Below are 54,760 nucleotides of genomic sequence, written 5' to 3'. Positions count from 1 at the left end.
GCCTGCTGCTCGGGGACTCGACGAACGCCGAGCGGCCCGGGATGACCGGGTCGGAGCGACTCGTCGGCGAGGCGTTCCGCCAGCTGATCCCGCTGCGCACCGGGAGGATCGTGGTCGCCTCGTTCGCCTCCAACATCCATCGCGTGCAGCAGGCGGCAGAGGTGGCGATCGCGAACGGGCGCAAGGTCGCCGTCGTGGGGAGGTCGATGCGGAAGAACATGAACATCGCCCGGAGCCTGGGCTACGTCGACCTCCCGGACGACGCGATCGTCTCGCCGAAGGAGGCGATGGACCTCCCGCGCGACGAGGTGCTCATCCTCTGCACCGGCAGCCAGGGGGAGCCGATGTCCGCGCTCACGCGCATCGCCTACGGGGACCACCAGAACATCGAGGTCGAGCGGGGGGACACCGTGATCATCTCCGCGAAGCCGGTCCCGGGGAACGAGCTCCGCGTGCACGACTCGATCAACAGGCTCGCCCGGCTGGGCGCGGAGGTGCTCCACCAGGAGATCGCGCCCGTCCATGTCTCGGGCCACGCGTGCTCCGAGGAGCTGCGCACGCTCCTCTCGCTCGTCCGCCCGAAGGCGGTGATGCCGATCCACGGCGAGTACCGGATGCTCGCTGCCCACGCCCGGCTGGCGAGCGAGGCCGGCGTGCGCGACGAGGACATCCTGCTCGGCGAGAACGGCTCCGTCGTCGAGCTCACCCCGGACGGCGCGCGGATCGTCGATCGCATCGACGCGGGCGTCACGTTCGTCGACGGGCTCGGGGTCGGCGACGTGGAGGACGTCGCGCTCCGCGACCGCCGCCGGCTGTCAGAGGACGGTGTGCTGATCATCGTGACGACCGTGGCGCTCACCGACGGCGGAGGCGGAGAGATCGCCCCGTCCGAGCTGATCGCGCGCGGCGTGGGCGAGGACGAGGAGCTGATCGGCGACCTCCGCGACGAGGCTGACCGCATCGTCCGCGACCTCGCCGGGAACGGCGTGACCGAGATCAAGCTCCTCCAGGAGCACATCCACGACGGCATCGGCCAGGTCGTCTACGAGCGCACCCGGCGCCGCCCCATGATCCTGCCGGTGGTGATCGAGGTCTGATGGGCCGAGCGATGACCGACTGGGCGGACGTGATCGAGGCGAACGGCTCCACGCCGGCCAACGTTCGGCGGCTGGTGGGCCAGCTGCGGGCGTGCGAGGCCGCGGCGATCGCCTTCTGCCGGCTGCTGGAGAGGTGGGGGAGAGGTGACGCCGTCCCCGCGACCCCGGGCGCCCGTCGGGCGGCGTTCCGTCACGCAGCCGACCGCGTCGAGACCGCTCTCGCCGGTCTCGATACGCCGCTCTCGGCGTACCTGGTCGAGCTCGAGCCCGACCGCGCCGAGGGCCGGTCGTGGTACGGAGGGCCGGGCGCAGGCGAGCTCGTGGAGTGGCGTCCCGTGCTCGAGCGCGCAGGCGTGACAGCCTGCCCGAACCGCACAGCGGCGGTGTACCTCGAGCTCGCCGTGCTCGTTCGGGCGCTCCAGGGCCTCGAGGACGCGGCCCGCCTGGAGGCCGTCCCGGACCGCTCGTCGCTCTGGGCGGGACTCTTCGACCTGCGCGACACGCTGCTCGGGGCGACGGTCGACGACCTCCGGGCGCTCGCCGCCTAGAGGACGGGAACGGGGGAACGCCCCGGTCCCCCGGCCCCCTCCTCGGCGCGGTGCACGATGCCGTCGGCTCCGGCCGTCGAGCGCCACGCGCGAGCGCCCGGTCTTCCGCGTGACGCCGTGGGTGAGAGGATGGCAAGGTGGCGGATGCACCCCGCATCGTCGTCGTCGGCTCCGTCAACCTCGACCTCGTCGTGCGCATTGCGCGCCTGCCGCGGGCGGGGGAGACCGTGGGCGGCGGGACGTTCGCCCGTGTCCCCGGCGGCAAGGGCGGCAATCAGGCGGTCGCGTGCGCACGACTCGGCGCGGAGGTGACCCTCTTGGCCTCGGTCGGCCGCGACCCGATCGCGGAGGAGGCGCTCGCCGGGCTGCGCGAGGCGGGCGTGGCGCTCCAGCTCCAGGAGAGCGACGACGACGCGACCGGCGTCGCCCTGATCCAGGTCGACGCCGACGGCGAGACGACGATCTCGGTCGCAGCGGGCGCGAACGCCGTGCTCGCCCCTCGGGAGCTTCCTCCCCACGACGCCGTCCTGTGTCAGCTCGAGATCCCCGACGCCGCGGTGCTCTCGGCATGGGAGGAGTGCACCGGGCTCTTCTGCCTGAACGCGGCGCCGGCGCGGCCGGTCTCCGTCGACGCCGACCTCACGGTCGTCAACCGCCACGAGCTCGAGACGCTGGTCAGGCGCGACGGCCTCGTCGCATTGACGCTCGGGGCCGAAGGGGCGGTGCTGCTGGACGACGGAGCGGAGGTCGCGCGCGCAGCGCCTCCGCCCGTCGACGCGGTGGACGGGACGGCCGCCGGCGACGCATTCACGGCCTGCCTGCTGGTGTCGCTGCTCGAGGGTCGCGCCCAGGACGATGCCCTCGCCCGGGCCTGCGCCGCGGGAGCGCTGGCCGCGTCACGCTTCGGCGCCCAGCCTTCGCTGCCGGCCGCGTCGGAGGTCGACGCCATCCTCGACACCGGCTCGTAGCGCCGCGATATACCTCGCCCCTGCACGACGCCATGGCGACACCGATCATCCTCGACTGCGACCCCGGCCACGACGACGCCGTCGCGCTGCTGCTCGCCCTCGCCAGCCCTGAGCTCGAGCTGCTCGGTGTGACAACGACCTACGGCAACCAGACGCTCGAGAAGACCACCGCCAACGCCATCCGCGTGCTCGAGCTCGCGGGCCGCCCGGACGTGCCGGTCGCGGCCGGCGCGGACAGGCCCCTCGAGCGGGAGCTGGTCGTCGCCGCCCACGTGCACGGGGAGAGCGGCCTCGACGGCCCCACGCTGCCGCCGCCGAGCGCAGAGCCGATCTCCAGGGACGCCGTGGAATGGATGGCCGGCGCGATCGCCGACGCCGCGGGCACTGTCACGCTCGTCCCGACCGGACCGTTGACGAACGTCGCGCGCTATCTCGACGAGCACGGGACCACGGGGATCGAGCGGATCGTGCTGATGGGCGGTGCGATCGCCGAGGGGAACATGACCCCGGCGGCCGAGTTCAACGTCTGGGCCGACCCCGAAGCGGCGCAGGCAGTGCTCCACGCCGAGGTCGACGTGACGATGATCGGGCTCGACGTGACGCACAGGGCCGTCACGGGCGCCGACGTCCAGCGGCGGCTCCGGGGCGCAGGGTCGATCGGCGTGTTCGTCGCCGAGCTGGTCGACTTCTTCGCCGTCTACCACCGCGAGACGTACGGCTGGGACGGGGCGCCGATCCACGACGCGGTCGCGGTGGCGCACCTCCTCCGGCCGGGCCTGGTCGGGACGAAGCCGAGGAACGTCGAGGTGGAGCTGGAGTCGGAGCTCTGCCGCGGCCGGACCGTGGTCGACCTCTGGCTCCGTACGGGTCGCCCGGCGAACGCCCACGTCGGCGTCGACCTCGACACAGACGCGTTCTTCGACCTGCTGGTCGAGCGACTGGCGCGATTACCAGCCCGCTGAGCGGAGTCCGCAACGGACTCCACGGGTCGATCCCCCGCCCGCGCCAGGGTAGCTCCCGAAGCGGCCGCTGTCGCGGTCGCGACCCTCGCTGACCCGAGCGGTAGCGTTGAGGTCGTGGCAGACGTCTTGGTCTTCGTCGAGGTGCCGTCCGGCTCACGGAACAAGTACGAGCTCGACGCGGAGACCGGTCACCTCGTCCTCGACCGCCGCCTCTTCACGTCGATGACGTACCCGGCGGACTACGGGTTCGTGGAAGGGACGCTCGGCGAGGACGGCGATCCGCTCGACGCGCTCTGCCTGGTGGGCGAGCCGACGTTCCCGGGGTGCCGTATCCCCGCGCGCGTCGTCGGTGTGTTCCACATGACGGACGCCAAGGGACCGGACGAGAAGATCCTCTGCGTCCCGCTGAAGGACCCGGCGTGGATGCGGATCCACGACGTCCACGACATTCCCCCCGAGCTCCGCAACGAGATCGAGCACTTCTTCCAGGTCTACAAGGACCTCGAGGCGGAGAAGGTCGAGACCCGCGGGTTCGGGAACCGCTCGGAGGCCGAGGCCATCGTCGAGGAGGCCCGGGTGCGAGCCGGCTGAGACCAGGGAGGATCCCGCGAGAGGAGACGGCCGGGCTGCGGAGAAGCAGCAAGCCCATGGCCACGAGGAAGAAGCGCGCTGCGCCTGCGCGGACGCGCAAGCCGCGCAGCCCTGCCCGCGTCCGCAAGCGCGCGAAGCGCCAGCGAGGGCATCACCGCCCCGAGCTCTGGGGGCTCGGTCTCGTCGCCGTGGGTCTCGTGCTGGCGACCGTCCTCTGGCTCGGGTGGGACGGGGGACGGGTCGGCGCGCACCTGTCCGACTGGCTGCGCTCCGCGCTCGGCTCGGCGGCTCCGCTCGTTCCGCTCGCGCTGCTCGGGATCGGCGGGCTGATGCTCGTCCGCAGCGCGCTCGTCGACCTGCGCCCGTTCCGCACCGGGATCGCAGTCGGGCTGGTCGGGCTGATGGTCACGCTCGGCGAGGAGCACGGAGGCGCCGTCGGTGGTGCGCTCGGCGGCGGCCTGGCAAGGGTGCTCGGCGGCGGGGGGGCGCTGATCGTCGGCGTCGCGCTCCTCCTGGCCGGGGTGCTGCTCGTCACGGGCGCGTCGGCGGGCGCCGTGCTGCGGCGCTCGGGGCACGCCGTCCGGCAGGCAGGGAGCGCGGCCCGCCGCTCGATCGAGAGCATCGAGTGGGCCGACTGGAGCGATTCCGAGTCCTCGGCCGACCAGCTGCCGGCGCTCGGGCAGCCCACGGGCAGGCCCGGACCCGTGCCGATCGACGGGATGGAGGCCTTTCCCGACGTGGTCGCGTCGGGCCCGCTGTCATCGGGGCCGCCGCCGCTCCTGCATCCCGAGCCCGACGAGGACGAGCCGACCACCGACGACGGTGCGCTCGTGTTCGACGCGCCGGCGAGCGCAGTCGAGTACCGGCTCCCCGACCGCTCGCTGCTGAAGCCGAGCCCGCCGAGTCGGGCCGACTCGGCCGATGTCAGCGCCCGCACCGCGCAGGTGCTCGTGCAGACGCTCGCGCACTTCGGCGTCGAGGCGACCGTGGTGGGGACGATCGCGGGGCCACGCGTCGTCCGCTACGAGCTGCAGCTCGCCCCGGGGACGAAGGTCTCGAAGGTCGCAGGGCTCAAGGACGACCTCTCCTACGCGCTCGCGACGACGGAGATCCGCATCCTGGCTCCGATCCCCGGCAAGCAGGCCGTCGGCGTCGAGGTCCCGAACCTCGCGCCGCGCATGGTGACCCTCGGAGACATCTTCGAGGACCTGCCCGGGTCGGCGAGCCCACTGTCCGTCTGGCTCGGCAAGGACATCTCGGGGAACGCGGTGTGGACCGACCTCGCGCGGATGCCGCACCTTCTGATCGCGGGCACGACGGGCTCGGGAAAGTCGGGCTGCATCAACACGCTGCTCACGTCGATCCTGCTCCGCGCCACCCCGGACGACGTCCGGATGATCCTGATCGACCCGAAGCGGATCGAGCTCAACTTCTACGAGTCGATCCCGCACCTCCTGACGCCGGTCGTGTCGAGCCCGAAGGAGGCATCCGCAGTCCTGCACAACGTCGTGGCGGAGATGGAGCGTCGCTACGAACGGCTCTCGATCGTCCGGGCCAGGAACCTGCCCGAGGCGAACCGCGCCTTCCGGGCGCGTGGGGAGGACCCGCTGCCGTACCTGCTCGTCGTGATCGACGAGCTCGCCGACCTGATGATGATCTCGCCGCAGGCGGTCGAGGACGCGATCATCCGGCTCGCCCAGAAGTCCCGCGCGGTCGGCATCCACCTCGTGCTCGCGACGCAGCGCCCCTCCGTCGACGTGATCACGGGGATGATCAAGGCGAACGTGCCGAGCCGTATCGCGTTCGCCGTCTCGAGCCAGACCGACTCCCGCGTGATCCTCGACGGTGCCGGTGCGGAGAGCCTGCTCGGCCAGGGCGACATGCTCTTCAAGCCGCTCGGGACCTCGCGTCTCCAGCGGGTCCAGGGGGCCTTCGTGACCGAGGAGGAGATCGCGCTGATCGTCGAGCAGGCGCGTGCGCAGCGCGGTCAGGAGCTCGACGAGACGCTGCTCGCGATGCCCGAGGGCGCCACGCCCGACGATGGTGACGGCGACCTCGACTTCGACCCCGACGAGGATCCCCTGCTCGACAGGGCGATCGAGATCGTCGTCCAGACCCAGACCGCCTCCGTCTCGCTCCTCCAGCGCCGGCTGCGCGTCGGCTACACCCGCGCGGGTCGGCTGATCGACATGCTCGAGCGCCGGGCGATCATCTCGGGGTACGAGGGGTCGAAGCCGCGCCGAGTGCTCCTCGAGGAGCACCAGCTCACCTCCGTACCGGGGTCTGTCCCCGTAGCGGATTGACCCCGTGACGCTCGCGGGGGACAGGCACCTGCGGTGCGAGTCCCGACCCGATTCCTAACAACCTCGAGCCCCGGGAGCGACTAGTCTGCAGCGGTTGCGGCTTCGGTCCAACTTCGGGTTGAATCCCGCGTCACAAAGGCGGGAGGCTCCGTCAAAAGCACCATCAAGGAGGGTACGTGTCGATTCGTAAATGGATGGTCCTCGCGTCGCTCGCGCTCGTCGCGGTGTCCGCGCTGACCGTCGCCTCTATCGGCTCGGCGAAGCCGGCCAAGGGCCAGGCGACGACGCTCAAGGTCGCCGTCGTGACCGACATCGGAGGCCTGAACGACAAGGGCTTCAATGCGCTGGCCGCCAAGGGCCTCAAGGAAGCAAAGTCGAAGCTCGGCGTGGGAACTCGCGTGTATATCTCGGAGACCGCAGCCGACTACATCCCGAACCTGTCTGCTGCCGCACGTGGCGGCTACGACCTCGTGATCGCGAACGGGTTCCTGATGGGCGACGCGACGGCCGCCGTCGCGAGGCGCTTCCCGGACACCAAGTTCGCGATCATCGACTTCCCGTGGGTCGCCCTCAAGGGCAAGCCGAAGAACGTCCGCGGGCTGGTCTTCAAGGAGGCCGAGGCCGGGTACCTCGCCGGCGTCGCGGCCGCGACCGTCACCAAGGGCGGTACGGTGAGCTCGGTCGGCGGTCAGGACGTCCCCGCCGTTGTCGCGTTCCTCGCCGGTTACCGGGCCGGTGCGAAGAAGACGTTCGCCAAGACGAAGGTGCTCTCGGGCTATTCCCAGGAGTTCGTCGACCAGGCGAAGTGCAAGGAGCTCGCGCTCAACCAGATCTCGCAGGGCTCCCAGGTCGTGTTCGCCGCGGCCGGCGGCTGCGGACTCGGCGCGCTGCAGGCGGCGAAGGAGCAGGGCGTGTGGGGGATCGGCGTCGACGCCGACCAGGCCTACCTCGGCCCGCACATCCTGACGAGCGCGACCAAGAAGGTCGACCTCGCGGTGTTCACGACCGCGCGCCAGGCCGTCAACAACCAGTTCAAGGGCGGCGTCGACGGCGTCTTCACCGTCAAGAACGGTGGCGTCGGCTACGGCAAGGTCAGCGCCAGGGCCCCCCAGCGCGCGGCATTGATCGCGAAGCTGAACGCGGTCTCCAGGCAGATCGCAGGCGGCAAGGTCAGGGCGCCGATCAAGTAGGACGCGCTAGGCACGGCATGAACGGGCGGGCCCCGGGCCCGCCCGTTGTGTTTCGGGATCGCGTGCAGGGGGTAAGAGCCCCGGAATGCGTGCGGTGAGGCTTGCGCCATTGTGCGTGGTTGGCGTGCTCGCGCTGCTCGTGTCCGCCTGCGGCGGGGACGAGGGAGGCGGCGAGGCGGAAGGCTCCGACCTCCGTGTCGCCGTCGTCACGGATCTGGGCGGCCTCAACGACCGCGGCTTCAACGCCCTCGCGAACGAGGGCCTCCAGCGCGCCGAGGACGACCTCGGGGTAGAAGGGCGTGTCTTCATCTCGAGGGCCGCCAACGACTACGTCCCGAACCTGACGCGCGCGGCGCGCGACGGCTACGACCTCGTGATCGGGAACGGCTTCCTGATGGGCGACGCTCTGGCGACGGTCGCCGGGCAGTTCCCGGACACGAACTTCGCGATCATCGACTTCCCGTGGGCGGCCCTCAAGGGTGCTCCGATGAACGCACGCGGGCTCGTCTTCGCGGAGCAGGAGGCGGGCTACCTCGCCGGCGTCGCCGCGGCCACCGTCGGCGAGGGCTCATCGGTGAGCGCGGTGGGCGGCCAGGACGTGCCCGCCGTCGTCGCGTTCCTCGCCGGCTACGAGGCGGGAGCGACGGCGACCGATCCCGACGTTCGCGTCGTCGAGGCGTACTCGCAGGACTTCGTCGACCAGGCGAAGTGCAAGGAGATCGCGCTCAACCAGATCTCGCGGGGGTCGGACGTCGTGTTCGCCGCGGCCGGCGGCTGCGGGCTCGGCGCGCTGCAGGCCGCGAAGGAGCAGAGCGTATGGGGGATCGGCGTCGACGCCGACCAGGGCTACCTCGGCACGCACATCCTCACGAGCGCGACGAAGAAGGTCGACGTCGCCGTGTTCGAGACGGTGCAGGACGTCATCGACGGCACGTTCGAGGGTGGCGGCGACACGCTCTTCGACGTCGCGAGCGGCGGGGTCGGGTTCGGCGAGGTGAGCTCCGACGCGCCCGATCGCGACGCGCTGATCGACGAGCTCGAGTCAGTCGCGGACGACATCGCCGCGGGCGACATCGACATCCCGCGCGAGTAGCGGAACCCCCGCCTTGCGACGCACGCCGGGCACTTCGCCCGCTGCGCCGCATATGATCGCGCGCAATGTCCGCCGAGCGCCCCGTCGTCCTCGAGATGGAGCACATCACGAAGCGCTTCCCGGGCATCGTCGCGAACGACGACGTCAGCTTCGACCTCCGTGAGGGCGAGGTCCACGCTCTCCTCGGGGAGAACGGGGCCGGCAAGTCGACGCTCATGAACATCCTGTACGGCCTCTACCACCCGGACGAGGGCGAGATCAGGATCAAGGGCCGCACGGTTGAGCTCGGCTCTCCGCGTGCCGCCATCGACGCCGGGGTCGGGATGGTGCACCAGCACTTCATGCTCATCCCGGTGATGACCGTCGCCGAGAACATCGTGCTCGCGTCGGAGCCCACGCGGGAGGGCGTGCTGCTCGACATCCGCGCGGCGGAGCGACGCGTCGGCGAGCTCTCGGAGCGCTTCGGGCTCGCCGTCGACCCGCGCGCCCGCGTCCAGGACATCACCGTCGGCCAGCAGCAGCGGGTCGAGATCCTCAAGGCGCTCTACCGGAACGCCGAGATCCTGGCGCTCGACGAGCCGACCGCCGTCCTGACGCCGCAGGAGGCCGGAGAGCTGTTCCAGATCATCAGGGAGCTGACCTCGCAGGGCACGTCGATCGTCTTCATCAGCCACAAGCTGAACGAGGTCGCCGAGGTCGCCGACCGGATCACCGTCCTGCGCCGCGGGAAGCTGATCGAGACGCTGCCCGCCGAGGGAGCCACGGAGGCGAGCCTCGCTCGGCTGATGGTGGGCCGCGACGTCCTGCTCCGCGTCGACAAGAGCGCTGCGAAGCCGACGGCCCCGCTGCTCGAGGTGAATGGCCTCCACGTGCTCGACGACCGCGGGATCGAGAAGGTGCGAGGGGTCTCGTTCACGGTGCACGGCGGCGAGATCCTCGGGCTCGCCGGCATCGACGGGAACGGCCAGACGGAGCTGATCGACGCGATGACCGGACTTCGTAGCCTGGCGAGCGGCACGGTCAAGGTCGAGGGCGTCGACATCACCTCGCGCGACGTCCAGGGCCACTTCGACGCCGGGCTCGGGCACGTGCCGGAGGATCGGCAGCGCCGCGGCCTCGTGCTCGAGTTCTCGATCGCGGAGAACCTCGCGATCCACGACTTCGGCAGCCCGCCGGCCTCGCGCTTCGGCTGGCTGTACCCCCGTCGCCTGCTCGAGCGGGCCGCCCGGCTGATCCGCGAGTTCGACGTGCGTGGCGGGGGGCCGGAGACCAGGGCCGGGGCGCTCTCGGGAGGGAACCAGCAGAAGGTCGTCCTGGCGCGCGAGATCGACCGCGATCCCAAGGTGCTGATCGCCGCGCAGCCGACCCGTGGCCTCGACGTGGGCGCCATCGAGTTCGTCCATCGCCGGATCGTCGAAGAGCGGGACGAGGGGCGGGGCGTCCTCCTCGTGTCGCTCGAGCTCGAGGAGATCCTCTCCCTCTCCGATCGGGTGCTCGTGATGTACGAGGGCGAGATCGTCGGCGAGTTCCCGCCGACCGCGACCGAGGAGGAGCTCGGCATCGCGATGACGGGCGGCGGTCGAAAGGTAGAGGCTGCGTGAGCGACGTCGCGCCCCCGACGCCGCCGGACGGCGTCGACCCGTCGGGTCTGGGCCCCGAGGTACGGCAGTCCTTCGTCGAGCGATACAGCGTCGCGCAGCGCGCGGAAGGGATCCTTGCGCCGCTCCTGACGACGGTGCTCGCGTTCTTCGTCGGCGGTCTCGTCGTCCTCGTGACGACGGGGAAGAACCCGGTGACGACCTATCGTGCGATCTTCGAGGGCGCCGGCTGGTCGTGGTTCTTCGAGATCGGAAACCACCGGATCGGGCTCCCGTGGAGCGACGCGACGGTCCCGTTCCCGTGGAACGTCGACGATGTCGAGTCGCTCGCCGCGGTGAACCTCCAGCAGACGCTGATCGTCACGACGACCCTGATCCTCACGGGCCTCGCCGTCGCGTTCGCGTTCCGGTGCGGCATGTTCAACATCGGCGGCCAGGGGCAGTACCTGTCCGGTTCGATTCTCGCCGTGTGGATCGGGACGTCGTTCGAGGGGATGGGCGCGTTCTGGCACATCATGCTCGCGGTCGTCGTCGGGACCCTCGCCGGGGCCATGCTGGCCGGGATCGCCGGGTTCCTCAAGGCGACCGTCGGCGCCCACGAGGTCATCACGACGATCATGCTCAACTGGATCGTCATCTGGACGGGCTCGTTCCTGTTCGGCGTCGGAGGCCCGCTCCAGAACGACACGCAGGCGTCGGTGCCGTTCTCCAACGACATCCTCGAGCAGGCGAGGCTGCCGATCCTCTGGGGCGACCCGCTGCTGCAGGGTCTTCACATCGGCTTCTTCGTGGCGATCGCCGCGCTCGTGGCGTACTGGGTGATCCTCAACCGGACGACCCTCGGCTACGGCGTGAAGGCGGTCGGCTTCAACCCGGAGGCGGCGCGGTACGGGGGAATCAGTGTCGCGCGGAACTACTTCCTCGCGATGGCGATCTCGGGCGCGTTCGCGGGGCTGGCAGGCGCGATCGACATCCTCGGCTGGCAGTTCCGCCTCTCGACGGGAGATATCCAGACGAGCCAGCTCGGCTTCATCGGGATCGCGGTCGCGCTGCTCGGGCGCAACACGGCCATCGGGGTGTTCTTCTCGGCGCTCCTGTTCGGCTCCCTCGTGACGGGGACGTCGACGCGCAACCTCGACCCCGAGATCTTCCAGCCCGAGCTCGCGTCGAATCTGACGCTCCTGATCCAGGGTCTCGTGGTGCTCTTCGTCGGCGCGGACATCGTGATCCTGTGGCTGCTCCGCCGGCTGCGGAGGCGGGCCCTCGCATGACGAGCCTCGCGGTTCCGATCGCCGCCCGGCTGCCCCAGGGACTTCGCCGCGTGGCGTGGCTGGGGATCGCAATCGGGCTGCTCGCGGCATGGCTCGCGCTGCCTCCGCTCACGATCCGCTCGCTCGTACCGAGCGTCGTCCTTGCGCTCATCGCGGTCATGCTCGGCGTCGGCGTCGCGATTCGCGGGGAGCGGCGCTTCGGCGCGTTCGCCGTGGCAGCCGGGCTGTTCGGCTTCGTCCTGGCCTACCTCGCGACGGTCTCCGGGGTCGGGAAGCTCGAGAGCGTCGTCGTCTGGTCGGCGCTGTTCGCGGCGATGCTGAGGTTCGCGACCCCCCTCGCGTTCGCGGCGCTGGGCGGGATGTTCTCCGAGCGGTCGGGCGTCGTCAACATCGGCCTCGAGGGGATGATGCTGATGGGCGCCTTCTTCGGGATCATGGGCGCCGACAAGCTCGACTCGTGGTGGCTCGGGCTGCTCGTCGGGATCGCATCCGGAGGGGTCGCTGCGCTCGTGCACGCGTTCTTTGCGATCCACCTCGGCGCCGATCAGATCGTCAGCGGGACGGCGATCAACTTCCTCGCGGTCGGGGTGACCGGCTACCTGTTCATCGACATCTACGGGACCGAGGGCACGCCGACCGACATCGAGAGCATCCCGGACGTGAAGCTCGGCTTCATCGACGACGTCACGTTCCTGGGGCCGATCTTCGGCCAGCTGAACCTGATGATCTGGATCGCGATCGCGCTCGTGCCGCTGACCTGGGCGATCATGTTCAAGACGCCGATCGGCCTGCGCATCCGCGCGTGCGGCGAGCATCCGAAGGCCGCCGACACGGTCGGGATCAACGTCTACATGGTCCGCTACGGCGCCGTGACTCTCTCGGGGATGTTCGCCGCCGCGGGCGGCGCCTACCTCTCGATCGGCTTCGTCAACTCGTTCAACGAGAACATGACCGCCGGTCGTGGCTTCATCGCGCTGGCGGCGCTCATCTTCGGGAACTGGCGCCCGTTCGGTCTGGCCGCAGCGTGCCTCCTGTTCGGCTTCTCGAGCGCGCTCGCGCAGAGACTGCCCGAGTACTCCCAGTCCGCCGCGGTCCTGTTCCAGGCCCTGCCCTATGTGCTCACGCTGATCGCGGTCGCAGGCGTGATCGGGCGCTCGATCCCGCCCGCGGCGGTCGGCAGGCCGTACAGGAAGCAGTAGTGGCGGCGGTGGCGGCGACGGGCTCGGAGGCGCGGACGGCCGGGAACGGCCGGGCGGTCGCGGCCGTGATCGTGGGGCTGCTGGCGGGGGCGACCATGCCCGTCGCGATCCTCGCAACGCGGTACTCGGAGTCGTACGAGCTGCTGCACGCGGGGTTCGCGATCCCCATCGCCGTGCTCCTCGGTGGCCTCGCGATCGGCCTCGCGCGTGGCGCCCTCAGGCACGACGACATGCGCCTCGGACGGGCCGGCGGACGTCGCACGGCGAGGTTCGGCCGGGCGCTCGGCGTCCTCGGCATCGCCCTGGGCGCGACCGCCCTCGTCGCCGTCGCGGTCTACGGGATCCTCACCTATCTCGGCGAGCGCTAGGAGCGGAAAACGCCGATCCCGCGGGTTGCCCGTCGCCGTCCGCCGGCTCCGGATGACGACTAGACTGGCCGCTCGTGTTCGAGATCGGCTCGAGCCTGCGCGAGGCGCGCATCCGCCAGGACCTCGGCTTCGAGGAGATGGAGGCGCGGACCAAGGTCCGTGCGAAGTACCTGCGCTATCTCGAGGAGGATCGCTTCGACCAGCTTCCCGGTCATGCGTACACCAAGGGTTTCCTCCAGGTCTACGCCGACGAGCTCGGGCTGGACGGCCGGCTGTACGTCGAGGAGTACAACTCCCGCTACGTCGGAGGGGAGGACGGGGCCGGCGCACCCCGGGTCGCGCGCGTCTCACGTGTCCCCTCGGGAGGACAGCGGCGGAGGCGTGACCGCCGGGAGACGGGGACAGTCGGAGTGGCCCTCGCGGCGATCCTGCTCGTGACGGCCCTCGTCATCGCCGCGTGGCGCTTCGGCGGGCACGAGGATCCCCAGGTCGACGGCGTCAACGCCTCGACGCCACGCACCGCCGCGGTCTCCACGCCGAGGTCGACCCGCCAGCAGGTGACGCTGAGCGTCCGTGCCGTCCGCGGCCCGTCGTTCATGGAGGTTCGCGCCGGCTCCGAGACCGGCAAGCCGCTGTACACGGGAACGCTCGAGAAGGGGCAGCTCCAGCGCTTCACGAAGAAGGCGCTGTACCTCTCGGTCGCTCGCCCACGGAACGTCGTCGTCAAGGTCGACGGCAGACATTACGCGCTGCAGCCGAGCGGACGACTGACGGTGTCCGGGGCGACCGCCGTCAGCGGGTGAGTCACCGCCCCCGCGCGGCGATCGTCGTCACGGGCAGCGAGCTCGTGCGCGGCGAGCGAACCGACCGCAACGGCCCCTTCTACGCGCGGGAGGCGCTCTCGCTGGGCCTCCAGCCGGAGCGGATCATGATCGTGGGCGACGAGCCGGGAGATCTGGAGGCGGTGCTGCGAGAGGCAAGCGACGCGGACGTCTGCCTGGTCTCGGGCGGGCTCGGGCCGACGCACGACGATCGCACCGTCGAGCTCGTCGCACGCGTCGCGGGTACGCCTCTCCGTGTCGACGCCGAGCTCGAGGCGCACATCGAAGGCGTGTCGCGCGCGATCGCGGAACGGCTCGGGCGCCCGTATGCCGACTTCGCCCCCGGTGTGACCAAGCAGGCGACCGTTCCGGAGGGCGCGATCGTCGTGGGGATCGCCGGCACGGCGCCGGGGCTGGTGCTCGCCTCGGGGCGCTGCGTGTACGTCGTGATGCCGGGGCCGCCCGGCGAGCTGCGTCGCCTCTGGCCCGCCGCCGTCGAGAGCGCCCCGCTCCAGTCCGTCCTCGCACGGACGAGTGCCCCCGGCCGGAGAGTGCTCCGCTTCTACGGTGCGAGCGAGTCGGCCGTCGCCCGCGCCCTCGCGGAGGCAGGCGGCGACGGGGACGGGGTGGAGGCGACGATCTGCGCAAGGGACTTCGAGATCCACGTCGACCTCGTGGTCGAGCCGGGCGCCGAGAGCCGGGCCGACGAGGTCGCCGAGGCGCTTCGGGAACCGCTTCGACGCCATCTGTTCACCGAGGACGAGCGCACGATCGCGGAGCTGGTCCTCGAGCTCTGCCGGGATCGCGGCCTGCGCCTCGCGACGGCCGAGTCGTGCACGGGCGGCCTCGTCGCGGCGAGGCTGACCGACGTGCCGGGCTCCAGCGACGCGTTCGCGGGCGCAATCGTCGCGTACTCGAACGAGGTCAAGACGGCGGCGCTGGGCGTGCCGGCCGAGCTCATCGACGGGCACGGCGCTGTCTCGGCCGAGGTCGCGGCCGCAATGGCGCGCGGCGTGCGGGAGCGGCTCGGCGTCGACGTCGGCATCGCCGTCACCGGCGTCGCGGGGCCTGGCGGCGGTACGCCGGCGAAGCCCGTGGGGCTCGTCCACTACCACGTCTCCGCGCCCGACGGGGAGAAGGGGCACGAGTTCTCGCTGGCGGCCGACCGAGACACGATCAGGTCGCGGGCCACCGTGGCCGCGCTGCACCTCGCCCGCCGTGTCCTGACACGAAGTCGGCACGAAGACGTATGACCCCGGCGGGTAGCGTCGGGGGCGATGACCGTCTGCGGCTCTTCCTCGCGCTCCAGCTGCCGCTCGCCACACTGGATGTCCTCGAGCGCTGGGGCGTGGAGCACCTCCGGGGCGGACGTGTCGTCCCCCGGGAGCACCTGCACGTCACGCTCGCCTTCCTCGGAAGCCGTCCCGCGACGGAGCTCGACGTGATCATCGAGGCGCTACGCGAGGCCGCCTCGTGCGCGGGACGCATCGCCTTCGAGCCCGTCGCGTGGCGCGAGACGCGCAGCGTTGGGATGGTCGCCCTCCGCGACCTCACCGGCGAGGCAGCAGCGCTCGCGGCGCGCCTCCACGGGCGGCTCGCCGAGCTCCGCGTGTACCGGCCGGAGTCGCGCGCGTGGCTGGCCCACGTCACGGTGCTTCGCTTCCGCGAGCGACCGCGCCTCGACCCGCCGCTCCCCGAGACGGGAACATTCGTTCCGTCCGGTGCTGCTGCTTACCTTTCTCGACTGCACCCGTCCGGCGCACGGTACGAGGTGCTTGAACGCGTCTCGCTGACCGCAGGAGGATGAATCGCATGAACCGGGAGGAAGCGCTCGACGTCGCGCTCGGCCAGATCGAGCGACAGTTCGGCAAGGGCTCGGTGATGCGCATGAGCGATGCCGCCCAGGTCTCGGTCGGGGCGGTGTCCACGGGCTCTCTCTCGCTCGACATGGCGCTCGGGATCGGCGGGCTGCCACGCGGACGGATCGTCGAGATCTTCGGCCCGGAGTCGTCGGGCAAGACCACCCTCGTGTACCACGTGATCGCGGAGTCCCAGCGACGCGGCGGGATCTGCGCCTTCATCGACGCGGAGCACTCGATGGACCCGACGTACGCACGGCGGATCGGGGTCGACATCGACCAGCTGCTCGTCTCCCAGCCGGACACGGGCGAGCAGGCGCTCGAGATCACCGAGCTGCTCATCCGCTCGGGAGCCGTCGACATCGTCGCCGTGGACTCGGTCGCGGCGCTCACGCCCAAGGCGGAGATCGAGGGGGAGATGGGCGACAGCCACGTGGGCCTGCAGGCGCGGCTGATGAGCCAGGCCCTGCGAAAGCTCGCCGGGACACTCAACCGCACCGACACGATCTGCATCTTCACGAACCAGCTGCGCGAGAAGATCGGGGTCATGTTCGGCTCGCCGGAGACGACGCCCGGCGGTCGCGCGCTGAAGTTCTACTCGTCCGTCCGCCTCGACATCCGGCGGATCGAGACCCTCAAGGAGGGCACCGAGGCAGTCGGCAACCGCGTGCGGGTGAAGGTCGTCAAGAACAAGGTCGCGCCGCCGTTCAAGCAGGCGGAGTTCGACGTGATCTACGGTCACGGGATCTCGTGGGAGGGCACGGTGCTCGACGTCGGGCTCGAGCGGAAGATCGTGACGAAGTCCGGCTCCTACTTCTCGTACGGGGACGAGAGGCTCGGCCAGGGCCGCCACAACGCGACCGCGTTCCTGACCGAGAACCCCGACCTCGTCCAGTCGATCCTCACCCGGATCCAGGCCGAGGCCGGCCCCGAGCAGATCGTGTCCGCACGGCTGCTGCCGAGCGCCGGTCAGGGCCCGGCCGAGGTGACACCGGTGCTCGACGAGGTGTCGGCGGAGGCCTGAGCCGTAAGGGCCGCAGTGCCACGGATCACCGCACTCCGGGCCGAGAGGGGGCGCGTCGCGGTGCAGCTCGACGGACGCCCGTGGCGGACGATCCCGGTCGCTGCCGCAGCCGAAGTGGGTCTCGTGGTGGGCCTCGAGCTCGACAGGGCGCTGGCGCGGACGCTCGGCCGCGTCCTCCGCCGTCATCGGGCGCAGGAGATCGCCCTGCGAGCGCTCTCGCGTCGCGACCACTCCCGCTCGTCGCTCGAGGCACGGCTCGAGCGCGCCGGCGTCGCGGGGAGCGATCGCCACGAGGTCCTCGACCGGGCCGAGCGGGCGGGCCTCGTCGACGACGCGAGGTTCGCGGACGCGCGGGCGCGGTTGCTCGCGGAGCGGGGTGCGGGCGACCTGTTCGTGCTGGACGACCTCGTCCGCCACGGCGTGGACGAGGCCGTAGCACGCGAGCGACTCGCCGCGGTGGAGGCGGAGCCGGCCCGCGCCGCCCGGATCGTGGCGAGCCGCGGGCTGTCGCTGCGAACGGTGCGTTACCTCGCATCGAGGGGCTTCACGGAGGACACCCTCGAGCCGCTCGTTGCGGATGTCGAGAGCCGAGCGGTACGATGACCATGCTTCGTCCGGTAATTCCCTGCAATCGCGTAGTTCCGAACCCGTTGAAACCGTGACCCTCGTGTCGACCACCGACCTCTCGTACCAGCAGGCACGTCCCGCGTGCCCGCCGGAGGACGCGCCGGCCTAGAGCCACGCAAGCAGCGAGCCGGGACCCCGCGGGAGCGGGGGAGTGCCGGATGTGAGCAGCCGCGGCGTCGCCGCGGACAACTCAGCCTCCTGGAGGAGTGGAGATGCTCACGGTGATCGCACTGCTGGTCGGGCTCGGGTTGGGTGGAATCGCCACCGCGGTCTGGCTCCGCGCCTCGAGCGCGTCGTCGGTGCGCCGGAGCGACGAAGAGAGGCGGCGGATCGTCTCCGACGCCGAGCGGGAGGCCGAGACCATCCGCCGCGAGGCCCACGTCGAGGCACGCGAGGCAGCGGTCCGCGTGCGGGCGGACGTCGAGAGCGAGATCCGCGACCGCCGGGTCGAGATCGCGAAGGTCGAGGAGCGGATCGCCCAGCGGGAGGCCGAGATCGACCAGAAGGTCGTCGAGGTCACCCGGCGGGAGCAGGGCATCGGTGATCGCGAGGTGCACCTCAAGCAGCTCCAGGAGGAGCTGAAGGCGTCTCGCGACGACTCGTTGAAGGAGCTGGAGCGGATCTCGGGGATGACCCTCGGCGAGGCGAAGAAGGCGGTGCTCGAGCGTTCTCAGGACCTGGTCCGGCACGAGCTGGCGCGGTCGGTCCGCCAGATGGAGGAGGAGTCGCGCGGAGAGGCCCGGCGCCGGGCGCGGGCCCTCGTCGCGGACGCCCTCCAGCGCGTCGCGGCGAGCCACACCGCCGAGACCACCGTGACGGTGGTCGAGCTCGCCAGCGACGACATGAAGGGGCGCATCATCGGCCGTGAGGGCCGCAACATTCGCGCGCTCGAGCACCTGACGGGCGTCGACGTGATCGTCGACGACACCCCCCACGCGGTCGTGCTCTCGTCGTTCGACGGGATCCGCCGCGAGATCGCCAAGCTGACCCTCGAGAAGCTGATCGAGGACGGCCGCATCCACCCGGCCCGGATCGAGGAGATGTACTACCAGTCGAAGGCGGAGCTGGACGAGCAGGTCCACCAGGCGGGTCGCCAGGCGGTCTACGAGGCGAACTGCGGCGAGTTGAGCGAGGAGCTCGTCACGATCCTCGGCCGGCTCCGCTACCGCACGAGCTACGGGCAGAACGTCCTCAAGCACACGCTCGAGGTCGTCCACCTGGCGGGGCTGATGGCCGCCGAGCTCGGCGCGGGCGTGAAGACGGCGAAGCGCGCGGCACTGCTCCACGACCTGGGCAAGGCGATGACCCACGAGGTCGACGGCTCGCACGCGCTGGTCTCCGCGCAGCTCGCCAGGCGCCACGGCGAGTCGGAGGGCGTGGTGCACGCGATCGAGGCACACCACTACGAGGTGCAGCCCCAGACCGTTGAGGCCGTGCTCCTGATCGCCGCCGACGCGGTCTCGGCGTCGCGCCCCGGTGCGCGCGGCGAGAGCCTCGAGCACTACATCAAGCGCCTGTCCGCGCTCGAGGAGATCGCGTCCTCGAAGCCCGGGGTCGCGAAGGCGTACGCGCTCCAGGCCGGCCGTGAGATCCGGGTGATCGTGGAGCCCACCGAGGTCGACGACGACGGCACGGCGCTCCTCTCGTACGAGATCGCCCGCGAGATCGAGGATCAGCTCGAGTACCCCGGCCAGGTGAAGGTGATCGTGATCCGCGAGTCCCGGGCGATCGAGGTGGCGAAGTGAGCGGGGCACGCCCGGGCGACGTCGACACGTGACGATGGACGCGACGGCCGCAGCGCGGGCATGGGTGGCCGGCTGGTCGCGTGTCTGGCCCTCCGGCGCGATGCGGTGGCCGCCTTGTACGCGGAGGGCGCGAGCTTCTTCTCCCATCCGTTCCGCGGGCACCAGGAGCCGCGCGACTACGCGGCGTGGGCGTTCGCCGAGCAGCTGAGCGCGGTGTGCCGGTTCGGCCCCCCGTCGTCGCGGGCGACCGGGCGGCGGTCGACTGGTGGGCGGTGATCACGACGCGCGACGGGGTCGAGGAGACGATCGCGGGCACGTCACTGCTCCACTCCGACGCCGAGGGGCGGGTTGTCGACCAGCGCGACGCCTGGGCCGCCCGGGACGGGCGTCATGAGCTGCCGCACTGGGCCACAGGGTAGGCCGCCGACCGTTGGCACCGATCGACCTTCGGCCGCTCGCGAGCACGGCGCGGGAGGTGGCCGCCGAATGGGGCCTCGAGCTCGGGCCGCCGTTCGCCCGCGCCCGCTACTCGTACGTTGCGCCTGCCGGCAAGGGCACAATTCTGAAGGTGACGCCGGGGGACGACGACGAGTCCGACGAGGAAGGCGACGCGCTCGCGCTGTGGGCCGGCGACGGTGCTGCCGGGCTGATGCGACGCGACGCCGGTCGGCGGGCCCTCGTGATCGAGCGCGCCGACCCCGGAACCGACCTCGCCGAGCTGCCCGAAGACCAAGCCACGGCGATCGCCGTGGACGTCGGCCTTCGCCTCTGGCGGCCGGCGGCGGACCCGTTCCGCTGGATCGGGGACCATGTGCCACGCTGGCTCGACAACGCCGAGACCGGCGCGGGCCGGGGTCTCCTGCCGATCGCGAGATCGCTCTACGACCGCCTGGACATCGGTCGCGCGACGCTCGTGCACGGCGATTTCCACCACCACAACATCCTTGCCGCGGGCTCGCGCTTCGTCGCGATCGACCCGAAGCCCATGCTCGGCGAGCCCGAGTACGACGTCGCGTCGTTTCTCTGGAACCCGCTCTCGTACCGGATGCGGCTGGACGTCACGGAACGCCGGCTCGCGGCGTTCGCCGCCGCCGGCCTGGACGAGGCGCGGATGAGGGCCTGGGCGGTGATCCGCGGCGCGTACCTCGGTGCGGACGAGGGTGAGGCGGAGGTGCTGCGCGCGCTCGTCTGAGCGTCGCGGAGGCACGGGTACCATCGGTTGGCCGTGCGCCGTTACCACGTCACCACGTTCGGCTGCCAGATGAATGCTCACGACTCGGAGCGCATCAAGGGCATGCTCGAGTCGCTCGGGCTCGGGGAGGCGCCGGAACAGGACGAGGCGGACGTCCTCGTCTTCAACACCTGCACCATCCGTGAGAAGCCGGACACGAGGCTCGCCGCCCACCTCGGCGACGCGGCCGCGCGCAAGCGCCGCCGGCCGGATCTCGTGGTCGCCGTCGGCGGCTGCTACGCGGAGGCGCAGCGAGAGCGGATCTTCGAGCGCTATCCCTTCGTCGACGTCGCCTTCGGGCCCGGATCGATCCCACACCTGGGGGAGTGGATCACGGCAGGCGGATACGCCGTCCCCCGCGGCAGGTTCGGAACCCACGAGACGTTCGCGGCAACACTGCCCATGCACCGCGAGAGGCGCTTCAGCGCCTGGGTGCAGGTGTCGATGGGCTGCAACTCGAAATGCGCGTACTGCATCGTCCCCGCCGTCCGCGGACGCGAGCAGAGTCGCCGACCCGGCGAGATCGTCGCCGAGGTGGAGGCGCTCGCCCGGGATGGGGTCAGGGAGCTCACGCTGCTGGGTCAGAACGTGAACTCGTGGGGGCGGGACCTCGCGCCGGAGCTCGTGACCGAGTTCGGCGAGCTCCTGCGGGCCTGCGACGCAGTGGAGGGAATCGAGCGGATCCGCTTCACGAGCCCTCACCCGAAGGACTTTCGTGAGCCCGTCATCTCGGCGATCGCGGAGTGCGACGCGGTCTGCGAGCACATCCACCTACCGCTGCAGTCCGGCTCGTCACGCGTGCTCAAGGCAATGCGCCGCACGTATTCGCGCGAGCGCTACCTGCGGCTGGTGGGCACGCTGCGCGAGGCGATCCCCGATCTCGCGCTCGGCACCGACCTGATCGTCGGCTTCCCGGGCGAGACCGAGGACGACTTCAGCGAGACGCTCGAGGTCGTGGAAGCGGTCGGCTTCGACAGCGCGTTCACGTTCGTCTACTCGCCGCGCGCCGGCACGGAAGCAGCGGAGATGCCGGACCAGATCGACGGCGACGTCAAGCGCGACCGGATGGAGCGGCTCGTCGAGGTCGTCCAGCGCGTCGGCGCCGCGAGGAATGCGGCACGGGTCGGGCGCGTCGAGGAGGTGCTCGTCGAAGGCCCGAGCCGAACCGATCCAATGCTGCTTCGCGGCCGCACGCGCCGGAACACCATGGTCAACTTCCACGGCCCGGCCGAGCCGGGCAGCCTCGTTCCCGTCGTGATCGAGAGCGCAACGTCGACCACGCTGAAGGGCCGTGAGCGGTCGCTGGTGGCGGCCTGAGGGCCTTCCACGCTGGATGTGGACGGATCCACACACACCCGGCGCGGAGACGTGACAGACGCGTCGCCGCTCTCGCGTTAGGCTCGAAGCGTGGGGAGGAGGTCGGTGGCCCGAATGGGGACCGCATCCGACATGTCCGAAACGGCCAGCTCCAGCCCCGACTGGGAGCCACGCGCGGGACACCGCCCGGAGAGGGCAGGACACGCGCGCGCGGCCGCCGGGGCACTCGGCGTCGAGGTGATCGCCGTGTTCGGGCCGACCGCGTCCGGGAAGAGCGCCGTGGCGGAGGCCCTCGCGGATCGGCTCGGCACGGAGGTCGTCTCGGCCGACGCGATGCAGGTCTACCGCGGCCTGCCGATCCTGACGAACCAGCCGTCGTCGCGGACGAGGCTCGTCGCCATCCGCTCTCTGGCCGACGAGATGAGCGTGGGCGTCTTCGCCACACTCGCCCACGCGGAGATCGATCGGCTCGTCGTCGATCGCGGGGCCGCGGTCGTGTCGGGCGGGACCGGCCTCTACCTGAGAGCCGCGCTCGTCGATCTGGGCGTGCCTCCCAGACCCGATCCGACTGTGCGGGAGCGCATCGAGCAGGAGGTCGACGTCGACCGCGCATCGGCGCATCGTCGGCTCGCAGGGCTCGATCCACGTGCGGCGGAATCGGTGCACCCCAACGACCGCAAGCGCCTCATCCGCTCCCTCGAGCTGGCGGAGTCCGGCAGCTCGCTCGTCGCGAGCCGCGACCGGCTCTGGGACGGCTCCACGAGACGACCAACGTTCGTCGCCGGGCTCGACGTGCGCGACGACGTCCTCGAGCGCCGGATCCGCGCACGGACCGAGTCGATGTTCGCACGCGGTGTCGTCGACGAGGTCAGGGCAGCGCTCTCGCAGCCCCTGTCACGGACAGCCGGGAAGACCCTCGGCCTGGCAGAGATTGCCGAGCTCGCGCCGGCTGATGCGCTCGACCGGATCGTCGTCCGCACCAGACGCTACGCCGCGTACCAGCGCAAGTGGATGAGGCGGATCCCGGACCTGACCCGGTTCGACGGTGAACGGGATCCGGGCGAGATCGCCGACGGGATCCTCGCGCACGTCCGCCGCTGACGCCGGCCGGCCGATGAGCGGGGCGCCCGTCGAGGCGTGTACTAGCCTCACGGCACGATGCGCTTCGAGAAGTGGCATGCGCTCGGTAACGCCTACCTTCTGCTCGAGCAGCCGGACGCGGGTGACCTCACGCCGGAGCGCGTGCGCCGGCTCTGCGACACGGGCACGGGCATCGGCAGCGACGGCGTGCTCGAGGTGCGCCGCCGCGAGGGAGCACGGGCGTCGATCCGGATCTGGAATCCCGATGGCTCCACCGCCGAGCTCTCTGGCAACGGCACGCGGATCGCGGCAGCCTGGCTCCTGCGAGAAACCGACGCTCCGGAGGTCGAGATCGCAACCGACGAGCGGCTCGTCCGCGCTTCGCCGGGCGCTCGCGGCGGCATCGTCCGTCAGGACCTGGGGGTCGTCACGGTGGGGGCCGACGAGGAGCTCGAGATCGCAGGAGAACGGCTGACGATCATCCCGGTCGACGTCGGGAACCCACACGCCGTCGTCCTGCGGCACGAGCTCTCCCGCGACGAGCTCCTGCGTCTCGGGCCCGCGATCGAGGCACACCCGCGCTTTCCGGGCCGGACGAACGTTCAGCTTGCCAGGCCCGAGCCGGGCGACGTCGTGTCGGTGCTGGTGTGGGAGCGCGGCGCGGGGGAGACGGCCGCGTCGGGATCGTCCGCGGTTGCCGTGGCGGCGGTCGCGACGGCCCGTGGCTGGAGCGACACGCCGGTGCGCGTGGCGATGCCCGGGGGCGAGCTGGTCGTCTCGCTCGAGGGCCGTCGTGCGGTGGTGGAGGGACCCGTCGAGGAGGTCTGCGCAGGCACGACGGCCCTCTGAGCATCCGCGCCGGCCGGGCACGACCGCCGCCGCCGTGCGTCACACCGCAAGCTCGAACTCGCGCAGCACGTCGTTGAGGCTGAGCCGGAGATCGTGCGAGGGCTCCCGCCAGCCGATCACGAGCGCACACGCCAGCTGGTACGTCCCGGCAGGGAACGTGCGCGGCCTCGTCCCGGGCACGACCACTGCGCGAGGCGGCACCTCACCGCGGTACTCGACGGGCTCCGGTCCCGTCACGTCGATGATCGGCACCGACGCGGTCAGGGACACGTTGGCCGAGAGAACGGCGCCCTCGCCGATCCGGACACCCTCGGTGACGATGCAGCGCGAGCCGAGGAACGCCCCGTCCTCGACGATCACGGGTGCCGCCTGCGGCGGCTCCAGGACGCCGCCGATCCCGACGCCTCCCGCGAGGTGGACGTCGGCCCCGATCTGGGCGCAGGAGCCGACCGTCGCCCACGTGTCGACCATCGTCCGCGGGCCCACCCACGCGCCGATGTTCACGTAGCCCGGCATCAGCACGACGCCCTCCGACAGGAACGATCCGCGCCGCGCGACACCCGGCGGCACCACCCGCACCCCGGCCGCCGGGTCGACGTGCTTGACGGGGATCTTGTCGAGGTAACGGAGGCCTCCGACCTCCATCGGCTCGACCTTGCGGAGCCGGAAGTAGAGGAGGATCGCCTTCTTCGCCCACTCGTTCACGACCCAACCGTCGGGGCCGGGCTCGGCGACACGGAGCTCGCCCCGGTCGAGCAGGTCGATGGCCTCCTCGATCGGCGCGGCGTCGAGCTCGCCGCTCTCCCACATGGCCTCGATCGTCTCCCGGAGCGCCATCAGAGGACATCCTCCAGGATCGCCGCGGCACGGGCGCATTCGCCCTCGGTGGGCACGAGCGCGTAGCGCACGTAGCCCTCGCCGGACGGCCCGAGGTACGAACCGGGCGTGACGAGCACGCCGCTCTCGAGCAGTCTCGCCGCGTGCTCCTCGGAGCACTCGCCCGCCGGAGTCGCGATCCAGAGGTACATCGTCGCCGGCCCGCCCGCGTCACGCAGGCCCTTGCGCCGGAGCACGTCGAGCAGGATCTCTCGCTTGCGGCGATAGGTCTCCCGGGCGCGAACGACGTGCTCCTCGTCGCCCCACGCGACGACCGAGGCCCGCTGGACGAACTCCTGGGGCGCGGTGCCCACGTTGGGCCGATACCGGCGGAGCGCCGCGACCAGCTCGGGATCGCCCGCGACGAACCCGCTCCTGTAGCCGGTCATCGACGACCGCTTCGACAGCGTGTTGAACGCCAGAACGTCCGTCCGATCGGAGAGCTGGAGCGCCGAGGGCGGCGGCTGGTCGAACCAGAGCTCCGTGTACGCCTCGTCCGAGGCGAGCACGAACCCGTGCTGCCGCGCGAGCTCCGCGAGCCGCTCGAGGAACCGCAGCGGCGCGACGGCGCCTGTCGGGTTGTTGGGGGAGTTCAGCCAGAGCAGTGCGGTACGGCTCCAGTCCTCGTCGGAGACCGCGTCGAGGGCGGGCAGGAAGCCGTGCTCTTCGCGGAGCGGTAGCTCGACGACACGGGCGCCGGCGAATGCGGCCCCACGGCCCGGGACGGGGTAGCCGGGCTCGGTGACGACGACGGTGTCGCGCCCGCCGGGGACGTCGAGCACGACCTGGGCGAACGAGAAGATCGCCTCCTTGGAGCCGAGGGTCGGGATGACGTGAATGTCGGGGTCGAGCGTCACGTCGAAGCGCCGTTCGACCCAGGAGGCGATCGCTTCACGCAGCTCAGGCAGGCCGCTCGCGGCGGGGTAGCCCATCCGCTCGCGGACGCCGTCGCGCAGCGCCTGGATGATCGCGGGATCGGTCGGCTCGCGCGGGTCTCCCATGCCGAGGTCGATCACCGCGAGGCCCTGGGCGCGTCGCTCGGCGGCGGCCTGGTTGAGCCGCACGAACGGGTAGGTCGCCGTCGTGCGGAGGACCGGGGAAAGAGGCACGGGCGGACGTTAGTACACGCGCCCGACCAGCTCGGTGCGGGCTACCGCGCGTCGCCGAGCGCGACCGCACGCAACGCCAGGTATGCGCGCTCCAACGCCGCGATCTCGACGAGCTCGTCCTTCGCGTGGGCATACCGCGTCGCTCCCGGGCCGAAGTTCACGGCCGGGATCCCGCGCGAGGTGAAGTCGGCGACGTTGGTCCACGCCTGCTTGGGCGCGACCGGGAAGCCTCCCTGCGCGCGGAGCGCCTCCACGAGCGGTGCGTCCGCGACCACCGCCCCGGGAGGCGAGTTGCCGAGGATCTCGACGGTTGCATCGGTCGGCACGAGCGAGCGCACGAAGTCCTCCGCCTCGGCCGGCGCGCGATCGGGCGGGTAGCGGACGTTCACGGTGGCGATCGCACGGTCGGGCACCACGTTGTCCGCCAGCCCGCCCTCCAACCGCGTCACCGAGGCGACCTCGTAGAAGGGCAGCCCGTCCAGGATCGCCTCGCGCCGCTCGTGCGTAGCTACCCGTGCGAGCCCTTCGATCGCGCGGTGGAGCGCGTTGTCGGCCAGCCACGGGCGCGCGGAGTGCCCGCTGACTCCGTGGAACGTCACGCGGGCGGAGAGGTTCCCCACGCATCCGGCCTGGATCTCGAGATCCGTCGGCTCGAGCAACACTGCGAGGTCGGCCTCCTGGAGGAGAGGGCACGCGTCGAAGAGCGCCGGAAGCGGGTTGTGCTCCGGGGGCAGCTCCTCGCGCCCGAACAGGAGCAACGCCAGGTCGACGGGTCCCGGGGCCCGCTCGCCCAGGTCGCGGACGAGCTCGAGGGCGACCGCGACACCGCCCTTCATGTCGCTCGCGCCACAGCCGTGCACGGCACCGGCGTCGAGGCGCCCGGGGACGTTCCCCTGGGCCGGAACGGTGTCGTAGTGCCCGGCGAGCACGAGCAACGGCGTACCCGGTCGCCGCTCGCGCGCCCACAGGTATGCCTCGTCGCCCTCGTAGACCGGCTCGAACGGGATGGGGACGAGCGAGCGGAGCCGCTCGCGGATCGCGCGCTCGTGAAGGCTCTCGGAGGGGATGTCGACGAGCTCGAGCGTCCTCCGCGCGAGCCGCTCTGCGAGGTCACTCACGTCGGCGAGCCTACCGCCCTCCGAGCGGGGGCATACTTCCGCTGATGACGTCGGGCGGATCCGAGCTCCGGGACGGCCCGGAGCCCGAGCGTGGGCTGCTCCTCGCGGTGATGCCGAAGGGCGCGGACATCGACTCGGAGCTCGCGGAGCTGCGCGAGCTGGCCCGCACGGCGGGCGTGGCGCCCGTCGCCGAGATCGTCCAGCGCAGGATGCACGCGGATCCTCGCCGCTACGTGGGCAAGGGCAAGCTCGAGGAGCTGAAGGAGTCGTACGGCAGCCACCGCGCCGAGGTGCTCGTCGTCGACGACGAGCTCGACCCGGTCCAGCAGCGCGCGCTCGAGGACGCGCTCGCGGCCCGGGTCGTCGACCGCACCCAGCTGATCCTCGACATCTTCGCCCAGCACGCGGTCTCGGCCGAGGGGAAGCTCCAGGTCGAGCTCGCGCAGCTCGAGTACAACCTGCCGCGCATGCGGGGGATGTGGAAGCACCTGGAGCGCCTCGGCGGCGGGGTCGGGACGCGCGGCCCCGGCGAGTCGCAGCTCGAGACCGACCGTCGGCTGGCGAACCGGCGGATCACGCTGCTCCGGCGGCGCCTGCGCGAGCTCCGCACGCACCGGGCGACGCGGCGGAAGGCGCGCGCACGCTCCGAGACGCCGACCGTCGCGCTCGCCGGCTATACGAACGTCGGCAAGTCGACGATCCTGAACGCCCTCACGGGGGCCGAGGTACCCGTCGAGAACCGGTTGTTCGAGACCCTCGATCCGACCACGCGGAGCTTCGAGCACGGGGGCAAGCGCTACCTCGTGACCGACACGGTGGGGTTCATCCGACGGCTGCCCACCCAGCTCGTCGAGGGATTCGCCTCGACGCTCGAGGAGACGCTCCTCGCCGATGTCGTGCTCCACGTCATCGACGCCTCTCTGCCCGATGACCTGATGTCCGAGCAGATCGAGGCCGTCGAGACGGTCCTCTCGGAGATCGGGGCGGGGGAGATCCCGGTCCTGCGCGTCGCGAACAAGATCGACCGGCTCGACGGCTCCGGCAGGCGACGGCTCGCAAACCGGCTCCCCGACGCGGTGCCCGTGTCGGCCGCGACCGGGGAAGGGCTGGACGAGCTGAAGGCCAGGGTGGCCGAGGTCTTCTCGGACCGGTTCGACGAGGTGCGCCTCCTCGTGCCGTACGACGAGGGCCGGGTGCTCTCCGACCTGTACGCGCTGGGAGCGCCGATCGACGAGCGGAAGGACACGGACGAAGGGGTCATCGTGCGGGCGCGGCTTCCCCACCGCGACGTGCGCCGGTTCGCGCCCTATCTCGTCGTAGGGGCCGAATCGGAGACGGGGTAGTGGGGGCGACGGGCACGGCGCTCGCGGTGAAGCGGTTGCGCCCGGATGCGCTCGTCCCCACGCGAGCCTACGCCGGCGACGCGGGGTTCGATCTCGCCGCCTGCGAGCGCGTCGAGCTCGCGCCGGGGGCGCGGGCGGTCGTCGGAACCGGCATCGCAGTGGCGATCCCGCCGGGGCATGCGGGCCTCGTCGTGCCGCGCTCCGGCCTCGCCGCCCGCCACGGCCTCGGCAAGGTCAATGCGCCCGGTCTGATCGACGAGGGTTACCGCGGGGAGATCAAGGTGATCCTCCACAACACTGACCGGGACGAGCCCTTCCTCGTGGAGCCCGGTATGCGGATCGCCCAGCTCGTCGTGGTCGAGCTCCCGCCGATCGAGCTCGTCGAGGTGACGGAGCTGCCGCCGAGCGAGCGCGGGGTCGGAGGGCTCGGCTCGTCGGGCTGACGATGCGTCCCGAGCCACGCATCCGGGTTTCCGCGCTCCTGCGCTGGCACGAGGCGATCCTGCTCATCCGGCACGAGAAGCGAGGGCGTGAGCACTGGCTCCTGCCCGGTGGAGGTGTTCGCAGCGGGGAGACGCTGGTCGAGGCGCTGCAGCGCGAGCTCGCGGAGGAGACGGGTCTGGTCGGAGAGCACGACGAGCTCCCGGTCGAGGGCCCGATCGCGATCGTCGAGTCGATCTCGCCGGAGCGGAGCCTGTGGTCGAAGCACGTGGTGCACGTCGTCTTCGCAGGCGAGCTGGACGGGTCGCTCGAGGGCGTTGTCTCGAGCGACGAGGCCGTGCGCGGGCATCGCCTGTTCCCGCCGGACGAGCTCGACGGGCTCGTGCTGCACCCCCCGATCGCGCGCTTTCTGAGCCGCTTCCGGCCGGGCGATCCCTGCGTCTACCTCGGCGCCCGCTGGGCGGAGTGATGCTCAGGCGGGACGGCCGCCGCGCGAACGGGCGCGGGCGGCGGCGACCGCATGCGCCTGGAGCTCGAGCTCGTCGGCGAGCGGCGCGAGTTCCTGGGGCTCGCCGCCCGTCGCGTGCGCCAGGGCCCACGAGAGGAGCAGGTCGGCGAGCCAGGGGTTGCGCGGCAGGAGCGGCCCATGGAGGTACGTCCCGAGAGCGCGGCCGACCCGGCAGCCCTCGAACCCCGAGGTGCCGTCGTTCCCGTACCCGGCGACGACGCGTCCGAGCGGCGCCGCGCCCTCGTCGAGGCGCGTGCGGCCCGCATGGTTCTCGAAGCCGGCGATCGTCCGGCCCGCTGCCTCGGCGAGCGTGCTCTCGAGCAGCACGTCTCCGATCATGCGCGTGTCCCCAGCCACCGTCTCGTGTGGGAAGAGCCCCACGCCCTCGAGCCGTGACCCGTCCCGCCCGCGATACCCGCGGCCGAGGAGCTGATAGCCGCCGCAGACCGCGAGGAGCGCGACACCGTCTTCCACGACCTCCCGGATCGCGTCACCGCGCGCGGAGAGGTCCGGCGTGATCATCGCCTGCTCGCGATCCTGGCCGCCGCCCACGTAGAGGAGGTCGTACGACCCGAGGCGTGGCTTCGCCCCGACACTGAGGGGCTCGACACTCAGCTCGTGGCCGCGTGCCGCCGCACGGCGCTCGAGGACGGCGATGTTGCCGCGGTCCGCGTAGATGTTGAGGTACTCGGGATAGAGATGGCCGACGCGGACGATCACGGCTGACCGTCGCTCTCCCAGTAGGGGCGGGTCAGACCCCGTCCCGTAGCGATCGCGCGCAGCTCGAGCATCGCCGTGTACGTCGGGAGGATCACGAGCTCCCCGCCCGCCGGTGTGAGCTCGAGACCCCGGTCGAGGGCCGTCTCGAGGTCGGGGACGAGCTCGAGGCGGTCGGGCGGGAACCCGGCGTAGGTGAACCGCAGGGCGAGCTCGGCGGCGCGCTCGCCGCTCGCGACGATGCGCTCGACACGCTCGAGCACCGGCTCGAAGTCGACGTCCCAGATCCAGGAGACGTCCCGGCCGTCCGCGATCCGGTCGTTGAGGGCGAGGACGAGCGTCGGTGGGACACCGCCGTCCTCGAGCGTGCGCAGCGCCTCGTTCGCTCCGGCCGGGTTCTTCACGAGCAGCAGGAGGACGCCGCGGTCGTCCACCCTGAACCGCTCGAATCGCCCGAAGGCCGCCCGAAAGCGCCCGAGGCCCTCGGCCACGGCCTCGAGCTGCATTCCGAGGGCAAGCGCCACCGAGGCGGCGGCGAGCGCGTTGTAGACGTTGTAGAGACCGGGGACGGCGAGCCGCACGGTCGTCTCTCCCTGCGTCGTCCAAAGGGTGAAGGAGACGCCTTCCAGCCCCTCGGGCCTGATCTCCCGGGCGGCGACGTCGAACGGCGGTCGGGCGTGGCCACAGGATTCGCAGCGGTACGCGCCGAGATGCCCGACGTAGGCGGAGTCGTACCGATAGGGCCGGCCGCAGCGCACGCAGTACTTCGAGTCCGATGCGTGCTGGAGCCCGGAGCGCGCAAGTCGCGGGTCGTCGACGCCGAACAGGACTGCTCCCTCGCGACCCTCCGCGAGCGAGGCGACGAGCGGGTCGTCGGCGTTCGCCACGAGCGTCGTCCCGCGGTCCAGGTCGGCGACGGCGCTCCGCCAGCGCTCGGCGATGTGCTCGAGCTCGCCGTAGCGGTCGAGCTGGTCGCGGAACAGGTTGCCGAGGCACACGACACGCGGCCTCGTCCGCCGCATCACCTCGGGGAGCACGAACTCGTCAACCTCGAGCAGGCCCAGGTCGGCCTCGCGGGCGGCGAGGAGCGTCGAGGCGACTCCCGACGCGAGGTTCGCCCCCGAGTGGTTCCAGGCGAGCCGGTGCGTGGGGGAGAGGATGGAGCTCGCCATCGCCGTCGTCGTCGTCTTGCCGTTCGTCGCCGAGACGAGCACGACGCCCTGGGAGAGACCCGCGGCGAGCGCGTCGAGCGCCGCGGGGTCGAGCTTCCAGACGAGCTTCCCGGGGAGCGTCGTCCCGCCACCGCGACCGGCGGCGCGCGAGAGCCGCCCGACGAGCCGGGCGGCAGACTTCTCGAGCGCGAGCCGTGCACCCACGGCGCCGAGCCTAGACGAACCTCTCGCTCTACCATCTTTGCAATAAATCGAAAATGCTCTAGCATGGTTGCATGGCCCGGCAACGCCGACGTCACCCGGCGCTCGAGAGCATCGACGAGCACGCGCTCGCCGAGTTCCGCGCGGGGCTGCGCCGGCGGTACACCGACGAGGAGATCCTCGAAGAGCTGCGGGCGTCTGCGGCGCGCCTGGGCCGTTCGCCGACGATGCGCGAGTTCGCGGCCGATGCGGAGGCCTCGGTTCACCCGCAGACCGTGATCGAGCACTTCGGCACCTGGAACGCCGCGAAGCGCGCGGCCGGGCTCCGACCGAGGCGGTTCATCAGCCGTGAGGAGCTCGTCGCCCAGCTTCGCGAGCTGGGGGAGGAGCTCGGGCGGCCGCCCACCGTTCGCGACATCGAGGAGCATCGGGGCCGCATGGCGTCGAAGTCGCTCATCTGGCACACGTTCGGGTCCCTCGCGGCGGCGCTGAAGGAGGCCGGGTTCGACGTCCCGGTCGGAGAGGAGCGCCTCGAGCGGGCGATCGCCGACGGCGCAGTCCTCGCCCGCGAGCTCGGCCACCTGCCCAAGATGGCCGAGTGGAAGGACGCACGGGCGCGCGACGCGACGCTGCTGTCGGAGTGGCAGGTCTACCGGATGGTCGACGTGCAACCCGGTGCGTGGTCTGCGTTCCAGTTCCTCGTCCGCGAGCGCCTGCGCGAGGAGGGTGTCCGCGTCGGTCCGGACGGGACGCTGCCGGCCGACCTCAGGCCGGAGCGATGAGCGCGGCGAGGCGCTCCAGGCAGAAGCGGCCCTCGTGCGGCGCACGCACCGCCGGCAGCTCGCGCTCCTCCCGGTAGCTCCGATCCGGCGCCCAGCGATGCTCGTCCACCAGCGCGCCGTCGACCAGCGTCAGGAGCCGCCCTTCGTCGACCTCGGTCTTGCGGAACGTCGTTCGGAGCGCACGCTCCACGACCTCGAGGGCCGCACGGGTGGACGCGAACAGGACCTCGTGCCTCCCGCGGGCCATCCACAGGGGGCGGCCGACGCCGCGGGCCACGTGAAGGGCCTCTGGCTGCCGCTCGTCGATCCACGCGGCGGCGATCGTCCCGACGAGCTCCTCGAGGACCTCCGGGGAGCTTCCGCGGTGCTCGACGAGCGCGAAGATCACCTCGGAGTCCACGGTCATCTCGGGCTCGTCCCGCACGAGATCGTGACGGCGGAAGAGCTCGTCGTCGTTGGCGATGATCCCGTTGTGGATCCCGGTCACGCTGCCGTGGCGGACGGGATGGTTGTTCGCGGCGATCGTCGGGTGGCCCTTCGTGTAGTCGCGGACGTGGACGAGGACCTGGCGGGCGCTCTGGGGGACGACCACGGCGTCGAGCAGGGCGCTCGCACCCGTCTGCTGCTTGCGCACCTCGAGCGGGCCGTCGGCGCGGTGTGCGTAGCCGACCGCGTCGGCGCCGCGCTCGGCGATACCGGCGAGCAGGGCCTGTGCGGCCAGCGTCCGGTTGACGCGTGACGCGTTGCCGAAGCTGTAACCCGCGATGCCGCACATGTCTGTCTCCTAGACGGTGACGCCGGACGCCGTCTTCTCACCGTAGTCGGAAAACCGTGAGGGAGGTGTTCGGATTCCGGCCCGCAAGTCCTTGCGGTCAGGTCCAGCCCTTCGGACGCGCCAGTCAGCCGAACGGACGGGTTTGCGGCCGAAATGCACCGGTAGCCTCGACGTGTACCTCAAGGGGGGGAGTGGAGTAGCCGATATGACTTCCGTGGAGAACGCTGCGGAGCCGTTGTTCGACCCTGCCCACGAGGCGCCGGACGAGGTCGAGACGGGTGAGCCCGTCCAGGACCCGCTGAAGCTCTACGTCCGGGCGATCGGGGACGGCCGGCTGCTGACGCCGGTCGAGGAGCGTGAGCTCGCGCGGCGCAAGGACGAGGGGGACGAGGTGGCGAGGCGACGGCTCGTCGAGTCGAACCTGCGCCTCGTCATGTCGATCACGCGCAACTACACGCGGGCGGACGTCCCGCTGCTCGATCTCATCCAGGAGGGGAACCTCGGCCTGATGCGCGCGGTCGACAAGTTCGACTGGACGATGGGGTTCAAGCTGTCGACCTACGCGACCTGGTGGATCCGGCAGGCAGTCCAGCGCGCCCTGGCGGAGCAGAGCCGGACGATCAGGCTCCCCGTCCACATCGCCGATCAGGTGCGCCGGGTCCAGCGTGCCCGCCGCGCCCTCGGCCAGCAGTTGAGCCGCGACCCGACGTTCGACGAGATCGCTGCGGAGACCGACCTGACGCCGATCAGAGTCCAGGAGCTCCTCGACCTCGTTCAGGATCACGTCAGCCTCGAGACGCCCGTGGGGGACGGGGAGAGCGTGATGAGCGACCTGATCGAGGACCCGAACGCCGTCGGCCCCGAGGCGGCGACCGCGCTCAGCCTGCGTTCCACGGAGCTCGCGCGGGCTCTCGCCCAGCTGAAGCCCCGGCTCCAGCGCGTGCTCTCCCTCCGCTACGGCCTGGACGGGTCCGGGGGCCGCACGCTCGAGCAGGTGGGGGTCGAGCTCGGCATCACCCGCGAGCGCGTCCGCCAGCTCGAGACGCGCGCGCTCCGTGAGCTGCGGCACGCCGCGCCGGGCCTCGAGCTCTACCTCCGCGCCTGACCCGACCGCCCCCGGGAGACGCCTCAGCCCTGGACGGCCTGCATCTCCCGCAGCAGGGAGAGCCGCCGCAGCGAGTCCAGCTCGATCTGCCTGACGCGCTCGCGGGTCAGCCCCAGCCGGCGGCCGATCTCCTCCAGCGTTCGTGGCTCGTTCCCGTCGATCCCGTAGCGCAGCGTCACGACCTCGCGCTCGCGCTCGGGCAGCGAGAGAAGTGCGTTCCGCAGCGTCTGGCGGCGAAGCTGAACGTCCACGGCGTCCTCGGGCAGGGGCTCGTCGCCGGCGACGAAGTCGCCGATGACGGCGTCGTCCTCGTCTCCGACCGGCGCGTCGAGGCTGGTCGAGGCACGGGCCGCGGCGCGCACCTCCAGCACCTGCTGCGGCGTCAGCGACGCCTCCTCCGCGATCTCGTCCAGCGTCGGCTCCCGACCCAGCTGCGTCCAGAGCGATCGCTCGGCCCTGTTGATCTTCTGCATCCGCTCGACGATGTGCACGGGCATCCGGATCGTCCGCGCCTTGTCGGCCAGCGCGCGGGCCACCGCCTGCCTGATCCACCAGGTCGCGTAGGTGGAGAACTTGAAGCCGCGGCGCCAGTCGAACTTCTCCACGGCGCGGATCAGGCCCAGCGTGCCCTCCTGGATGAGGTCGAGGAACGGCAGCCCCTGGTTGCGGTAGTTCTTCGCGATCGAGACGACGAGCCGCAGGTTCGCCTGGATCATCTCCGACTTCGCGAGAGCATCGCCCCGCTCGATCCGCTTGGCGAGAGCGACCTCCTGGGCGGCGGTCAGGAGCCGGTGGCGGCCGGCCTCGCGGAGGAACAGCTGCAGCGCGTCGGTCGTGGACTCGACGGGTGTCGGGGCGACGGGCGCACGTTCGACGGGAGGCGACTCCACGATCTCGATCCCGCGCTTGTCGAGCTCGCGGACCAGCGCTTCCTGCTCGAGCCCTGTCAGCTCGTGCGTCTCGACGATCTCGTTCACGTCCGGCGCACGGATGGAACCGGCCTGCTCGCACGTCTCGAGCAGCGCCCGGAGCTCGTCCTGGGCGAGCAGGGACTCGATGTCGACGGTCGTCACGGGCCGGGGCGGCGGTGGGGAAGCCGTGCGAAGCGCTCGGTACGAGGTTCCCACACATCGGGGGGGCTTCGCAACCCCTGGCACAAGGGAGTTGCGGGCTGGCGCGTGCGCGGGATACGCCGTACTGTGGGCCTCAGGGAGGATGGACGAGCGGAGCTATGTCGAGCAGAGGCGTGCGCCGGCACGGTGCGACGGCTGTGGGCGCACGGCCGAAGCCTCCGGGATGACCGAGCACGGCTGGACGGTCAGCCCGCTGTCCGCCGCCGTCCCGGGGACGTACTGCATGAGCTGTGCATCGGCACTCCGGATGCTCGACTGGTTCGTTCGGTGCGTCGACTGCGGTGCGAGCGTCGAGAGCGAGGGCACGGCCGAGCAGCAGGGCTGGCGCTTCTTTCCCGACGAGCTGGGACAGCTGCAGCCTCTCTGTGGCCTCTGCAGCGCCGAGCGGCGCTGACCGGGGACAGCCCTCTGCAAGCGCATGCGGGCTCGCTGCTCCACGCACGATAATGCGCGTTATGTCAAGTAGCGACAGGGATGCGCTGGAACGACCCCTTCCCTGCCGTCAGATACGCGTGAGAAACGCCTGCAGCCCGGCGATGAAGGCGTCCGGCTCCTCGTAGGGCAGCATGTGCGCCGAGCCCGGGAGCACGAGATGCTCGGCTCCGGGTATCGCGTCGACGAGCTCCTGCGCCGACGCCGCCGGCGTCGTGCGGTCGTGCGCCCCGCTGATCACGAGCACCGGCCGCGTCGACCTCGACAGCTCCGCCCGCAGGTCGACCAGGCCGTACTCACCCCCTGCCGCGAAGTGACGCAGCACCTCGGGTCGGTACACGACCCGGTCGTTCTCCCTAAGCCACGTGACGAGCGGCCCCTCGGGATCAGCGACGTGGAAGGCCCACTGGTCGTCCATCAGGCGCTTGCAGTCCTCGGCGGTCTGGACCGTGGACTCCCGCTCCCACGACGACGTCACCCGGTCGCGGAGGTGCTCCGGCTCGAACGCCGCCAGCCGCTCGTGCACCCCGTGGAGCGCCTCCGGGCCCGAGACGGTGCCGACGAGCACGTACGCCGACGCGCTCCCGTGGCGCGCCAAGTGGCTCTGCGCCACGAAGCTGCCGAAGCTCCAGCCCATCACCACGGGGTCGGCCAGATCGAGGCGCCGGATCAGCTCCTCGACGTCGTCCGCCATCTGCGGGACTGTCCAGCGGGCCGGATCGCCCGCGTCGGAGCGGCCGTTGGCACGATGGTCGGGCGCGAGGATCCTCCAGCCGTCACCGGCGAGCGCGTCGAGCGCTGGAAACCACACGGAGCCGTCGATCCCCGGTCCGCCGTGCAGCGCGAGCAGCGGCCTGCCGACGCCCTTCTCGTGGACGTGCAGCTCGACGTCGCCGATCGCGACCCTCATGGCGAGACCGTAAACGAGCTAGAACGTCGCCGCGCGAGCGCCCGTCACGATGAGCAGCACGATGATCGCGGCCGCGATCAGGCGGTACACCACGAAGAGCCCGTATGTATGGCGCCGCACGTAGCCGAGGAGCCACTGGATCGCGAGGAGGCCCGTCCCCCAGGCGGCCAGCACACCGACCACGAACGGCCCCTTCCATCCCGCCGGCAGGTCGCCGAGCACGACGTCCTGGACGCCCTTCAGTACCACGGCACCGAGGACCGTGGGGACGAGCAGCAGGAACGACAGTCGAGCGGCCTCGTCGCGGTCGAGGCAGAACAGCCGCCCCGCCGAGATCGTGATGCCCGAGCGGGAGACCCCCGGCGCCAGGGCAAGCGCCTGCGCGGCACCTACGGCGAGGCCCTCCCTCAGCGAGAGCTCGTGCGCCTGCCTCGTCGCGGGCCTGCGGTCGACGAGCCACAGCACGACCGCGAACACGGCCAGGAGGAGCGCGATCTGCCAGGGCTCCCCGAGGTGCCCGGTGATCACGTCCTCGAACGCGAGCCCCACGATTCCCGCAGGGATCGTCGCCACGAGCACGATCCACGCGAGACGCTCGTCTCGCGTCTCGATCCGGCGCGTGCGAAGAGTGCGGAACCACCCCCGCACCATCGCGGTCAGATCGGGGAGGAAGTAGCCCCCCACCGCGAGCATCGTGCCGAGGTGGAGCGCGACGTCGAAAGTGTGGTTGAAGGCGTCGTTCTGCTCGAGAAACGTCCAGTCGCCCAGCCATGGGACGAGCACGAGATGGCCGGAGGACGAGATCGGGAGGAGCTCGGTCGCGCCCTGGACGACGCCCAGCACGAGCGCCTGCCAGTTGGGGAGCCCGCCCGCCGTGTCCCCCACTCCGGCCACCGTGAGCACGATCGCCGCGCCCAGGAGCACGGCGGCGAGTACGTACGTCCGTCCGCCGCGCACCGCGGCATCGTAGTCGTGGCACGGCCGTTTCCGAGCCCACGCACGAGAGAGGAAAGGACTGAAAGGAAACGGTGCAATTTGCGGAATTCTCCCGCCAGGGTTGCTTGACCTCGCCCTGTCGGGGCCGTAGGTTTGCCGTGCACCGAGCACGGAGCGCGACTAGGTCGAAGCCCGTCACGCAGGCACTACGCGCAAGCGGAAGGTCGATGTGGCAGGTGGACGAAAGCGCCACCGGCTCGGTGAATTTTTTCTGGTCCGCGCGCAGCGACGATAGAAACCCTCCTCTGACGCCTGAATCGGGAGCCGACTCAGCCGCCGGGGCGCTCGTCTAGGATCGCGTCGATGCACCTGCGCATGCCGAGCATCGATCGAGGCGTCCAGAGCTTCCTCTGGGCGGTCGTGTTCTTCCTCTTCCTCTACTTCGGGATGCTCGCGATCGCGATCTCGAAGTCGACGGCGCTCGTCCTGTCGCTCGTCGCGGGCTTCGTGGTCTTCCTGTTCGTGCGCACGCGCGGCGACGCCGACCCGCGCGATCGGCGCTAGGCCACGCGTCCGATCCCCGCGCCGTTAGCGGCGTTCCGTGCTCAGGCTTCTGAGCAGCTTCCGCGCGAGGTCCGGCCCGAGCGCCTCCTCGAGACGCACCTTGGCGGGCGGGCGGCGACGCCCCGGGCGCCCCAGCGCGAGGCAGTCACGGAGGACGTGGAGATCGCGGGCACGTGTGTCCGCTGGAGGTGGTTCGACGGCTGATTCCATTTCATTCGCAATCGGCTGGAGGCCCGTCGGGGGGCGATCCCTCCCGGGAGTGAAAGGACAGTCACCCATCGAGGAGAAGGCGCCTCTCGTCGAAGGTGGCCGAGTCGAGCTCCGCACGGAACGCGTCGACCGTCCGGAGGGCGTCCTCCGCGAACACGTGGGGGACGACGCCGATCCGCGCGTCGGTGTGGAACGGCACGTCGACGTGCGACGGCGTGACCAGGTTGATGGACGTCGACCCGCAGACGGGGCAGCGAATCGCAACGGCGACGGTGTCGGGGCAGGGCGCTAGCCGCCGGAACGACGACGGCGTGACGGGACGCGGCGCGTTCTCCACGTAGCAGAAGAAGCACCACGGCCATTCCCCCCGCCCGATGTGCGCGGAGGCGATACCCGACAGCTCCGCGGCGAGGTCGTCCCGGCGTGACGTCATCAGGTTGACGTACGTCGTGCCGTCGTCCAGGCCGAGCGGCGCCCAGTCCAGGTCGTCGTGGCCCACGAGCGCGACGTGGTCGTCACCGCAGTCGCAGAGGAACACGACGCGGTAGACGGCCGGGTGTGCCGGCCCCGGGAGTCGGTCGATCTCGCGAAAGGAGGACAGGCGCACGCGGCGGCTCTCGGCCGCACTCGGGCACGGGAGGCGATAGGTGCCGGTGAGTGCGTCGACTCCACCCATGGACAAGGTGTAGCCGCCCCGCCGGACGGCGTCGAGGCCTGCGGTGGATCAGTAGGAGATCAGCGCGTGCACGTCGGTGCCCTCGAGCCTCTCCCGGCCGTCGAGGAACGTCAGCTCGATGACGAAGAGCGCGCCGACCACCTCGCCCCCCAGCCGTTCGACGAGCTCCACCTTCGCGTGGGCGGTCCCCCCGGTCGCGAGCACGTCGTCGAGGACGATCACGCGGGCGCCGGGGCCGATCGCGTCGGCGTGGATCTCGAGCGAGTCGGTGCCGTACTCGAGCTCGTACGTCGCCCGCACCTTCTCCCAGGGGAGCTTGCCGGGCTTCCGCGCCGGGACGAACCCGCAGCCGAGCTCGTACGCCAGCGCGCCGCCGAAGATGAAGCCACGCGCCTCGGCACCGAGGATGATGTCGGGATCGCGGGGACGCGCCCACTCGGCGAGGTGCTCGATGGTCGACCGGAAGGCCTCGGCGTGGCCGATCAACGGCATCAGGTCCTTGAAGATGATTCCCTCCACGGGGAAGTCCGGAACGTCGCGCACCATTGCCTTCAGCTCGTCGGTCGTCATCGCTCGGAGGCCTCCCGGAGGTCGCGGACGAGAAGGTGTTGGGCGAGCTCCGTGGCGACACCCGCGAGCGCCTCGAGATCCTCGAGCGCGGCGCGCCGTCGCGCCAGGTCGCGCGAGCGGAGCCCGCTGGCGACGAGTTGCTCGAGCAGCGCCGACTGGCGACCTGCCGCCGTCCGGAAGGCGCGCAGGTGCCGGGCGTCCAGACCGTGGTGTGCGAGGCGGCCACAGGCGGCCGCGATCTCGACGTCGCTCTCGCGGTAGATCCGCTCACCGGATTCGATCCGCGGCGTGACCAGGTCGTACTCCTCGAGCCTGCGTGCGAAGTCCGCCCCGATCCCCGCGCGCTCGCAGAACACGGCCAGGTCGAGCTCGCCGCTCGCGTCGCGGAGCGCCGGAGGACGTCGCTTGGGGCTGCCCGCTCCGGGCGCGTCGAGCGCGTCCTTGATCACGCGGAGCGGTAGGAACTCGTCGCGCTGGAGCCGCAGGATCGTCTCCAGGCGCTCGACGTCCCCCTCGGAGAAGAGCCGGTAGCCGCCGCGCGTTCGCCGCGGCCGCAGGAGCCCCTGATCCTCGAGGTAGCGGATCTTCGAGATCGAGATGTCGGGGAACTCGCCGCGCAGCCGCTCGCACACCGCCCCGATCGTGTGCAGCCGCGCCTGCGTCGTGGTGGGCTCGGTGGCGGTGCTCATGGCAGCAGGAAGGTCATCCGGTACTTGCCGATCTGTACTTCGTCATCGGCAGACAGCACCGTGCTCTCGATCCGGTGGCGGTTGACGAACGTCCCGTTCAGGCTCCCGAGGTCTCGAATCACGTACGTGGAGTCGCCCTCGCGGAGGATCTCGGCGTGCCGCCGGGAGACGGTCACGTCGTCGAGGAACACGTGGCAGTCGGGCGAGCGGCCGATGAGCGTCCTCAGGCCGGCTGTCTCGAAGGTCTCCCCCGCCCTGCCGCCTCCGGAGCGGACGACCAGCGCCGGGCCGCGCGCCTCGATTGCCTGGACGCCCTCCTCGACGTCTCCCGGCCCCAGGCTGAGGGTCGTCTCCCCCTGCTCGTCGCGACGCAGGTACGCGCCGCACCGGGCGCAGTAGTTCGATGCCTCCGGGTTCTGGAAGCCGCACTCCGGGCAGTACACGTGGCTCATCGAGATCCGCCGAGGATCGGGCCCAGCTCGTCGGGGTCGAGGTGGAGCCCGCGGCGCCGTCGTTCGCGCTCGGCACGCAGGATGTCGATGCGCCCGTGCAGGACGCGCCGATGGAGCGAGATGTCGTCTTCCTCGCGCTCGAGGCGGAGGATCATCGTGCGGAGGTCGTCGTCGGAGAGCGAAGGCACGTCGGGGAGGACCTCGCCCGGGTCGTCGGCGGGAGGATCGCCCGTCCCCTCGAAGAGCGGGCGTTCGAGCGCAGCCGGCGCCGGGAGGTCGAGCGTGCCGGCCTCGACCTGGCCGCGCAGGCGCGCCACCCGCTCCCCGCGGAGCGCGTCGATGCGCTCGTGGAGCTCTCGGCGACGGCGCGAGACGGCGTCCTCTTCGTCCTCCGTGCCACGGAGCAGTCGCTCCAGGTCGTCGTCGCTCAGGCTGGCGAAGTCGGGAAGCGCATCCACGGTGATCTCGAGCACCTTTCGTCGGGAACCATCGATTCAAGCAGCCGGACGGCCGAGGGGTCAACCTCAACTTGAGGCTTGCTCCAGGGTTCGCTGCTCGGCGGCGTCTCCCTGCACGATCGACTCGATCAGCGAGGCGACCTCGGTCGCCAGCTCGATCGTGAGCTCCTCGGTCGCGCCCTCGGCGAAGAGGTGGACGAGGGGCTCGTCGGGGTCGGGCAGCACCTGCACCCAGCCGCGCTCGTCGTATGCCTTGACCCCGTCCTGGAGGTCGACCCGGCGCGAGCCGAGGTGCTCGTTCAGGAGGCGCATCACGAGGCCCTTGCGGCCCCACGGGCACGGAAGCGCGCGGTGCATCAGCGTCGGCCGGGGCAGCTCGGCGACGAGCTCCGAGATCGAGCGCTCCTGGGTCGCCAGCAGCTCGAGCAGCTTGCAGACGGCGGTGACGGCGTCGTACCCGGGCACCACGTCGGGGAACACGAAGCCACCGGTCGGCGCAGCCGCCAGCACGACGCCCTCCTCGGTCGCGGCGCGGGTCAGCTCGCTCACCGAATGTGCCGTTCTCACCACCCTCAAATCCGAGCCCTGCACGAGCTCGTCGACGAGATCGCTCGCCGTGACGGGCACGGCGATCAGGCCGGAGCGGCCTGCCAGCGCGAGCAGCCGTACGACGAGCAGGAGGCCGAGGTCCGCCGGGACGGTGTCGCCGCGCTCGTCGACGAGCAGGAGCCGCTCGGCTGCCCGATCGAGGACGACGCCGAGGTGCGCCCGGACGCCGGTGACGATCTTGCGGGCATCGATCGGCTCGAGCTCCTCCCCCACTTCCTCGACGTAGAAGCCTCGCGCGCCGATCGCCTCGACGCCGAGGGGCCCGAGCACGAGCGGGAGCGTGAAGGCGGCCGGCGAGTACCCGTAGTCGACCGCGACCCGGAACCGACGCCGTCGGATCGACTCGACGTCGAGGGCGTCGAGGATGTCCTGCGCGTAGCTCTCGCGGACGCGCGCGGGGTACGTCGTCTCCCCCACCTCCGCGAACGTCGCACGGCGGAGCTCCTGGCGGCTGAAGTGCTTCTCGACCTCCTTCTGGAGCTCGGACGTCATCTGGTTGCCGGGCCACTCGAAGACGCGGACGTGGATCACCTCGGGGTCGATGCTCGAGCGGCCCACGTGGATGCCCGCCTGGAGGGCCTGTGTCTTGAGGACGTGACGGGTCACGGCGGCCGGCGAGATGCGCAGGTCGGCCACGTGGACACCGGTCGAGGTGAGGCCGGCGATGAGCGCCCGCTGGATCATGCGGCACGCGTCCGCCGAGGCGCGGCTCGCGACGACGCGGTCGCCTCGCCGGAGCGCCGTGCCGAGCGCGGCGGCGAGCCGGACGGCGGTCTCGGGGGTGAGGTCGACGTTCACGAGGCCCGTGGCGCCGTCGCGGCCGAAGGGCGTGGTCGTGGCCCGTGTCTCCCAGACGACGCTCTCGTGGATCTGGGCGCCGGTCTCGATCTCCTTGAACGGGTAGACACGGACGCCCGGGAAAAGGCTCGCTTCCGGCCCGATCGTCACCTGGTCGCCGATCGCGACCCCCTCGTGCACCCGAACGTGGTCGCGGAGGTCGCACCCCCGGCCGAGGATGGCGCCCTCGACGACCGCGCTGCGGCCGAGGTACGTGCCCGCGTCGATCACGCTCCGCTCGACGCGCGCCCCCTCGCGGACGATCACCCCCCGCGACAGCACCGAGTAGGGGCCGATCGAGGCGCCGTCGGCGATGCGGCAGTTGACGCCGATGAACGCCGGGCCTTCGACGCCCTCGACCTCCCCGATGTCGACCTCCTCGCTGACCCACACGTTGCCGCGGAGGCGGAGTCCCGGCACCTCGAGCTGCACGCGACCGTCGAGCGCGTCGAAGTTCGCCTGGCGGAACTGGTCGAGGTTGCCGATGTCCTGCCAGTAGCCGCCGAGGACGTGCCCGTAGATGGGACGACCCATCTCGAGCAGCAAGGGGAACAGCTCCTTGGAGAAATCGTAGGGCCCGTCCGCCGGGATGTGGCGCAGCACCTCCGGCTCGAGCACGTAGATCCCCGTGTTGATCGTGTCGGAGAAGACCTGTCCCCAGGACGGCTTCTCCAGGAACCGCTCGACGCGGCCGTCCTCGTCGGTGACGACGATCCCGAACTCGAGTGGGTTGTCCACCGACTTGAGCCCGATCGTGACCGCGGCCCCCTTCGCCTTGTGCGCCTCGACGAGCTCCGTCAGGTCGACGTCGCAGAGCGCGTCGCCGGAGATCACGATGAACGTCTCGTCCAGCCGCTCGCGCGCGAGCCTGACCGACCCCGCGGTGCCGAGCGGCTGCTCCTCGACGGAGTAGTCGATGTCGATGCCGAGCGACTCCCCGTCGCCGAAGTACGAGCGGATCGCCTGCGGCATGAACGCGACCGTCACGACCACCTCCGTCATGTCGTGCCGTCGCAGCAGGTCGATGATGTGCTCCATGCACGGCTTCCCGACGATCGGGACCATCGGCTTCGGCTGATTCGACGTCAGCGGGCGGAGCCTCGTCCCTTCGCCGCCCGCCATCACCACGGCCTTCATTCGCGCACCTCACGCATCGCCTTCGCCACATACTGCCCGGCGGCGATCACGGCGAGGACCAGGCTCGCCCAGAAGAGGGCCAGCGGCCACCACGTGTCGCGCTCGGTCACGAGCACGAACGCGAGCGAGGCATACAGGCCCCAGGTGGCGATCTTGCCCAGCCGGGACACCTCGAGCTGATAGCCCCGAGGGGCGACCAGCTTGTAGCCGCCGACGAGGAGCAGGTCACGGAGCAGGATCACGAGCGCGACCCACGGCAGTCGGTCGTAGACAACGAGCAGCACCACGCAGACGTCGATCATCAGGCGATCGGCGAGCGGGTCCGCCACCTTCCCGAACGCCGACTCGACCTGCCAGCGACGGGCGAGCCAGCCGTCCACCTGGTCGGTCGTCGCCGCGAGGGCGAAGACCACGCCCGCGGGCCAGCTCGGGCCGTCCTGGTCGCGCACCAGCAGCACGACGAAGAGAGGGATCGCCGCGAACCGCAGCACCGTCAGCGCGTTGGGCAGCTGGCGGAGCGGCGCGGAGACCGTCGAGCTCGACATCCGACACTAGGTTAGTGTCGTCGCCCGTGACGCGAGCGGTCACGCTCCCCGGCTTCGTCAACGCCCACAGCCACGCGTTCCAGCGGGCGCTGCGGGGCCGGGCCGCCGGCCGCGACTTCTGGGCCTGGCGCGAGGGGATGCTCGCCGAGGCGAAGCGCCATTCACCGGACACCGTGCGCGAGCTCTACGCGCGCACGTACGCGGAGATGCGCGCGGCGGGCTATACCGCGGTCGGCGAGTTCCACTACCTCGGGCTCGACACGGCCCTCGCCGCCGCGGATGCGGCGGCCGAAGCCGAGATCGCGTTCGTCTGCCTCCACGTCGCGTACGCCCGCGGAGGCCCGGAGGGGATGCGTCAGGACTCGGTGAGCGCCTACGTCGCCGAGGTCGAGCGGCTCCGGGAGCGTGAGATCGCCGTCGGCATCGCGCCCCACTCCGTCCGCGCATGCCCGCGCGAGTGGCTCGAGGAGCTGGGGCGCTACGCCTCGGCGGAGGGCCTCGTGCTCCACGTGCACGCGGACGAGCAGCCGCGGGAGGTCGAGGAGTGCCTCGCCGAGCACGGCCTGCGCCCCATCGAGCTGCTCGCAGACTGCGGCTGCCTGGGGAGCCGCACCACGGTCGTCCACGCGACGCACGCCAACGGCGTCGAGCTCGACCTGCTCCGGGACAGCGGCTCGACGATCTGCGCCTGCCCGACGACAGAGGCCGACCTCGGGGACGGCTTCCTCCCCGCTCTCCGCGTGCGACATCGGGGCATTCCGCTGTGCATCGGATCGGACTCGAACATCCGCATCGATCCGTTCGAGGAGCTCAGGGAGCTGGAGGGCATCGCACGGCGCCAGGGGGGAAAGCGCGGCGTCTTCCCCACCGACGAGCTTCTCCAGATCGGAGGCGCGAACGGCGCACAGGCGCTCGGCCTGGAGGTGTGGGACGAGATCAGCGTCGACACGGGGCACCGCTCGCTGCAGGGCGTTGCCCCGGAGCACCTCCACGCGGCGCTCCTCGCCGGGTGCTCCGCAGACGTCGTGATCCCGCCCGGCTGAGCCGACGGAGCCCCGGCCGGGCCTGTCTCGTGGGGGCCACGTCCTCGTGCCGTGGCTGCGTGCCGGGCACGGAGCCGTGTCCCGATCGGGCACGCCTCGGCCAGGGAGCGACGCCCCGCTAGGCTGCGCCTCGATGGACGTCACCGAGCAAACCTTCGACGACGCGGTGCTGCAGCGCTCGCACGAGGTGCCGGTGGTCGTCGACTTCTGGGCCGAGTGGTGCGGGCCGTGCCACGCCCTGGCGCCGATCCTCGAGGGCGAGGTCGCGGCGCGGGACGGCGCGGTCGAGCTCGTCAAGGTCGATGTCGACGCGAACCAGGGCCTCGCCGCGCAGTTCGGCGTCAGCGGGATCCCCGCCGTCAAGGCGTTCCGCGGCGGGAAGATGGTCAAGGATTTCGTCGGAGCGCAGTCCCGCACATCGGTTGCCGCCTTCCTCGACGACGTGCTCGCTCCCCCGCGCGCCGACACGCTGGTGGAGGAGCTCCGTGCGAGTGGTGAGCTGCCCGAGGTCGTCGAGGCGCTCGACGCGGGCGACGTCGAACGGGCCCTCACGTGGATCGTCGACGCGGTGCCGGCCGCGGGCGACCCCGAGCGTGAGCGGCTCCGCGAGGTGGCGGTCGCGCTGTTCGAGCAGGTCGGCCAGGACGATCCGGTCGTCTCCGGCTTCCGCCGAAAGCTCGCGACAGCCCTCTACTGAGACTTTGCGGCCCCGACGCGCGTCCGGGAGACGGGCTCCGCGGTGGGCGTGACTCCGCGGAGCCGGTCCACCCAGTACGTCGTGCGGTCGAGGTAGGCCCGCTGGGCGCGCGGGCCCCGCAGGCCCCACGCCCCGTCGTACGTCTGGTAGGGCCCCTTCGCCTTCCGCGCAGGCTCGATCTGCGTGCCCTCGTGCCACTCGTTGTAGCTCGTGATCGTCACGACGTCGGGGTTCGCCCTGACGGCTGCCTGCCACATGTGGTCGTACCACCGTCCGTCGCTTCGGTTGCGGATGCGCGCCTCGCCCGTAGCCCGGTAGGCGTCGAAGCCCGGGCCGACCGAGGGGGCGCACGCAAGCCCGAGCTGCCGGGCGCTGGCACACATCCGCCCGAACGACCTGCCGTCGTACACGAGCACGTCGTACGTGTAGAGGCCCTGGAAGCCCCCTCTGAGCGCCTTGCCGGGCAAGGACGTGTGCGCAAACACGCGGAGCCCCGCCAGGCTCACGAGGTCCGCAAGGGCAGCCCGCCAGTCCTCGTCGAGATCGTGGCCCGAGTCGTACACGTACACGTCGCGGATGCCGAGGTCGAAGATGGCCGGTAGCGCCCTCGCGACGCCGGCCGGGGTTCGGCCCGCCCACGGCTCCACGTGCAGCGCAACGTCGAGGCCCGCCGCCCGCGCGGCCGCCGCCACCGGCAGAAGACGGGAGTCCTCGACCGAGCCGGGCCCCCACCAGGAGACGATCACCGTCCCGATCCCCGTCGCCGCGATCTCGCGCATCTGGGCGCGGACCACGGACGAGACGCCCGAGGAGTACGGCCCTCGAGTCGGGTAGTAGTTCGAGCCGATCTCCTGCGGCGGGGCGTGCTGTCCCTGGCCCCAGTGCATCCACTCGCCGTCCACGTCTGGCGTCCCGTACCACGCGTAGTAGAAGATCGCTGCTTCAGGCGCGGGCCGGTCGATCGGCAGGGGCGCGCCGGTACCGCCGCCCACTGCCACGAGCGCCGCTCCAATCGCCGCAATGAAGGCCGCGCGCCGCATCGAACGCGCGGATCCTACTGTGCGGCCCGGCTCGTGAGAAGCCGGGCCTACCTATTCGGTGGGCCAGTTCGTAACGGCCAGACGTTTCCCGACCGGCAGCTACTCGTCGTCGGGCGTCAGGAGGTCGATCAGGCCACCGATCTCCTTGTCGAACTGGGCCGGGTGACGCATCCGGATGTCCCGGTGGATCGTGTAGTGGCTTCGACGCCCCACCCGAGTGCTCTCCACGTGGCCCGACTCGACCAGATCCGCGACGATGCGCTGGGCCGCCCGCTCGGTGATCCCTACCACTTCTGCGATCTCGCGCGTCCGGATGTCCGGATCACGGGCGATCGCGAGCAAGACCTGGGTGTGGTTGGTGACGAATCGCCAGGCCTTCTGGCCGTTGCTGTCGTTGTTCGTGCTTGACATACGAACTTTTTTTCGTATTATCTTTGTCGCGTATTCGGTTTCGTCACAAGCATAGCGCATAACTCGGTCGTAGGGAGGCGATCGTCAATGGCCGTCGAGAACCACAATCGCTCGGAAGGCACACGCCCTTCGGAGGTCGCTCACCGGCAGTCGTACGTGCGTCGGGTCAACGAGGGTGCCGAGGCACTGCCGCAGAACTGCGACGCGGACGAAGTGAGCATCCTGTGCGAGTGCGGCCGCGGAGAGTGCACCAGCACCCTCCAGCTGAACGGCGAGGTCTACCGGAGCGTCCGACGTCAGGCCACCTGGTTCATCGTGATCGATGGGCACGAGGTCCCCGAAGTCGGTCGGGTGAAGCAGAGGCGTGGGACGTGGACGATCGTCGAGTCCACGTACTCGCCGAACGGCACCGAGGTGGCGAGTGACCTCGTGCACGAGGGCCCCTGACCGCCGGGAGCGAGGTTCGCCGGGCCGGCGGCACGGGCCCATGGGACAGACTTGGCGGCTCACGACCCCAAGCACCCCGAGCTGCGGAAAGCCGCGCGGTAGCTGGTCCGTCCCCACAACGGTGGCCCCTCCGGGGCGGTGGCAGGTGCTCGGAGCCGCCGGAGGCATCATCGCCGTCCGGTGGGCTCCAAACCGTCGGCTCGCGCCGGTGAACTCCAGCGGGGCGTCAGTCCAGCCTCTCGATCCCGACGGCCTCCCGGAGCTCGCGCATGTCGGCCTGGAGCCGAGCGTTCTCGGGGGCGATGCCTTCCATCAGATCGGCCAGCCCGTCGGCCAGCGCGTCCAGCTTCTCGTGCATGGCGACCTCGTTCCGTCGCTGGGAGTTTTGAAGCAGGGCGACGAGCAGGAAGGTGACGATCGTCGTCGCGGTGTTGATCACGAGTTGCCACGTGTCGAGGCTCCCGAAGACGAAGTAGCTCGGCACCCAGATCAGCACGAGCGCGACGCAGGCGAGGAAGAACCCCGCGTCGCTCGTGAGGTCCGATGCCCGTTCGGCAAAGCGATCGAACGCCCCGGCGCCACGGACCGTCTGCGGCCGATCCTCGACCATCCCGTCGGGATTCAGGAGCCCGCCGGACAGTCCTCCAGGCGGACGCGAGCCTCGGCGCTCAACCCGGGCACGCCGGCTGCCGACATAGAGCTAGCGCCCCGGAGTTCTCTCCAGCACACCGGGGCGCATTCCGCACCGCTGCTCGGCGTGTTCGACGTGGCGGTCCTGTGCGAGTGACGCGGTGTCCAGGCCCATCATGTTCGGCCACGAGCATGTCATCTACCTCGGCAACGGTGAATGGCAGCCACTCGACGACCCGCGTACTCCTAGATGAACTCGCTCCGTAGCTTGTGGACCGCTCGTGCACCTCGTAGGATCGCGCACGCGGTGCGCTTCGCCATCTCACTCTTCGTAGCGTTGACCGCACTCGGGCTGGTCGCGTGCACCGGTGATGAAGATGAGGCGACCGCGCCCGTCCCGCTAGCGCAGCGATTCGTGACGGGAGAGGATGCGCCCGGGTCGAAGCCTGACCCCGTCGAGACGCGGCAGACGACCGTGGAATTCGACGAGTTCATCGCGACACTCAACGAGCGGGCAGTCGACCCCGACAACGAAGAGATAGCCGAGGCGTTCCCGGAGGCCGGCTTCAAGAGCGCGGGCGTGGACACACGCTTCTACGGAGAGACCCATACACCCGGCCAATCCACCCATGTCGTCAGCTCGTTCGTCGAGCTCGCGTCCGAAGACGAGGCGACCAGCGCACTCGAGTGGCTAGAGGCAGACGTGAGGAAGCCATGTCCCGGGAGCTGCGCTGTGCGCACAAGCACCTTTGACGTGGATGACCTTCCGGGCGGACGCGGCGTCCATTCGAGTGCGACGGCCGAGGACATCGAGAGGGTCGGCAACTCAGACCAACAACCCTTCGAGGGCTACTGGGTGGGATTCATCAACGGCGGAATCGCGTACACCGTCGACCTCTTCGGACGGCCCGGGTCAGTATCCGAGGAGCAGGCTCTGGAGATCGCGAGTGCTTACTACGACCGGTTGACCGGGGCGTAGGTCATCGCGTCTCAGTCCTGCCGCCAGAGCCCTGCCCGCGCGACACTTCACGACGGGCCGGACACGTTCAGACGAACGACTTCTTGGCCCGTTCGGTCGACCTGACCGCCGCCTCACCATTTCTCTCCCTAGGGGGTTTCGCCGGCGCGTCCCTCGGGTACCCCGATACCAGCGAGGGGGAAACTCTGTTTGGCCGCAGAAGCGGAGTCTCGATGTTTCGAGAACGGAGTCCCCACGTGAGACACGAAGTGGACGGCAACGAGATGGCCGTTGGTGCCGCGTGGATGTGGTGCGTTGCCGGCTGCCTCGCCTGGTGGGTGCTGGTTGCCTGGGCCGTCGAGCGGGTCGTTTAGCCGACGCGCCTTGGCATCGCCGCGAGCTCTGACTCGCGTCGCCGATACGAAGTATTCTTGATCTGCGTCCAGCCGCGATAGCCAGGGCGGCAACACGGTTGCGGCGCTTGGGCACGACCTCTTCGAGACCTGATCGACAACGGCGTCGAACAGCGCCGTTCCGTTCTCGAATACGTCACTCAGGCGCACGCTCGTCGTTCCACGCCGAGCTCCTCGAGCAGCGCACGGCGTACGCGCAGCACGTCGAACGCCACGGACGTCACCCGGATCGAGCGGGTGCCGTGGAGGACGCGCTCGCAGAGCAGCGGCCAATGCGGTGCGCCCTTATCGTCGAAGGCGACGAGCTCGCCGTCGACACTAGACCGTGTTGGAGAACGCGAGCTCGAGACGTGGTTCGTCATGTGCCAGCCGCGCCGGCTCCGAACCCGTTCTCGGTCGAGACGATCCTCGGAACCCGTCCCACTCGAGCTCGGAGGCCCACTGATCGCCGTCGGGCAGAGCGCCGGGGCGCAGCAGCATCGGACGAGGAAGCATGGCCGGCCCGCGACGATGGCCGACCACCGGCGGCGCCGGAGTGCAAGACTGAAGGTTGCGGCGCCGTTACCGACGTTCCCTTCCCCCGGAACTGTCGACGGCGAACCGTCACCGCACCGGCCCGCCGGAAACCAGCTCCCCCGAGCTGTCCGGCGGGCCGTGCGGCCCATCAATGGCGTTCCCTTCCCCCAGGTAACGCGGGATCGAGTATCCGACGCAGGCCGCACGCGCCACACCAATCGTTGGTCCAGGCCGTTGCTCTACCTATGACTAGGAGCCGACCAGCGCCGGCGCTCCGCGCTGGGCCTCCCCCATCGCGGCCGTACGCGATGCGTCACACGTCGACAACAGAAACCCGTTCTTAGCAGGGGGTTTCTCTCATCGGGGCGCCGAGGTTCGAACTCGGGACCTCTAGTCCCCCAGGTATGCCGAGTGTTGACGCGAGGGAAACAGAAGAGCGGAACCGCCTGTTTCGCAGGGATCTTTACGAAACAGCCTCCCCCTGGGACGGCCCCAATCGCGACGATGGCCCCCGGGTGAGAGGGCCGTCGTGCGGGTACTGCTGGTGACGTCGCGCGGATCTGGACGCGAACATCAACGGCGTACTCGGACTATCGGCCGGACAAGCGAAACCCGGGACCGCCCGCCGGACAGTTAGGGGCTGAGCTTGTGCCACCCCATCAGGCTCACACCTCAGCGCTGACTCCTAAGCGCCTCGGCAGGCAAAGCCGGCGAGGGCGCTAAAGGCCCTCGCCGGCTTCGGTTCGTCGCTTACTTGAGTCTGAAGAACGCGACCAACGATGAGCCGTCTTGCGTTGTCATCGTGACGGAGTAGCACCTGCCCGGTTGCTTGGGCGTCTGCCAGTTGTAGACGAACTGGCCGGCCGTGGCGTCGTAACGCAGAGTCGTTGCGCGTGTCGCGCTCGCCTCGATGTCATCGACTGATGCGGTGGCATCACAAGCGACCTCGCCCGCTCTGAGCGACTTGATCGAGGATCCGTCGCGTCTCGTCCTTGCGGACATCGGAGGTGATTCGCTCGGACGGGGCCACGAACTTGGCAACGTTGCCTCGGTGCGCTACGCCATCCACCGAGTGCCTGATGCTGCTCGACGATGCGGTGAGCTTCAGTCAGGCGCTCGGGGAGCTCTACAGAGCCCACACAAGAGCGCCACTGCCTTACGAGGTCCCCGAGCTGGAGGAACTGGAAGACGCCGCCGGCAAGGCGCGACCCGCACGCGGCGCAGGCTTCCGCCAGAACAGGAGGAACGCGACCTGATCGAGGACATGCCGTCGCCGTCGCGTCCGCTTACTACAAGGCTGCTGGGTGGACGGTGAAGAAGCGCGGAGCGCCGTTCGACCTAGAACTCACACGCGGAACCGAGCGATGCACCGTTGAAGTGAAGGGCACAACCTCAATGGGCGAAGGGGGGCCGTCGACCCTCGGGGAGGTCAGGCACGGACCTCGCGTATTCGCGGCAGCCCAGCTCCGCCGCGATGTCCTGGCGACTTGGCTTCGGCTCTGGTCGCCCTGTTGTGTCAGGCGCCGCTGCCCGCTGCCCGCCGGCCTCGGTGATCTGGCGCCCCCCTCGCGGTGATCACGGCGCTGGGGGCTGATGCCGGGGCCGGGGCTCCCAAGCTGTTCGCGTTTCCACCCGACCGGAGCTACCTCAGCCTCCACGTTGCAGAGCACCCCTACGCCCTCGTCCCACATCTTGGCCTGGGCGGGCGCAGTCACTGCAGTGACGCGCTAGCCGATCTGGCAGGCTAAGGGCTCATCTCGTCCATCGGAGCCATCGAGTCGCCCCCCGGAATGGTGAGCGCGGGGATCGTGTCAGGAGCGGCGAGTAACAGTACTCCGAGCACAAGCAGAATCGTCGCGGTCCCATAAGTCGCGGCACGACGCGACGGAATCAGCTTCTCGAATGCGATGAGCCCAGCGACCACCGCCATCCAAACGATGCTCATGACCCCGAGCGCGAACAGCGATGCCATCAGCGCCCAGCAACAGCCGATACACCACGCCCCGTGCCTCGCGCCCATTTGGACGGCGCCCGAGTGTCCGCTACGCCAGGAGCCGAGCAAGAACCCGAGCGGACTTCGGCACTTTCCGAGGCAAGCGTCCTTTACCGGTGTCAGCTCGTAGATCGCAGCGACGATCAAGGTTCCTCCTGCTATCCAGCGACCGGCGCGATCCCATGCGAGCAGATCACCCGAGATCCATCCGCCAACGGTCGCCGCAGCGAAGGCGAGGAATCCGACGCTTGTCCATGCGAGGAGGTAGCCGGTGGTGAACACGAGCGGTGCGAGCGGAGACCGGCTCTTGGTCATGCGCGAGTAAAGCGCAACCGTCGGAGCGACCGACGGAAACATCATTGCCGCCATCATCACGACCCAGACCCCCGCAAACCACCCGAGCGATCCGAGATTCGTCCACGGCCCGCCGTCCATGTCTTGCATTTCGTCCGCCGTCCACAACCAGCCGACTGCGGCGAGACCGAAGAGAAGGGCGATCAGCCCGAGCCGCACCCGGGCAGCGGCGAAAGCCGGCGCGAGGCCCGCAGTACCGGGAGCGTGTTCGTGGGTCGACGCGGTCAAGGGCTCAAGCGGCCCACGAGAAGGGTGCCGACAGCCCCGTCTTCCCCTCGTACTCGATCCCGAAGGCGCTTATCTGTGACCGCGTCGCTTCGGCAGCGGTCAACTCCGAGGCGACAGGGTGGAACACGCCCGTTAGGCGAGCGGGCTCCCCGGTCTCGATGCCGAACGGCACGATGTCCTCGACCTCGAAGTCGATCGCACTCCCGATCCGGACACTGTGGCGAAGGCCTTCCTCGACAACCTCGATCGGAGCTCGCTCGACGCCGAGCACCTCGCCGATCAGCGGGGCCAACCCTGCCATCGGCCCGCCCTTCTGCCCGCCGAAGACGGCGGTCAGCTTCTCTACCTGGTCGTCGGTCGCGTCCTCGTCGACAAACATGCCGAGACGCCAGTTGCCTTCCGTCATGACCTTGGGCGTGTCTGCGATGACGGCGACTGTACGTCCGCTGACGTCTGTCCCTTCGACGTCGCCCTCTGCGACGTTGAAGACGAGCGTGACTCGGCAGTAGTCGTAGGTCGCGCCGTGGTCGAACGAGAAGTTGCATGGGCACATGAGCTCGCAGGAGCACGTCTCGAAGTAGCTGCCCTTGAGATTCCAGGACACGTCGACCCCCTTCTCCGGGAATTGGCCGAGGCGATTCTCAGCCCATGGACGCGTTGTGTCAACTGTCGCGACCGAGCCGAGAGGTTGTGTGCACCCACCTCCTCACGAACCCACCATCACGCTCACGGCGATGTCTCGCGCCATGCGTCCCAAGCACGTCGGCCGTAGAGCGGAGTCGACCCCTACAGCTCGCGGCGCGCGCGCTCGGAAACGCCTTCGACAAAGCCGCCGCCGACACGCTCGTTCGACCAGCCTCCAACGATGACGAGCTCGATGTAGGGCGGGTCCGCATCAGCGGTTCCTGGAGCCCTGCTATTGAAGTCCTTCACCGACATGCTGATCTCGGTTCGCATCTTTCGAGCTGCCCAACTGAGGCGCGCCGTCCTCGACCCTGCGATAGGCGGCGACAAGGATTGGGACGTCGCGCGACGCCCACGTGCTTCAACACTGCTGCCGGAACCTACGAGGCCTCGGTCATGTGCGCCAAATGTGCGCCAGTGTGCACCGGATTCCTGCGGTCTTGAGCGTGTTCGCGCGGTAGATCCAGACGGGGACTCTGACGCCGAAACTCCCGCTAATGCGAGGGTTTCGGGCTTGTCCAGATGATCGGGGCGCCGAGATTCGAACTCGGGACCTCTAGTCCCCCAGACTAGCGCGCTAACCAGGCTGCGCCACGCCCCGCGACGCATGAATGCTAGCGATCCGGCTCCCTGGGCGTCGGCCGTGGCTACAGAAGCGGCCCTCCGTGGCTACACCTGGCCGCCGACCCGGCACACTTTCAGGCGTGGCAACGTGCGAGTCATCCCCACCCGACGGCCCGCAGGGCTAGGGCGGGGCGAAGGCGACGAGCGGATTCGAAACGCTGTGCCTTGCGTTTCGGCCGCTCGGTTGACGGACGCCAAGTGGGGGACCGGCGTAGCCCCCCACTGTTTGCTTGGCGTTTCAGGTCTATTCGATGCGCCCGTTCTTCCACGTAAAGGACTCGTCGAGGCACGTGGCGGCGACGATGGTCCAGCTCATGATCCGGAGGAGCGGACGGGTCGGGTGGACCTTGCAGGTCTTGTAGGTGCAGGTGGCGACCTTCGTTCCGTTCTCCATCTTCACCGTCCAGGTCCCACCCATGTTCAGACATGCCGCTTCCGCCTCTGCGGCCGAGATCGCACTCGCAACCTTGATCGGCTCGTGCGGCACCTGGGCGTACTGAGCACCAGTCATCTTCACAACTCTCGGAGCCGCCGCGTGAGCAGTCCCAGCGAGCGCGGCGATGGCCACCGCCGCTCCTATGACGACCAAGGTGATTCGGGTCTTCATGACACTTCCTCCGTTCGCGTGAATGAACTTCCGCTGTCAGCTAGGAAGCGTCCGGCACGTTCCTCAAGG

The 54,760-nt window shown here is 70.5% G+C and carries 60 protein-coding genes and 1 tRNA gene (1 of these 61 cut by a window edge); 35 read left to right on the top strand and 26 right to left on the bottom strand.

Annotated features, from left to right (window positions below; all coding sequences use genetic code 11):
- From VFO26_RS10555 to dapF, 23 genes are all read left to right on the top strand, one after another.
- Positions 1–1,097 carry the 3' portion of a ribonuclease J gene (locus tag VFO26_RS10555; protein WP_325114936.1) on the top strand. It extends 556 nt beyond the left edge of the window, so only the last 1,097 of its 1,653 coding nucleotides appear in the window; its start codon lies beyond the left edge, outside the window; it ends in the stop codon at positions 1,095–1,097.
- Between the two features lie 11 nt (positions 1,098–1,108).
- Positions 1,109–1,645, top strand: a complete 537-nt coding sequence (locus VFO26_RS10550; RefSeq protein WP_325114935.1) for a hypothetical protein — start codon at positions 1,109–1,111, stop codon at positions 1,643–1,645.
- A 137-nt stretch (positions 1,646–1,782) separates the two neighbouring features.
- On the top strand, positions 1,783–2,613 hold the full coding sequence (locus VFO26_RS10545) for a ribokinase (protein ID WP_325114934.1): 831 nt from the start codon (positions 1,783–1,785) through the stop codon (positions 2,611–2,613).
- Positions 2,614–2,645: 32 nt separating this feature from the next.
- On the top strand, positions 2,646–3,575 hold the full coding sequence (locus VFO26_RS10540; RefSeq protein ID WP_325114933.1) for a nucleoside hydrolase: 930 nt from the start codon (positions 2,646–2,648) through the stop codon (positions 3,573–3,575).
- Positions 3,576–3,689: 114 nt separating this feature from the next.
- Entirely contained in the window at positions 3,690–4,166 is a 477-nt protein-coding gene (locus VFO26_RS10535) for an inorganic diphosphatase (protein ID WP_325114932.1), read from the top strand.
- A gap of 56 nt (positions 4,167–4,222) precedes the next feature.
- A complete protein-coding gene (locus VFO26_RS10530) occupies positions 4,223–6,469 on the top strand; it encodes an FtsK/SpoIIIE family DNA translocase (RefSeq protein ID WP_325114931.1) in 2,247 nt (748 codons plus the stop codon).
- Between the two features lie 176 nt (positions 6,470–6,645).
- Entirely contained in the window at positions 6,646–7,659 is a 1,014-nt protein-coding gene (locus VFO26_RS10525) for a BMP family ABC transporter substrate-binding protein (protein WP_325114930.1), read from the top strand.
- Between the two features lie 115 nt (positions 7,660–7,774).
- Positions 7,775–8,752 carry a BMP family ABC transporter substrate-binding protein gene (locus VFO26_RS10520; RefSeq protein ID WP_325114929.1) on the top strand — a complete coding sequence of 326 codons (978 nt, stop codon included), beginning with the start codon at positions 7,775–7,777 and terminating at the stop codon, positions 8,750–8,752.
- A 65-nt stretch (positions 8,753–8,817) separates the two neighbouring features.
- Positions 8,818–10,353 (top strand): ABC transporter ATP-binding protein, encoded by a 1,536-nt coding sequence (locus VFO26_RS10515; RefSeq protein WP_325114928.1) that lies wholly within the window; start codon positions 8,818–8,820, stop codon positions 10,351–10,353.
- On the top strand, positions 10,350–11,621 hold the full coding sequence (locus VFO26_RS10510) for an ABC transporter permease (RefSeq protein ID WP_325114927.1): 1,272 nt from the start codon (positions 10,350–10,352) through the stop codon (positions 11,619–11,621). Before VFO26_RS10515 ends, VFO26_RS10510 begins: the two co-directional genes overlap by 4 nt.
- Positions 11,618–12,820 (top strand): ABC transporter permease, encoded by a 1,203-nt coding sequence (locus VFO26_RS10505; protein ID WP_325114926.1) that lies wholly within the window; start codon positions 11,618–11,620, stop codon positions 12,818–12,820. Before VFO26_RS10510 ends, VFO26_RS10505 begins: the two co-directional genes overlap by 4 nt.
- Positions 12,820–13,188, top strand: a complete 369-nt coding sequence (locus tag VFO26_RS10500) for a hypothetical protein (RefSeq protein WP_325114925.1) — start codon at positions 12,820–12,822, stop codon at positions 13,186–13,188. Before VFO26_RS10505 ends, VFO26_RS10500 begins: the two co-directional genes overlap by 1 nt.
- A 74-nt stretch (positions 13,189–13,262) precedes the next feature.
- A complete protein-coding gene (locus VFO26_RS10495; protein ID WP_325114924.1) occupies positions 13,263–13,991 on the top strand; it encodes a RodZ domain-containing protein in 729 nt (242 codons plus the stop codon).
- Positions 13,988–15,262, top strand: coding sequence for a CinA family nicotinamide mononucleotide deamidase-related protein (locus VFO26_RS10490; protein WP_325114923.1), 1,275 nt, complete (start codon positions 13,988–13,990; stop codon positions 15,260–15,262). Before VFO26_RS10495 ends, VFO26_RS10490 begins: the two co-directional genes overlap by 4 nt.
- The gene (locus VFO26_RS10485) at positions 15,259–15,816 is read left to right on the top strand and encodes a 2'-5' RNA ligase family protein (RefSeq protein WP_325114922.1); all 558 of its coding nucleotides are present in this window, start codon (positions 15,259–15,261) and stop codon (positions 15,814–15,816) included. The genes VFO26_RS10490 and VFO26_RS10485 overlap by 4 nt, the downstream gene beginning before the upstream one ends.
- The gene (gene recA, locus VFO26_RS10480; protein ID WP_349259070.1) at positions 15,813–16,892 is read left to right on the top strand and encodes a recombinase RecA; all 1,080 of its coding nucleotides are present in this window, start codon (positions 15,813–15,815) and stop codon (positions 16,890–16,892) included. Before VFO26_RS10485 ends, recA begins: the two co-directional genes overlap by 4 nt.
- 15 nt (positions 16,893–16,907) lie before the next feature.
- Entirely contained in the window at positions 16,908–17,495 is a 588-nt protein-coding gene (locus VFO26_RS10475; protein WP_325114920.1) for a regulatory protein RecX, read from the top strand.
- A 236-nt stretch (positions 17,496–17,731) separates the two neighbouring features.
- A complete protein-coding gene (gene rny, locus VFO26_RS10470; RefSeq protein WP_325114919.1) occupies positions 17,732–19,264 on the top strand; it encodes a ribonuclease Y in 1,533 nt (510 codons plus the stop codon).
- 215 nt (positions 19,265–19,479) lie between these two features.
- Positions 19,480–19,683: a hypothetical protein gene (locus VFO26_RS10465; RefSeq protein WP_325114918.1), complete on the top strand. Its 204-nt coding sequence runs from the start codon at positions 19,480–19,482 to the stop codon at positions 19,681–19,683.
- Between the two features lie 11 nt (positions 19,684–19,694).
- Entirely contained in the window at positions 19,695–20,456 is a 762-nt protein-coding gene (locus VFO26_RS10460; protein WP_325114917.1) for an aminoglycoside phosphotransferase family protein, read from the top strand.
- Between the two features lie 33 nt (positions 20,457–20,489).
- On the top strand, positions 20,490–21,812 hold the full coding sequence (gene miaB, locus VFO26_RS10455) for a tRNA (N6-isopentenyl adenosine(37)-C2)-methylthiotransferase MiaB (RefSeq protein WP_325114916.1): 1,323 nt from the start codon (positions 20,490–20,492) through the stop codon (positions 21,810–21,812).
- A gap of 132 nt (positions 21,813–21,944) precedes the next feature.
- On the top strand, positions 21,945–22,913 hold the full coding sequence (locus VFO26_RS10450) for a tRNA (adenosine(37)-N6)-dimethylallyltransferase MiaA (protein WP_325114915.1): 969 nt from the start codon (positions 21,945–21,947) through the stop codon (positions 22,911–22,913).
- A gap of 57 nt (positions 22,914–22,970) precedes the next feature.
- Positions 22,971–23,741, top strand: a complete 771-nt coding sequence (gene dapF / locus VFO26_RS10445; protein WP_325114914.1) for a diaminopimelate epimerase — start codon at positions 22,971–22,973, stop codon at positions 23,739–23,741.
- A 39-nt stretch (positions 23,742–23,780) separates the two neighbouring features.
- Here dapF and VFO26_RS10440 read toward each other — a convergent pair whose 3' ends face one another.
- The 3 genes from VFO26_RS10440 to dapE are packed head-to-tail and all read right to left on the bottom strand — an operon-like array spanning position 23,781 to position 26,844.
- Positions 23,781–24,581 (bottom strand): 2,3,4,5-tetrahydropyridine-2,6-dicarboxylate N-succinyltransferase, encoded by an 801-nt coding sequence (locus VFO26_RS10440; protein ID WP_414653084.1) that lies wholly within the window; start codon positions 24,579–24,581, stop codon positions 23,781–23,783.
- Positions 24,578–25,726: a pyridoxal phosphate-dependent aminotransferase gene (locus VFO26_RS10435; RefSeq protein ID WP_325114912.1), complete on the bottom strand. Its 1,149-nt coding sequence runs from the start codon at positions 25,724–25,726 to the stop codon at positions 24,578–24,580. The genes VFO26_RS10440 and VFO26_RS10435 overlap by 4 nt, the downstream gene beginning before the upstream one ends.
- A 41-nt stretch (positions 25,727–25,767) precedes the next feature.
- Complete coding sequence (gene dapE, locus VFO26_RS10430) at positions 25,768–26,844, bottom strand: succinyl-diaminopimelate desuccinylase (protein WP_325114911.1); 1,077 nt, start codon at positions 26,842–26,844, stop codon at positions 25,768–25,770.
- Between the two features lie 44 nt (positions 26,845–26,888).
- On the opposite strand from dapE, the gene hflX reads away from it, so the two are divergent.
- Genes hflX through VFO26_RS10415 form a run of 3 tightly spaced genes read left to right on the top strand, consistent with a single transcriptional unit; the run spans position 26,889 to position 29,097 of the window.
- Entirely contained in the window at positions 26,889–28,187 is a 1,299-nt protein-coding gene (hflX, locus tag VFO26_RS10425; RefSeq protein ID WP_325114910.1) for a GTPase HflX, read from the top strand.
- Complete coding sequence (gene dut, locus VFO26_RS10420) at positions 28,187–28,630, top strand: dUTP diphosphatase (protein ID WP_325114909.1); 444 nt, start codon at positions 28,187–28,189, stop codon at positions 28,628–28,630. The genes hflX and dut overlap by 1 nt, the downstream gene beginning before the upstream one ends.
- A 2-nt stretch (positions 28,631–28,632) precedes the next feature.
- Positions 28,633–29,097 (top strand): NUDIX hydrolase, encoded by a 465-nt coding sequence (locus tag VFO26_RS10415; protein WP_325114908.1) that lies wholly within the window; start codon positions 28,633–28,635, stop codon positions 29,095–29,097.
- 3 nt (positions 29,098–29,100) lie between these two features.
- On the opposite strand, the gene VFO26_RS10410 is transcribed toward VFO26_RS10415, so the two are convergent.
- Both VFO26_RS10410 and VFO26_RS10405 read right to left on the bottom strand, forming a co-directional pair.
- Entirely contained in the window at positions 29,101–29,856 is a 756-nt protein-coding gene (locus VFO26_RS10410; protein ID WP_325114907.1) for a hypothetical protein, read from the bottom strand.
- Entirely contained in the window at positions 29,853–31,229 is a 1,377-nt protein-coding gene (locus tag VFO26_RS10405) for a MurT ligase domain-containing protein (RefSeq protein ID WP_325114906.1), read from the bottom strand. The genes VFO26_RS10410 and VFO26_RS10405 overlap by 4 nt, the downstream gene beginning before the upstream one ends.
- A 71-nt stretch (positions 31,230–31,300) precedes the next feature.
- Here VFO26_RS10405 and VFO26_RS10400 point away from each other — a divergent pair, with 71 nt between their 5' ends.
- Complete coding sequence (locus tag VFO26_RS10400; protein ID WP_325114905.1) at positions 31,301–32,008, top strand: homing endonuclease associated repeat-containing protein; 708 nt, start codon at positions 31,301–31,303, stop codon at positions 32,006–32,008.
- On the opposite strand, the gene VFO26_RS10395 is transcribed toward VFO26_RS10400, so the two are convergent.
- Positions 31,992–32,783: a hypothetical protein gene (locus VFO26_RS10395; RefSeq protein ID WP_325114904.1), complete on the bottom strand. Its 792-nt coding sequence runs from the start codon at positions 32,781–32,783 to the stop codon at positions 31,992–31,994. The two genes, VFO26_RS10400 and VFO26_RS10395, sit on opposite strands and share 17 nt — an antisense overlap.
- A gap of 214 nt (positions 32,784–32,997) precedes the next feature.
- On the opposite strand from VFO26_RS10395, the gene VFO26_RS10390 reads away from it, so the two are divergent.
- Complete coding sequence (locus VFO26_RS10390) at positions 32,998–33,888, top strand: sigma-70 family RNA polymerase sigma factor (protein WP_325114903.1); 891 nt, start codon at positions 32,998–33,000, stop codon at positions 33,886–33,888.
- 23 nt (positions 33,889–33,911) lie between these two features.
- On the opposite strand, the gene VFO26_RS10385 is transcribed toward VFO26_RS10390, so the two are convergent.
- Positions 33,912–34,961, bottom strand: a complete 1,050-nt coding sequence (locus VFO26_RS10385; RefSeq protein ID WP_325114902.1) for a sigma-70 family RNA polymerase sigma factor — start codon at positions 34,959–34,961, stop codon at positions 33,912–33,914.
- A gap of 223 nt (positions 34,962–35,184) precedes the next feature.
- Here VFO26_RS10385 and VFO26_RS10380 point away from each other — a divergent pair, with 223 nt between their 5' ends.
- Entirely contained in the window at positions 35,185–35,415 is a 231-nt protein-coding gene (locus tag VFO26_RS10380) for a hypothetical protein (protein ID WP_325114901.1), read from the top strand.
- Between the two features lie 108 nt (positions 35,416–35,523).
- Here the strand turns inward: VFO26_RS10380 and VFO26_RS10375 are convergent, their stop codons facing one another.
- Together VFO26_RS10375 and VFO26_RS10370 are read right to left on the bottom strand one after the other, a co-directional pair.
- Positions 35,524–36,363, bottom strand: a complete 840-nt coding sequence (locus VFO26_RS10375; RefSeq protein ID WP_325114900.1) for an alpha/beta hydrolase — start codon at positions 36,361–36,363, stop codon at positions 35,524–35,526.
- An 18-nt stretch (positions 36,364–36,381) separates the two neighbouring features.
- A complete protein-coding gene (locus VFO26_RS10370; RefSeq protein ID WP_325114899.1) occupies positions 36,382–37,320 on the bottom strand; it encodes an undecaprenyl-diphosphate phosphatase in 939 nt (312 codons plus the stop codon).
- Positions 37,321–37,662: 342 nt separating this feature from the next.
- Between VFO26_RS10370 and VFO26_RS10365 the strand changes: the two genes are divergently transcribed.
- Positions 37,663–37,863 (top strand): hypothetical protein, encoded by a 201-nt coding sequence (locus tag VFO26_RS10365; protein WP_325114898.1) that lies wholly within the window; start codon positions 37,663–37,665, stop codon positions 37,861–37,863.
- Between the two features lie 271 nt (positions 37,864–38,134).
- Here VFO26_RS10365 and VFO26_RS10360 read toward each other — a convergent pair whose 3' ends face one another.
- From VFO26_RS10360 to VFO26_RS10330, 7 genes are read right to left on the bottom strand one after another with little or no spacing between them, the layout of a single operon-like run.
- On the bottom strand, positions 38,135–38,749 hold the full coding sequence (locus tag VFO26_RS10360) for a hypothetical protein (protein ID WP_325114897.1): 615 nt from the start codon (positions 38,747–38,749) through the stop codon (positions 38,135–38,137).
- Between the two features lie 48 nt (positions 38,750–38,797).
- On the bottom strand, positions 38,798–39,319 hold the full coding sequence (locus VFO26_RS10355) for an adenine phosphoribosyltransferase (protein WP_325114896.1): 522 nt from the start codon (positions 39,317–39,319) through the stop codon (positions 38,798–38,800).
- The gene (locus VFO26_RS10350) at positions 39,316–40,008 is read right to left on the bottom strand and encodes a MerR family transcriptional regulator (protein ID WP_325114895.1); all 693 of its coding nucleotides are present in this window, start codon (positions 40,006–40,008) and stop codon (positions 39,316–39,318) included. Before VFO26_RS10350 ends, VFO26_RS10355 begins: the two co-directional genes overlap by 4 nt.
- Positions 40,005–40,460 (bottom strand): FHA domain-containing protein, encoded by a 456-nt coding sequence (locus VFO26_RS10345; protein WP_325114894.1) that lies wholly within the window; start codon positions 40,458–40,460, stop codon positions 40,005–40,007. Before VFO26_RS10345 ends, VFO26_RS10350 begins: the two co-directional genes overlap by 4 nt.
- Entirely contained in the window at positions 40,457–40,933 is a 477-nt protein-coding gene (locus tag VFO26_RS10340) for a hypothetical protein (RefSeq protein ID WP_325114893.1), read from the bottom strand. Before VFO26_RS10340 ends, VFO26_RS10345 begins: the two co-directional genes overlap by 4 nt.
- 51 nt (positions 40,934–40,984) lie before the next feature.
- On the bottom strand, positions 40,985–43,501 hold the full coding sequence (locus VFO26_RS10335; protein ID WP_325114892.1) for a sugar phosphate nucleotidyltransferase: 2,517 nt from the start codon (positions 43,499–43,501) through the stop codon (positions 40,985–40,987).
- Positions 43,498–44,046, bottom strand: a complete 549-nt coding sequence (locus VFO26_RS10330; protein ID WP_325114891.1) for a CDP-alcohol phosphatidyltransferase family protein — start codon at positions 44,044–44,046, stop codon at positions 43,498–43,500. The genes VFO26_RS10335 and VFO26_RS10330 overlap by 4 nt, the downstream gene beginning before the upstream one ends.
- A gap of 26 nt (positions 44,047–44,072) precedes the next feature.
- Between VFO26_RS10330 and VFO26_RS10325 the strand changes: the two genes are divergently transcribed.
- Both VFO26_RS10325 and VFO26_RS10320 read left to right on the top strand, forming a co-directional pair.
- Positions 44,073–45,089 carry an amidohydrolase family protein gene (locus VFO26_RS10325; RefSeq protein ID WP_325114890.1) on the top strand — a complete coding sequence of 339 codons (1,017 nt, stop codon included), beginning with the start codon at positions 44,073–44,075 and terminating at the stop codon, positions 45,087–45,089.
- Between the two features lie 133 nt (positions 45,090–45,222).
- Entirely contained in the window at positions 45,223–45,786 is a 564-nt protein-coding gene (locus VFO26_RS10320; protein WP_325114889.1) for a tetratricopeptide repeat protein, read from the top strand.
- On the opposite strand, the gene VFO26_RS10315 is transcribed toward VFO26_RS10320, so the two are convergent.
- Positions 45,780–46,826 (bottom strand): hypothetical protein, encoded by a 1,047-nt coding sequence (locus VFO26_RS10315; protein WP_325114888.1) that lies wholly within the window; start codon positions 46,824–46,826, stop codon positions 45,780–45,782. The two genes, VFO26_RS10320 and VFO26_RS10315, sit on opposite strands and share 7 nt — an antisense overlap.
- A gap of 99 nt (positions 46,827–46,925) precedes the next feature.
- Positions 46,926–47,237, bottom strand: coding sequence for a helix-turn-helix domain-containing protein (locus VFO26_RS10310; protein ID WP_325114887.1), 312 nt, complete (start codon positions 47,235–47,237; stop codon positions 46,926–46,928).
- 87 nt (positions 47,238–47,324) lie between these two features.
- Between VFO26_RS10310 and VFO26_RS10305 the strand changes: the two genes are divergently transcribed.
- Entirely contained in the window at positions 47,325–47,684 is a 360-nt protein-coding gene (locus VFO26_RS10305; protein WP_325114886.1) for a hypothetical protein, read from the top strand.
- 226 nt (positions 47,685–47,910) lie between these two features.
- On the opposite strand, the gene VFO26_RS10300 is transcribed toward VFO26_RS10305, so the two are convergent.
- Entirely contained in the window at positions 47,911–48,294 is a 384-nt protein-coding gene (locus VFO26_RS10300; RefSeq protein WP_325114885.1) for a low affinity iron permease family protein, read from the bottom strand.
- Between the two features lie 327 nt (positions 48,295–48,621).
- Here VFO26_RS10300 and VFO26_RS10295 point away from each other — a divergent pair, with 327 nt between their 5' ends.
- The gene (locus VFO26_RS10295; protein ID WP_325114884.1) at positions 48,622–49,293 is read left to right on the top strand and encodes a hypothetical protein; all 672 of its coding nucleotides are present in this window, start codon (positions 48,622–48,624) and stop codon (positions 49,291–49,293) included.
- Between the two features lie 532 nt (positions 49,294–49,825).
- Here the strand turns inward: VFO26_RS10295 and VFO26_RS10290 are convergent.
- Both VFO26_RS10290 and VFO26_RS17990 read right to left on the bottom strand, forming a co-directional pair.
- Positions 49,826–50,047 carry a hypothetical protein gene (locus tag VFO26_RS10290; protein ID WP_325114883.1) on the bottom strand — a complete coding sequence of 74 codons (222 nt, stop codon included), beginning with the start codon at positions 50,045–50,047 and terminating at the stop codon, positions 49,826–49,828.
- Positions 50,048–50,951: 904 nt separating this feature from the next.
- Positions 50,952–51,203, bottom strand: coding sequence for a PxKF domain-containing protein (locus tag VFO26_RS17990; RefSeq protein WP_414653080.1), 252 nt, complete (start codon positions 51,201–51,203; stop codon positions 50,952–50,954).
- 77 nt (positions 51,204–51,280) lie between these two features.
- Between VFO26_RS17990 and VFO26_RS10285 the strand changes: the two genes are divergently transcribed.
- Positions 51,281–51,457 (top strand): hypothetical protein, encoded by a 177-nt coding sequence (locus VFO26_RS10285; protein WP_325114882.1) that lies wholly within the window; start codon positions 51,281–51,283, stop codon positions 51,455–51,457.
- 488 nt (positions 51,458–51,945) lie between these two features.
- Here VFO26_RS10285 and VFO26_RS10280 read toward each other — a convergent pair whose 3' ends face one another.
- The 5 genes from VFO26_RS10280 to VFO26_RS10260 form a co-directional block, all read right to left on the bottom strand.
- Positions 51,946–52,776 carry a DUF2182 domain-containing protein gene (locus VFO26_RS10280; protein ID WP_325114881.1) on the bottom strand — a complete coding sequence of 277 codons (831 nt, stop codon included), beginning with the start codon at positions 52,774–52,776 and terminating at the stop codon, positions 51,946–51,948.
- A 4-nt stretch (positions 52,777–52,780) separates the two neighbouring features.
- Positions 52,781–53,380 (bottom strand): DUF1326 domain-containing protein, encoded by a 600-nt coding sequence (locus tag VFO26_RS10275; protein ID WP_325114880.1) that lies wholly within the window; start codon positions 53,378–53,380, stop codon positions 52,781–52,783.
- Positions 53,381–53,562: 182 nt separating this feature from the next.
- On the bottom strand, positions 53,563–53,733 hold the full coding sequence (locus VFO26_RS10270; protein ID WP_325114879.1) for a hypothetical protein: 171 nt from the start codon (positions 53,731–53,733) through the stop codon (positions 53,563–53,565).
- 253 nt (positions 53,734–53,986) lie between these two features.
- Positions 53,987–54,061, bottom strand: a tRNA-Pro gene (locus VFO26_RS10265).
- 267 nt (positions 54,062–54,328) lie between these two features.
- Positions 54,329–54,691 carry a hypothetical protein gene (locus VFO26_RS10260; protein ID WP_325114878.1) on the bottom strand — a complete coding sequence of 121 codons (363 nt, stop codon included), beginning with the start codon at positions 54,689–54,691 and terminating at the stop codon, positions 54,329–54,331.
- Between the last annotated feature and the right edge of the window lie 69 nt (positions 54,692–54,760).

The sequence above is a fragment of the Gaiella sp. genome (assembly GCF_035710885.1).
Lineage (GTDB): Bacteria > Actinomycetota > Thermoleophilia > Gaiellales > Gaiellaceae > Gaiella.
The sequence above is the reverse complement of the archived record's forward strand: the minus strand, read 5'-3'. Positions and strand labels throughout refer to the sequence as shown.

What these genes read in the sequence shown, in the direction of transcription:
- dapF (WP_325114914.1), top strand. Translation starts at nt 22,971, where the DNA reads ATGCGCTTCGAGAAGTGGCATGCGCTCGGTAACGCCTACCTTCTGCTC.
- VFO26_RS10285 (WP_325114882.1), top strand. Translation starts at nt 51,281, where the DNA reads ATGCTGCTCGACGATGCGGTGAGCTTCAGTCAGGCGCTCGGGGAGCTC.
- VFO26_RS10320 (WP_325114889.1), top strand. Translation starts at nt 45,223, where the DNA reads ATGGACGTCACCGAGCAAACCTTCGACGACGCGGTGCTGCAGCGCTCG.
- VFO26_RS10350 (WP_325114895.1), bottom strand. Translation starts at nt 40,008, where the DNA reads ATGAGCACCGCCACCGAGCCCACCACGACGCAGGCGCGGCTGCACACG.
- VFO26_RS10415 (WP_325114908.1), top strand. Translation starts at nt 28,633, where the DNA reads ATGCGTCCCGAGCCACGCATCCGGGTTTCCGCGCTCCTGCGCTGGCAC.
- VFO26_RS10270 (WP_325114879.1), bottom strand. Translation starts at nt 53,733, where the DNA reads ATGCGAACCGAGATCAGCATGTCGGTGAAGGACTTCAATAGCAGGGCT.
- VFO26_RS10485 (WP_325114922.1), top strand. Translation starts at nt 15,259, where the DNA reads ATGACCCCGGCGGGTAGCGTCGGGGGCGATGACCGTCTGCGGCTCTTC.
- VFO26_RS10335 (WP_325114892.1), bottom strand. Translation starts at nt 43,501, where the DNA reads ATGAAGGCCGTGGTGATGGCGGGCGGCGAAGGGACGAGGCTCCGCCCG.
- VFO26_RS10355 (WP_325114896.1), bottom strand. Translation starts at nt 39,319, where the DNA reads ATGACGACCGACGAGCTGAAGGCAATGGTGCGCGACGTTCCGGACTTC.
- VFO26_RS10450 (WP_325114915.1), top strand. Translation starts at nt 21,945, where the DNA reads ATGTCCGAAACGGCCAGCTCCAGCCCCGACTGGGAGCCACGCGCGGGA.
- VFO26_RS10540 (WP_325114933.1), top strand. Translation starts at nt 2,646, where the DNA reads ATGGCGACACCGATCATCCTCGACTGCGACCCCGGCCACGACGACGCC.
- VFO26_RS10515 (WP_325114928.1), top strand. Translation starts at nt 8,818, where the DNA reads ATGTCCGCCGAGCGCCCCGTCGTCCTCGAGATGGAGCACATCACGAAG.
- VFO26_RS10260 (WP_325114878.1), bottom strand. Translation starts at nt 54,691, where the DNA reads ATGAAGACCCGAATCACCTTGGTCGTCATAGGAGCGGCGGTGGCCATC.
- VFO26_RS10375 (WP_325114900.1), bottom strand. Translation starts at nt 36,363, where the DNA reads ATGAGGGTCGCGATCGGCGACGTCGAGCTGCACGTCCACGAGAAGGGC.
- VFO26_RS10310 (WP_325114887.1), bottom strand. Translation starts at nt 47,237, where the DNA reads ATGTCAAGCACGAACAACGACAGCAACGGCCAGAAGGCCTGGCGATTC.
- VFO26_RS17990 (WP_414653080.1), bottom strand. Translation starts at nt 51,203, where the DNA reads ATGTCCGCAAGGACGAGACGCGACGGATCCTCGATCAAGTCGCTCAGA.
- VFO26_RS10550 (WP_325114935.1), top strand. Translation starts at nt 1,109, where the DNA reads ATGACCGACTGGGCGGACGTGATCGAGGCGAACGGCTCCACGCCGGCC.
- VFO26_RS10305 (WP_325114886.1), top strand. Translation starts at nt 47,325, where the DNA reads ATGGCCGTCGAGAACCACAATCGCTCGGAAGGCACACGCCCTTCGGAG.
- VFO26_RS10330 (WP_325114891.1), bottom strand. Translation starts at nt 44,046, where the DNA reads ATGTCGAGCTCGACGGTCTCCGCGCCGCTCCGCCAGCTGCCCAACGCG.
- VFO26_RS10505 (WP_325114926.1), top strand. Translation starts at nt 11,618, where the DNA reads ATGACGAGCCTCGCGGTTCCGATCGCCGCCCGGCTGCCCCAGGGACTT.
- VFO26_RS10300 (WP_325114885.1), bottom strand. Translation starts at nt 48,294, where the DNA reads ATGGTCGAGGATCGGCCGCAGACGGTCCGTGGCGCCGGGGCGTTCGAT.
- VFO26_RS10345 (WP_325114894.1), bottom strand. Translation starts at nt 40,460, where the DNA reads ATGAGCCACGTGTACTGCCCGGAGTGCGGCTTCCAGAACCCGGAGGCA.
- VFO26_RS10290 (WP_325114883.1), bottom strand. Translation starts at nt 50,047, where the DNA reads ATGACGAACCACGTCTCGAGCTCGCGTTCTCCAACACGGTCTAGTGTC.
- hflX (WP_325114910.1), top strand. Translation starts at nt 26,889, where the DNA reads ATGACGTCGGGCGGATCCGAGCTCCGGGACGGCCCGGAGCCCGAGCGT.
- VFO26_RS10395 (WP_325114904.1), bottom strand. Translation starts at nt 32,783, where the DNA reads ATGTGCGGCATCGCGGGTTACAGCTTCGGCAACGCGTCACGCGTCAAC.
- VFO26_RS10380 (WP_325114901.1), top strand. Translation starts at nt 35,185, where the DNA reads ATGACCGAGCACGGCTGGACGGTCAGCCCGCTGTCCGCCGCCGTCCCG.
- recA (WP_349259070.1), top strand. Translation starts at nt 15,813, where the DNA reads ATGAATCGCATGAACCGGGAGGAAGCGCTCGACGTCGCGCTCGGCCAG.
- VFO26_RS10365 (WP_325114898.1), top strand. Translation starts at nt 37,663, where the DNA reads ATGCACCTGCGCATGCCGAGCATCGATCGAGGCGTCCAGAGCTTCCTC.
- rny (WP_325114919.1), top strand. Translation starts at nt 17,732, where the DNA reads ATGCTCACGGTGATCGCACTGCTGGTCGGGCTCGGGTTGGGTGGAATC.
- VFO26_RS10400 (WP_325114905.1), top strand. Translation starts at nt 31,301, where the DNA reads ATGGCCCGGCAACGCCGACGTCACCCGGCGCTCGAGAGCATCGACGAG.
- VFO26_RS10315 (WP_325114888.1), bottom strand. Translation starts at nt 46,826, where the DNA reads ATGCGGCGCGCGGCCTTCATTGCGGCGATTGGAGCGGCGCTCGTGGCA.
- VFO26_RS10530 (WP_325114931.1), top strand. Translation starts at nt 4,223, where the DNA reads ATGGCCACGAGGAAGAAGCGCGCTGCGCCTGCGCGGACGCGCAAGCCG.
- VFO26_RS10360 (WP_325114897.1), bottom strand. Translation starts at nt 38,749, where the DNA reads ATGGGTGGAGTCGACGCACTCACCGGCACCTATCGCCTCCCGTGCCCG.